This window comes from Laspinema sp. D2d, assembly GCF_025370755.1.
Lineage (GTDB): Bacteria > Cyanobacteriota > Cyanobacteriia > Cyanobacteriales > Laspinemataceae > Laspinema.
Window position 1 is genome coordinate 1 of the sequence record NZ_JAMXFC010000024.1, and the last position, 57,671, is coordinate 57,671.

A 57,671-nucleotide genomic window follows, 5' to 3' on the forward strand; every position below is an offset into this window, starting at 1 on the left:
TCTCATTTTTGTCCTACACTCTTTTAACAGTGGCTCCCCTCCTGGTGGGTCAAATTTCGCTTAGTCTAAACTCCAGTGGTTAAAAGTAAGGGGCGAAGGGACCCGCCAACCCCGCCAGGAAGTTAGAGATAGAACTGACTCTTGAGACGGATACTCCAAAGGGAGGAAATTAGCTTTTTTTCAGGATTTGTCAGGGGTTAATTTAAGGAGAGAAACCCCTCAAATGCTTGCCCGGTGCTGGGTGGGAAATTATTTTAACCAATCTATTGCGGAAACTCAATCTAGGGGTTATCATTTCCTATGAACTACCTCTCAGGGTAGAGACGGGTCGGACTCTTCCTCTAAACTTAGAAATTTTCTGACTCCCGGCGTTGGAATTCCCACGAAGCTAATCCTAAAAAGGTCGAGAATTAGGCGATTTGAGGGCAGTTGCCTTCCATTTTCAGCCTAAACACCTGTCAGGGAATTTAGATAAATGGACTGAGCCGGATTTGGTATTCGGTGCTACATTAGATTGAGTAGCAATTTTGTAGCCTTAGTTACTTTTACGAGCTTTCAATAGGAGCAAACCCTAGATGCATCCAGTATGTATAATTCCTCTCAGCATTTCAGTCTGTGCCTTTCTGATTAATCGCCGCACCTCTGAGGAAACCGTAGGCGTGATGACCCTCACCCTAGCTGGACTTTTAGCCGTTGTAGCTTTAATCTTGGCCCCCTGGCAGGTTCAGATGTTGGGTGCTTTGGTTTTACTCTTTGATCGCTGTTATGGGTTGAAGATTCGCGGGTAAGGAATTGGGAGATTGGGGAGATTGGGGAGATTGGGAAGGGTATAGGGTGTTTATTCACAGTGCGATCGCTACAAAGGCGCTGTCTATAGGTTGTTTCAATTTGCTAGAACAGCATTTCTGCTTCTCACCCACTTTAGGCTGATTCGCTTCAGGGGATGGGGAGAATGGGGGAGATGACGCTAAAATTACGGGGTTGACGTAATGAAAACCCGATTAAATTTTCCCATCCTAGGCAATCCGGGATGGGAAAATTTCTTTAATTGTAAATATTTGTAAAATTAAGCGGTCAAAAAGTAGAATCCGTTGGAAATCTGGCTCAAAATAGAAAGTTGAATTGGTCGTCAATGCCACAAATGCCAAAAAAACCCTGGACAATTTGGGAGTAAAGGCGATCGCTTCTGTCAATTCAACGGGCTTTCCCAGTCCTTGATAATCCCTATCCCTTCACGCTTTCCCCAACCCCTTGGGCGACTGCCCTGTTATGAGTAAGCTTTATTAATATGATTCCCTTAGAACTGAGTTTAAAAAACTTTTTGAGCTATCGCGAAGCTACCCTGGACTTTCATGGGTTGCATACCGCCTGTATTTGTGGACCAAATGGTGCCGGAAAATCCTCCCTTTTGGAAGCCCTCGCCTGGTCCCTTTGGGGAAATAGTCGCGCTGGCACTGAGGATGATATTATTCATACGGGAGAAATGGAAGCGCGGGTTGATTTTACCTTCCAAACCAATCAGCAAATCTATCGGGTTATTCGTTCTCGCCAACGGGGTCAATCTAGTTCTCTGGAATTTCAAGTGGCGACGACTGCTGAGGATTTGACTCCGAATCAACTAGAACATTTAGAGTTTCGCGCGCTGACGGAGAAGGGTTTACGAGCGACTCAGGATAAGATTATCCAACATATCAAACTCGACTACGAAACCTTTACCAATTCATCTTACCTGCGCCAAGGTCGAGCGGATGAGTTCATGTTAAAACGACCCTCGGAACGGAAGCAAGTTTTGGCAACTCTACTCAGGTTAGACCATTATGATGAGTTAGCAGAACAGGCAAAAGACCGATCGCGCGAAGCAAAGGGTCAAGTCCAGTTGCTGGAACAGAGTTTAGCTTCGTTGCAGCAACGATTACAGGAAACCATTGCGATCGCCCAAAATCTGGAACAGGTAGAGGCACAAATTCTCCAGGGTCAGGAGGGGGTGAACCATCAGCGATCGCAATTACAAGAGTTTCAGCAACTCCAACTCCAACGCCAAAACTGGCAACAGCAAATCGCTCATCATCAGGACCGCGATCGCCAATTAAAAGAAGACTGCGATCGCACTCAACAAGAACTCAATCTCAACCATCGACGCCGCCAAGAATTAGAGGCACTCCTCAACCAAGAGGGTGAGATTTTGGCGGGATATCATCAATATCAGCAATTACAAGCGCAAGAAGAAGTTCAAGCTTCCAAATTCCAATCCTATCAACAAGCGACTCAACAGCGGCAGCAATTACAGGACCAGGAACGCAAAACTCTCGCTTCCCTAGAATCCCAAATTTCATCGACACAAGGGGAATTGGAGTATATTCGCCGCCAGGAAGCGGAACTACTGGAGATTTTGAATAAAGCGCCGGAAGTTGAAGCAGCGATCGCCAAATTACAACAAGCGCGCGATCGCCTCACTTATCTGGATGAGTTACATACCCGAGTTAAACCCCTGATGACCCGACAACAAACCCTCCAGGGGGAACTCGATCGCATTCGCACTCGGTTATCCGCACGTTTAGAAGAAATTGCCGGTCAAATTCATCGCCTGGAAGTGGAACAAGATAACAGCTATGTTTTAGAGGAGAGTTTGGGAGAAGTGGCGATCGCCATTCATGCTTTAGAGAAAAAACGCGTCTATCAACAACGGGTGCGAGAAAAAGGTTTAGAACGCCGCAGCTTTATGGAACGGCTAATGGCACAAACCTCCGATTATGAAACGCAACTGGCAGCAGTGACGCAAAAAATCCAGATGTTGCAAGTCCCGGATGCACTCTGTCCCCTGTGTGACAGACCCTTGGATGAACATCATTGGGATTTAGTGATTGAAAAGCAAAAAGCCCAAGAACAAGGGCTAAACAATCAGTTGTGGGTGTTGAAAGAACAACTGGCAACGAGCGATCGGGAAATTCAAATTCTGCGCCAGGAGTATCGGGAACTGGAAGAGGAGTTAAAACACTACAATGCCTTACGAGAACGTCGGGGACAATTACAAGCTCAAATTGATGCAACTTTAGCCTCTCGCGATCGGTTACAACATCTCACTATAGAAAAACAACAGTTGGAACAAGCTTTACACACGGGAAGTTATGCCGGTGAATTATACCAGGAACTGCAACAGGTGGAGCAGTCGCTGGAACAGTTAAATTACAATGATCAAGACCGCAGTTTGGCCCTGAATGAGGAGAAACGCTGGCGTTGGGGGGAAATTAAGCAAGGGCAAATTCAGCAATCCCAACGGCAAATGGCGCAATTACAAGTACGCAAGCCGGAGTTAGAACAACGACTAGCACAATTACAAGGGGCGTTACAGGAACAACAAACAAACTCTGCGTTGCAACAACAGATCGCCTTACTCGATCGCCACTTACAAACCATTGGCTATGACCCCCAGGAACATAATCGCCTCCGAGGTGCGTTAAGAAACGGGCAACTCTGGTTAGGACGACTGGAGGAGTTAAAGCAAGCACAGCAACAATATCCCCAGGTGGAACAGCGAATTGGGGAATTAACTCGGCAATTCGAGGCGCGATCAGGCGATCGCACGGCTGTGCGCCAGCAGATTCAAGCCCTGCATCAGCAACTCCAGGATATCCCTGACCCCGGCGATCGCATCAAAGCCACCGAAAAACAAATTCAGCTTTTGCGGTCCTCTCTGGATAGTTTACTGGCAACCAAAGGACGCCTAGAACAACAACAACAGCATCTCGCAGCCGTTAAAAGTCAGTCGGAAGAACAACGCAAACAACTGGAAACTTCTCGTCGGCAAGAACGGGTGTATCGGGAATTAGCAACGGCATTTGGCAAAAATGGCATCCAAGCCTTGATGATTGAAAATGTCTTGCCGCAGTTAGAAGGAGAAACCAATCAGATTCTATCTCGCCTCAGTGGCAATCAACTTCATGTGCAATTTGTGACTCAGCGTGCGACTCGGGGACGCAGCAAAAAAAATACCAAATTAATTGATACGTTGGATATTTTAATTGCCGATGCCCGAGGGACAAGAGCTTATGAAACTTATTCCGGAGGGGAGGCGTTTAGGATTAATTTTGCGATTCGATTAGCATTAGCGCGATTACTGGCTCATCGGGCGGGAACGTCGTTACAAATGTTAATTGTGGATGAAGGATTTGGAACCCAGGACCGGGAAGGGTGCGATCGCCTGATTGCCGCAATTAATGCGATCGCTTCGGAATTTGCTTGCATTCTTACCGTAACCCATATGCCGCAATTTCGCGAAGCCTTTCAAGCCCGCATTGAAGTCAGCAAAAATCAAAATGGTTCTCAACTCAGTTTATCCGTTTAATCCGGATTTCCTGACTCTAGGGAAATATCACTCTCCCTGTCCTGTCTCTCCGGACTATTTACCGCTTTTAAGTCTTGACAGGATTGCCAGTTGCCCGTAAAATTTAAAACTTTTAAAATTTAATTCCAAAATTTTTATAAATTAAATCACCCGGCAGACAAAACTATGCAGAAGGTAAAACGGTAGTATAAGCTACAATTTTAGGTTAAAAACCCGCCTAAATTTAAACCCGTACCCCGTCCTAAAAATTGAGGAATTGATGAGGAATTGATGATAATTTTTACAAAAGTTAAAATATCAGGGGATAAAAATAAATAATAATAGAAACTGAGAAAGCCCCGAGGTCTGTGCGGGGTACAGTCCCTCGTCAATTTAAGAACTTACAATCTAAGCGGCCCACCCAGAGTATTGGTGAGGTGTTCTCCATGTTAAATAATTTTTTTTTGCTTCCCCGCGTTATCCCTACTGTCTCCCTGAGTAATCCGTTGGAACACACTAAGATAGAAGACCCCCAAAAGCGTAGCGCCTTGTTGCGAAAAGTCATCGACCAAATCTGGCAATCTCTGGAACTCAAAACCATCCTCCAGACAGCGGTCGATGAGATTACCACCATGCTCAACTTAGATGCTTGTAGCTTCTTGTGGTACTTTGAGCGTACAGAACGGGTGCAAGTAGTCTGCAAACGGACCCGGAATCACGATTTAGCTGCATTAGAGGGAGCAAAAACCCTCTCTGAGGTGGGATATCATCCCTTAGACATTTTTGGAACCGCTGCCAGCGCGATCGCCCAAGGACAAATGGTGATTAGTTGCGGACCCCTGAACGAGTCCCGGACCTTTGCTGCCATGACACGTCTGATCGCCAATTGTCCCGTAGCACGTCCCCCCCAAAACTTGATACAGGGTGACGAACATCAGCCTCTGGAAATGGGTCAGCCCAACCCAGCCACTGCACCGGGGACATTGGATGCCCTTGCCAATTTATTAGTTCCCGTCAAAGGACAAGAGGGATGGATCGGCTTTATCGCCTGTCTCTCACAAGAAGCCCGCACTTGGTCAACCGCCGAGGTAGAATTTGTCCAACTGATCGCCCAACAATTGGAAATAGCCATTCGGCAAGCGCAACTGTACGATCGCGTTCAAAAACAAGCACAAAGAGAGAGATTGGTCAATCAAATTGTTAACCAAACCCGTCAGAGTTTCGACCTAGAAACCATTCTAACCCAGGCGATCGCCCAACTGTTAGAAGCCTTAGAGGTTGATCGCTGCTTGATCCACCTCGTCGAAGAGCGAGAAGAGGGCGTCACCGGCGATCGGCATCGCGAAGCCAGTTTCTGGAATGCCGCTAACGATGTAGCCTTCCGCCGAGAACATCTATTTGAAGTTTGTCGCCCTCCCTTTCCCTCCTCCTTGGATGACTTTGATACCCACGGACCCATCACCCAATGGACGATCGCCCATCGAGAAGAAGTCATCATCTCCGATGTCAACGAAGACTCCCGCATCGGCAAACAAAACGAAGAATACGAGAAAGCCGAGATTAAATCCTCAATGGTGATGCCGGTTCAAGCCAATGGCCGACTCCATGCGATTCTGTATATTAATCAATGTTCCCGAGTCCGGCAATGGTCCAAACATGACCGAGAACTCGCCCGCGCCGTCGCCGATCAACTCGCCATCTCCATCCAACAAGCCTGCTTATACGCCCAAAAAAGTGCCACAATGGAGCGGGAATCACTTCTACGCTTAATTGGGGAACATATTCGTCGCACTTTAGATATTAACACTATCTTGCAAACCAGTGCGCGGGAAGTGCGACAATTATTGGGAGCCGATCGCGTTGCGATTTATCAGTTTAGCAAAGAAACCGCAGGCAAAATCGTTGTAGAAGAAAGTACCGAAAAAATCTGTCTGCGGGAAGCCGTCAAAGAACATGATTGCTTTTACCAGGAATGTGCTGAACAATTGCAGGCAACAAAACAGCCTGTAGTTCGAGCCGTAGAGGATGTGTATAAAACCCATAGTAATGACGAACATCTCGCCTGTTGGCAACATTTACAAGTGCGGGCGAGTCTGAGCGTTCCCATCTCTCGCGGCAGCAAAGTTTGGGGACTACTGATTGTCCATGAATGCCATAAACCCCGAGGATGGCGGACTTCAGAAATAGAACTGTTGCAGCAACTGGCGGATCAGTTAGCGATCGCTATTCATCAAGCGGAATTATACGATCGCGCCTGCGCCAATGCGATCGCCGCCGAAACCAAAGCAGCGGAATTAGAACAAGCCTTACGCCAACTCCAAGAAACCCAAGCACAACTGATTCAAAGCGAAAAAATGTCTAGCTTAGGTCAATTAGTCGCCGGAGTCGCCCACGAAATCAATAATCCCGTTAACTTTATCTATGGGAACTTATCTCATGTGGATGGGTATGCTCAAGATCTGATGCAATTGCTAGAAGCCTATCAGGAACATTATCCGGAACCTGTGCCAGAAATCGAAGAAATTGCTGAAGAAATTGACCTCAACTTTCTGCGAGAAGATATGCCGAAAGTCCTCAATTCTATGAAAATCGGCGCTGATCGCATCCGAGAAATTGTCTTGTCTTTGCGTAATTTCTCCCGCCTAGACCAAGCCGAAATGAAATTTGCTAACCTTCATGAAGGCATTGATAACACTTTGCTAATTCTCCAAAACCGCTTGCGAGCCAAAGCCGGTCATTTAGGGATAGAATTAGTCAAAAACTATGGCAAACTGCCCCGAGTTGAGTGCTATCCGGGACAACTTAATCAGGTATTGATGAATATCATCAGTAATGGAATTGATGCCTTAGAGAGTTATAACGAAAGCCGAGCTATCGAAGAAATTCGGCAAAATCCCAGCCGGATTACCATTCGCACCCAATGGGTGAAAAACCAGGGACATAATGACCGAATCATCATCGCGATCGGCGATAATGGCCCTGGAATTCCTGACCCCATCAAAGCGCGATTATTCGACCCATTTTTTACTACAAAAGCTGTCGGAAAAGGCACCGGGTTGGGACTCTCGATTAGTTATCAAATCGTCGTCGAAAAACATAAAGGCGCGATCGAGTGTATTTCCAAACCGGGACAGGGTGCAGAATTCGTCATTGAAATTCCCGTCCGTCAATCCGAGACTGCGATCGTTTCCCAACCCCAACTCATGGCAGTCGGTTCCTAATACCCAGAAACCGGGTTTCTGCCACAACTGTTGCAAATTGTCCTAAATTTAGGCAAGAAACCCGGTTTCTGAACCCCAGACTAATTGTTGATTTTGCTTGTTTTTATTGTATTCTGTGCCTGGGTTGCAGGGTGGATTAGGATTCAGAGGCGGCCCTCTCGTTAATCCAATTTTCTGGTTCTGCTGGGGTTGGATGTGAGGTGATGAGGAGGTCAGGAGATAATTGTACTGCATTATCATTCCCGGTCTCATGCAAAATTTGTTTAATTTTAACCAGGGGAGTATTGACAATTTTGATAGAAGCGGGAATCATTTGTTCAGAAATAGATTCACTCGGTTGGGTCTGAACTAAGATAGAAAGTTGAGAAGATTTGGTTTGAGCGGCTGCTGACAGGAGACGGACAGACTCTAGGAGAGATTCTCTGGGTCTTTGGACTCGGACTAAAATGGGTTTATTGTTGAATTGTTGTTTGAGTATGGCATCAATTCCCTTGTGGCGATGGACTGGAATAGCATCTAATCCTTGCAATAAGGCTAAGGCTTCTTTATCTGCTGTTAAATAGGAATTGCGGCCTTTTTTGAGCAGATTTGAATCAGTTTTGATGGGATTGATCAGCCGTTGTTGGGTCAAGTTGACCGCATCTGCAGAAATATCCATTCCGATTCCGTGGCGGCCCAAAAGTTGGGCGGCGACTAAGGTTGTGCCGCTGCCGCAAAAGGGGTCGAGGATTAAATCTCCGGGATTGGTGGCAATTTCGATGATACGTTCCAGGAGGAGAATGGGTTTTTGGGTGGGATAACCGACCCGTTCTTTTGCTTTAGGATTGAGGTAGGGAATATCCCAGACATCGGATAAGGGAACGCCTTTTTTGCTATCATTGAGAATGACTTCCCCCTGTTCATCCCGGGCGTAGACGGATTTACCCTGGGGATTGCGCGATCGCCTCTGCAAGATTTGGTCTACATTGGTAGATCCTGAATAATCGGTATAGCGAGTATTAAACGTAAATGAATCAGTTTTTGAATAAAAATAAATGGTTTGATGGGCGGGTAATAATCCTTTTTTGGAATTAGACCAGCGTTTGTAATACCAAATAATTTCCGACCGAAACTGATCCAGTCCAAATACTTCATTTAAGAGGGAACGAATCAGGTAATTCGCTGTAGCATCGCAATGGACAAATATACTGCCAGAAGACTTGAGAACCCGATGCAATTGCACAAGTCGCTCATATAAAAATGTGGCATATTTTTTATGGCAACCCCACAAATCATCAAAGGAAAATTCTTTGCTGCCATCTCGGGTTTTGAGTTTATGGGTTTTTTCCGTGAAAAAGGGTGGGTCCAGATAAATAGCATCAACGGATTCATCCTGAATCTGTTCTAAAAGGTTGAGGCAATCCCCTGTAAAGACTTTCATATTCATGCTTTTTCAGTATTTCTTTTGGCAATTTTTTGTAGTATTTCTAGCAGATCAATATTGGTGCGATTTTTTACATATTGCCATGCGTCATTACCATAATGATATTCACCGCCGATTCCTTGATAAAGTGTTTCCAGGGTTTGTTGGACTCTTTTAGCTTGAGTTCTATTAGGATAATAAAACATAATGCGAATAGGCTTGTATCCTGCTTCTGCTATAACGCTAATTCGGGTATGTTCTTTGGTGATATGGTCTCCATCGGTGGTGGCATCCCGCCATTTAATTTCAATGGCATTATTACCCTCTAAGCAGTCAATTTCAAACGTTTTCGGGCGAGTACCTTTTGTATTCGGAATTCTCATAGAACCCGATTGAGGAAAACTGTAAAGAAAAGAAAGTTTCGTGGCACTTTCTAAAAAAGAGCCTGCATATTTATACAAAAAACGACCTTTATTTTGATAAAGGTCAATCCGGCGACCTTCTATATCAGTTACTCCCAGAACCTGGTAAATTAAAAAATGGGATAAATCGTCCTGCTCCATTTCATAAATTCTTGCTTTAATTTGCTTGTCCAATGCAGCGGCATATTTAGCAGCTAAAATTTGAATTTCTTCTTCAATAGTCATAGTTTTATATGGTTCTCTTACGAATTATTGTTTAAACCTAAACTGTTTTAGAAATAGTTTTTTTAGAAAATTGTAAAAGAAATATATTTTCCTGGACACATGATACATCTCTAAAAATAGTCAAGTTTTTGAAAGAAGACAATAATTATATTTGGTTATTTTTGCCATTTCATCTTACCTCAAGCTTAAACAATGTTAATGAAATTTGCACTTCATGCTGAGGTAAGATGAAGTCTGACTACCCTTTTATCTAAAAGGGAATTTCATCCTCTGGATCATCAACGGGGGGCTCTTTATAATAAGTTTTTGCCGGGGGTGGAGAGACCCTGGATGCGGTGGTGGGCTCCGATGGGATGGGAGTATGTGCGGCAGCCGATCGCCCTTTGTCCGTTGCTGTAGGGGCAGTGGTTCTGCGCGATTCTAAGGCTACCACATTGGTGGCGGGAGTTGCCTTATTGGGTTCCGATGCACCTTCGATTTGTTCCCCTAAACTGTGGATGCGTTGTGCGACTAATTCAGCCCGTTTTTCTTTAAATCCTTCGGGACGTTCTACGGTATTCATGCTTAATCGCCCTTCAATCACCACGCGATCGCCCACGCGATAGCGACTGTGAAGTTCTTGCGCAAAATTTCCCCATCCAATTACTTTTAAATTAGACGGCGGATCATTCTCCCGATAACTGGGAAACTCCACCAACATTTCGGCGATCGCTAAATTGTCACTGGTATAGCGCAATTGCGGTTCTTGAATGATTTGTGCCATTAAAATGCAGTTATTCATAATCTCTCAGGGTTAACTAGAACTTACTCCGACGAAACCTCTAACAGCAAATTGAATCTCATTTTGACTGGATTCATCTCTCTTAATTTTGCTCCTGTTTTTCCCTCCCTTGATTCATTATATTATATCGGTCTGTGGAGTCCCCATCCTACCCACCCAAGGGATTCTCCCCAGGGCGCAGGTGAGGCGATCGCCAGAAAAAGACGCCCTCAAGGGCGTCTCTTAAAATACCATAAAACCAGTTGTCGTCTTAATTATCTGCGCTCATACTCATCTCGCCGCCCTCCTGTTCATGAACAAAATCATGAACATACTTCCGGTACTGCATCAACGAGGTATCCACCCACTCGCGATCGGTACTGTTGGCGAAAATATGGACCATCGGTTCACCGGCATCCGGCAGAATCAATACCCAACTATCATCATGAGGGCGATCGAAAATCTTCACCCCATCGATTAACTCCAAATTATCCGCCGGGTGCGTTTCCACCAAATGACGCATCAGCGCCCCCTTCACCGTCCAAGGACAGCGAACCGTCTGGGTTTTATGACAGACTCGGGGAACCTCAGAACGAACCTGTCCCAGGGATTGTTCCTGTACCGTCAGCATCTCAATTGCTTTGGCGATACAGAACATTGCATCAAATCCCGGATGTAGTTCAGGGAAAATAAAGCCCATATCTCCACTGCCGCCTAACACCACATTGGGATTCGTATGACAAGCTTCCATTAAGGCCGTAGGATTGGCCTTAGTGCGAATTACTTTGCCATCATGACGACGGGCAATATGCTCCACTGCCGAAGACGCATGAACCGGCACAACCACCGTACTGCGGGGGTTCGTGGTCAAAATCATATGTACCATCACCGCCGTTAACAACTCCCCTCGGATGGAACTGCCGCTTTCATCGACTAAAATCAACAATTCCCCGTTTGCCGAGACTTGTGCACCAAAGTTAGCGTGCAGGGCCTCCACCACCTGGCCGAGTTGTAGGAGTAAATTTTCCCGTTCTTCGTTAACAGGTGCCATCTGACTCAAGCTGGCATTCAGAACCACCGCATCGGAGCCAAATTTGGCTAAAAGCTGCGGTAAAACGGCCCCGGATACGGCGTAAGCGTAATCGATGACGACTTTGGAGTTACTATATCGAATCGCTTCTACATTCAGGTGTTTTTCAAACCCGGTACTGTACAAATCCAGCACTTGACTTGGATAGGCCATGTTACCAATTTCTTGAATCTGGGCACGGCGAAAATCTTCCTTAAAATACGCCCCCTCAATTTTCTTCTCCCGCGCCTTGGAGATATTGATACCTTTATTATCAAAGAACTCAATCAGCAATGAATCTGGGCGGTCCGGGTGCAAGCGGACATGAAGTCCGCCCTCGACGGAGAGGGTCGGGACGATATAGCGGGCGACGGGTATCGCCGTTGCTTCCAAGTTTTGGACATGGGTGCCGACAGACATCAATCCGGCAATTAAGGACCGGGAAACCATGCGGGAGATGCTGCGTTGGTCTCGGGAGACCGTAATGCTGGCACCGGGTTGGAGGGTGGACCCGTAAGCGGCCCCTAATTTCACGGCAAATTCCGGGGTGATATCGATGTTGGCGAGTCCGGAGACCCCGCGTTGGGCGAATAGATTCCGCTGGGCCGCTTGACCCCAAATTAAATTAATGTTGAGGGTCGCACCCGATTCGATTTTTTTGCTAGGCCAAACGCGCACTCCGGGACTGATTTGGGCTTCTTCTCCGACGGTGGAGAGGGACCCGACAACGGCCCCTTCGAGGACATGAGCACGACGGTCTACCCGGACGCCCCGACCGGCTACACAGGCGCGTAAATGGGCTTCATCGCCGATGATTGCGCCGTTCCATACGATGGGTCGTTTGAGGTCGGCATCGGCTCCTATGGTGACGTTATCGCCGAGGACGGTGCCGGATTCGAGTTTGGCCCTGGCTCCGATGCGGCAGTTATCACCGATGACGACGGGGGTTTCGATTTTGGCGGTGGGGTCGATAAAAGTGTTTTGACCGACCCATAACCCGGGCGATCGCAATTCGTAGGCAAAATCTAGTTTGACTTTTTGCAAGAGGCCATCATATTGCGATTCTCGATAGGCGTCTAAATGGCCGACATCACACCAGTACCCTTCGGCAACATAGCCATACATGGGGTCGCCTTTTTTCAGCAAGAGGGGAAATAAATCTTTAGAAAAATCGCTTTCTTGATTAGCGGGTAGATAATCTAGCACCTCCGGTTCGAGGATATAAATGCCGGTGTTGACCGTATCGGAAAAAATTTCACTGGTTGAGGGTTTTTCTAAAAATCGCTGAATTCGCAGTTGCTCATCCGTAATGACGACCCCAAATTCTACGGGGTTGGGAACTCGGGTCAATACTAAGGTGGCTTTTGATCCCTTTTCTTTATGGAATTTAATCGCTGCGGTGAGGTCAAAGTCAGTGATGCTGTCACCGCTAATGACTAAGAAAGTCTCATCCAGAAGTTCGGCAATATTTTTGACGCATCCAGCGGTTCCCAGGGGTTGGTCCTCTTCCACGGCATAAGTCATCTGAACCCCAAATTCGTTGCCGTCTTGGAAGTAATCTCTCATGACGTCCGGCAGGTAGTGCAGGGTGGCAATAATTTCGGTGATGTGATGCCGTCTGAGGAGATTGACGATGTGTTCGGCGATGGGTCGATTTAGAATGGGGACCATCGGTTTGGGTAAGTCGCAGGTTAGGGGTCTGAGCCGGGTTCCCGAACCGCCTGCCATGAGCACTGCTCGCATAATTCCTCCTTGATCGTTTTTATTTTATGGGGTAGTCGCAACATTACGGGTCGTAATGTGTAACCTTTTGTCGTACTCTAGTATGCTATGCCACTCGCGCAGCTTGAGCGCTTCATGAGCGATCGCCTTGACCTCTAAAGCCTCCAGAACCTGGGTGCTTGGGTAGAGGTTGCCCTCGGGTTTGCGCTCTTGATTGGGCTTTCCTGCTGGTTGGGGGCGGCTTTCTTTGGGTGGTACAGTTTTAATCGTTGGGCAAAGGGTACTACCCTGTCTCCATCCTCCAGATAGATGTTGGGATCCCATCCCATGAATCCGAGGCGATCGCGGTTTTTATCCCACACTGGAGAGTTCTCCCAATTCCCACCGATGGCGGATTATCCGATCGCTCTTTTTTTCTTCCTAATTCCTTCCGATGACTCCTGGGGAAGGGACTAATTTCAATACTTTTTTCCATGACTCGACAAGCGCTATGGTTAACGGCAAAGGGTGAGTTAAGGCAACCCGCAAAAATTGTCTTTATCTCCCTAAATTGCGATCGCTCCTCTTGATACTCTTTCTCACCGATACCACAAAACGCGCTCCAACTCTGCCACTGAGATAACAAACCGCCCGAAATTAATCCGATATTACCCCCGGCTATGGCGTAAATGCTTCTCTCATTCGGGTCAAACTCACCGGATGCGATCGCCAGGAGTAGCAGCAAATGAGTGCGATCGAGTAATCTTATAGATAGAAGAATATAGAGAGAAGCGGTTCATCATGACCGCTCTTGAAAATTGCTCTCTAGGTCGCCCAAAGGTCAAAAAACCCCTTAGCGACCTAAAATCCAACATTGATGCTTAGGGGACTCAAGACGATGATGCAGTTAGTAGGTTTAGCCTTGCTGGTTCTGTATGCTGCCGGAGGTTGGAAGTTTTGGAAGGGGTTTAGACGGACCAATTTTACTGAGGGTCGTCTGTACTTAACCCTCTTATGGCCCGTTTTGGTGGTTAATAAGTCTTATCGTAAGAATTTTACTAAGGCCCTCAAGGGTCGCTAATCTCGCACCCACTCCCCATCCAAATGGGTAAAATAATCAGGCCAATCCTAGGGATAATGGTTCATGTCTAAAGTTTCAAATAGTAGTCCACCAAATGCCGAGTTCTTAGGCCCTGACCCCTGGCAACCTCGGCTTTCTCCTGTAGCATCTCGCTTTAATCAGGAGTATCAGGGGGACCCGATTGAACTTCCCCCGGAAGTGGAGTCGATGCCAATTTTTCACGATCGCGTTTCCGGTGCGTTACAAGCGTCTCAAGTTTCTCCGTTCTGGGAGATTGCTAAACCTAAAAAAAATCAGCGCTGTCTGGATATTGGCTGTGGGGTCAGTTTCTTGGTCTATCCTTGGCGAGATTGGGAGGCTTATTTTTATGGTCAAGAAATCAGTACCGTGGCGCGAGATGCCCTCAATTCTCGGGGTCCGCAATTGAATTCTAAGTTGTTTAAAGGGGTCTGTTTAGGACCCGCCCATCGTCTGAATTATGGGGAAGATGCCTTTGATTTGGCGATCGCAACGGGGTTTAGTTGCTATTATCCTTTAGCGTATTGGACGGATGTCCTGGCCGAAGTCAAACGGGTTTTAAAACCCGAGGGTTCTTTTGTTTTTGATGTGGTCAACCCGGAAGCAACTCTCGCAGAAAATTGGGGAATTTTAGAAATGTATCTGGGCACTGAGGTGTTTTTAGAACCCATCACGGAATGGGAAAAACTAATTAAAGCATCGGGCTGCAAAATCGTAAAGCGATCGGAAGGCAAGCTCTTTTCTATGTATAAAGTGAAATTTGAATAGCCAAAACTAACACCCAATCCGGTGCATCTCCAAAGCCCGCCCCGTCGGGCTACCCTTCAAAATCAGATTATGATCTGCAATTTTTCCAGCCCCGATTTATGACGGTAACTCCCTCAATTTGGCTGATTGGCGGTACGAGTGAAAGCCGGGAATTAGCTCAAGTTCTAGCTGTTAATCACCTCCCCTGTACGATTTCGGTGACCACCGAATCCGCGCGATCGCTCTATCCCTGTACTCCCCTGTTGCAAGTCTGGGTCGGTCAGCTAGAGGGCGATCGTCTTCAAGATTTTATCTTCTCACATAAAATTATTGCCATCCTAGACGCCTCGCACCCATACGCAACCCATATCTCACAATTAGCGATAAAAGCTGGTGAAAAGTATAGGTTACCCTACTTACGCTATGAACGAAAGCCAATCACTCACTCACATTCCCCACCGGAGAAAGCGATTGAAAATGAGAAAATTTTGAGCTTACCCAGCTTTGAAACCTTAATCGAGGGAGAATATTTAGCGGGAGAGCGAGTCTTACTGACCACGGGATATCGCACATTACATTTGTTTCAACCCTGGCAGGAGCGATCGCTTATGTATGCGCGGGTACTTCCCGCAGTCACCTCCCTAGAAGCGGCCCTGGCTGCCGGATTCACCCCCGATCGCATCATCGGGATCCGCCCCCCAATCTCCCTCGAATTAGAACGCGCACTCTGGCAACATTGGCAAATTACCCTAGTCGTCAGCAAAGCATCAGGGACCCCAGGGGGAGAACCCATCAAACGCCAACTGGCAACAGAACTCGGGGTCAAACTCATCCTCATTGATCGACCCCTAGTCGCCTATCCCCAGCAAACCGATGACTTATCTACTGCTGTCGCCTTTTGTCGTACCCACTTCTGCGATCGTCTGGGTGATACCTCTCTCCCTGGGAACTAAAGTCATTCTCCCGTTCAACGTCATGACTTCAGGGTTCAAAAATCAGCGAATTTTGGATGAGGTCCTTCCCTAACCCTAGGAGAAATGGCATACCTGAGTTTGAGAAGAGCGACCCTTGATCCAAAACTGAGGATCTTGATGCCACAACCAGAGAGAAAGTAAGGGAGAATGAAAACAGACGCGATCGGCGTCGGGGTTAATAAAGATTTGAGCAGATTATGGCTAGAGTTCTTATTGAAAACGTTTACAAAAGTTATGGCGATCGCCGGGAAAAACCAACGCCACTCCCACCCGACGGGATATCGGGGACGGATGACACCTCTACCCCTGGGTTAAAACCGGCCCAGATTTTGCGGCGGATTAACCTCACCGTTGAAGATGGTGAGTTTATGGTCCTGGTGGGACCGTCAGGATGTGGCAAAAGTACCCTATTACGCTTGATTGCGGGATTAGAAGAATTAACGGCTGGGAATATTTGGGTAGGCGATCGCCTCCTCAATGACCTCCCCCCCAAGGACCGCGATATCGCAATGGTGTTTCAAAACTACGCCCTCTATCCCCATCTCAAGGTTTATGACAACATTGCCTTTGGGTTGCGGCGAACCCTGGTGATGAATGATGCCACATCCGAGGGAACGCCCGCCCGAGAGGATGCCGCCTCAGTCCCGAATTGGGCGGAAGATGCCCTAGTTTCCCTGACGCGGAATCTCCCCAAATATCTGCGCTATCTTTCCCCAAAAGAACGGGAAGTAGATCAACGGGTCCGAACCGTAGCGGGGTTACTGCAAATCGAAGCATTACTCGATCGCCTGCCCAAACAACTCTCCGGGGGTCAAAAACAACGGGTGGCCCTGGGACGCGCAATGGCGCGAAATCCCCAAGTGTTTTTAATGGATGAACCCCTGTCTAATTTAGATGCTAAATTGCGGGCGGAAACGCGCAGTCAAATCGTGAAATTGCAGCGACAGTTAGAGACGACGACAATTTATGTGACCCATGATCAAACCGAAGCGATGACGATGGGCGATCGCATTGCGGTGATGAATGCGGGACAAATTCAACAGATTGCTGCGCCACTGGAACTGTATCACCGACCGGCCAATCTGTTTGTCGCTGAATTTATTGGGTCCCCGCCCATGAACTTTATTCCGGTACAGTTTAAGGCCCCGTTATCCATCACCCATGACTCGTTTCGGTTTACCTTGCCGGAATATTGGGGGACTGCGTTACAAGGGTATGACGGGCGATCGCTAATTTTAGGAATTCGTCCCGAACATTTGAGTGTGAGTCCGGCAGCGACTAAAAATATGAAAGTGAAGGTGGATTTAGTTGAGGCGTTGGGTTCGGAGACCTATATTGTGGGTACATTGCCAAACCATGACCTGCCTAAACCGATTCAGGCACGAATTGAACCCGATTGGATGGTGCATCCGGGGGAGGAGATTTGGTTGGCGATCGCCCTAGAAAAAATTCACCTGTTTGATATGGAGACAGGACGGGCAATTTTTGCCAGTGACCGTTAAAGGGGGATCCTGGGGGGCAAACCCAAACCCGGTTGTCAACAGTTAGTTTTCTCTATCAGCCCGCGCAGGCGGGCTTTGTCCCTGTAGCCCCACCGTTGACGGGTGCGGGCTAGAGCAGATTTCAGGCGATCGGCCCCCTGCCCCTAGCAAGCTAATTCACAAAGTTGTCACTTTTGCAATAAATTGTTACAATTTTTAATGAAAGCAAACAAACCTTTATGAATTGGAGTTTAATGTGATGATAGAACCACAACCCCGCAATCGCTGGAATTGGGGATTTACCCCAAGTGCAGAAAACTGGAACGGTCGTTTTGCGATGATCGGCTTTATTTCAGCGGTGATCCTTGAACTCACCACAGGTCAAGGTGTTCTGCACTTTCTAGGCATCATGTAATCGGGTTTAGGACTAACTGAGTCTGACCAGAAATTAAAAACTACCAGGGAGTTCTCACGGGAACCCCCTATTTTTTTTGGGCCGATCACTTGCCCATTTTGAATATCTGATGTTACCCTGATCGCACTTAGCAATACCCGAACTAGAGACGCGATCAATTATCGCGTCTCCCGGATTCAGTCCTGTCCCTTAGCGGATGTACTCTTTCAGAATGCTGTTGCGATTGGGATGACGCAATTTCCGTAATGCTTTCGCCTCTATTTGGCGAATCCGTTCGCGGGTCACATTAAAAATTTGACCAATTTCTTCTAACGTTTTCATCCGGCCATCATCTAACCCATACCGGAGGCGCAAAACATCTCGCTCCCGAGGACTTAGAGTATCCAGAACGCTTTCGAGGTCTTCACGTAATAGATTTTTCGATACCTGGTCTTCTGGAGTTTCCCCATCAGACTCAATAAAATCACCCAATCTGGAATCTTCTTCCTTACCAATCGGGGTTTCTAAAGAAATCGGTAACTGAGCAGATTTAGCAATAAATCTCAACTTTTCGATGGTCATTTCCATGCGAGTTGCGATTTCTTCTTCTGTCGGTTTACGCCCCATTTCTTGGGACAGAAGTTTGGTGGTTTTTTTAATCCGGGAGATCGTTTCATACAGATGAACCGGAAGACGAATAGTCCGGGATTGATCCGCGATCGCCCGGGTAATCGCCTGCCGAATCCACCAAGTTGCATAGGTGGAGAATTTATAACCCTTTTCGTGATCAAACTTTTCAGCAGCCCGGATTAAACCCAGACTCCCTTCTTGAATTAAATCTTGGAACGAAAGTCCCCGATTCATGTATTTTTTAGCGATCGACACCACGAGACGGAGGTTCGATTGCACCATTTTATCTTTAGCCCGTCTGCCGCAATGAAGTCGATGGCGAAATTGACCCAAGGTCATCTTCACTGCATCTGCCCACTCTGCATCGTAGGGTTCGCGATGTAAATGATCACACAGGTGTTCGCGAATCCGCTCTAATTCCAGCAAGTCGGCAATTTTGCGGGCGAGTTCAATTTCTTCATCGGCACGCAACAGTCTAATGCGACCGATTTCTTGCAAATAAAGCCGAATAGAGTCTTCCGTATAATGCTTCTTCTTAGGTTGTGCCCGACGACGAGTTGCTCGACCTTTTGTCGCTTTTCCGTCATCGTCTTCTGAGACCGCCTCTAAAAATTCATCGTCATCGATGGAGATGAGCGGTTCGTCATCCGTCTCAATTAATAATTCTAAATCATGCTGAGATTGACCGATGGATTGGATATCGGTGTTCTCAATAGGTGCCAGTACGTTATTAGCCTGGGTCATGCCGCGTTCCTCATGCTCTATCACGAAACAATCAACTAACAAATTTGTGTGATTGGGGGATGTGCTAACACCCAAGCCCATCACTGAGTTTTACCAACCTTGGACCTGTCAAAAGCGGATCATGACGCAACTGCCTTGGACTCCAAATCAAGAGACGATTGCCTCCGGCGAGAGAGAGCCCGTCGGTGATGATGGTCACCACGCGCCCCATTTTTTCTCTTCAGGAGATGAACGGATCCGATGGCTAGTCACTTCATGCCTCACTCAACTGCTGCTGATCAGGAAAGGGGGTTCGATACATCACTTACTAAACACACCTTCAGGGCTATTTAGAAGCGGAAATCAATCAAGATTCTCTGCGGTCCCGATAAGACCTTCCCGATTGTAGCCTTTTTCACAAAAATTGCACCTTGGTTTTCATTGTCGTTTGTTTCTGGGGTTCTCATGCCCCGAAATCAGGGGTATCCCGATCTCGCTGCGGGTTGACATGATAACCTTGATTTAGGCACTTTAACAAGGTTCGTCTTGTTTTAGAAGGCATCATGACTGAATCCCTATTCTCTTTTCGGTAAACGATTGCCATCCACTCAGACGGTTGTACTCATCTTCATTTCCGGGATGTTGCCCCTCAAGACTTCCAAATAATCTAAAAACTGTCACTGCACCCATTTTTACTTGATTTCCTTAAATTTACTCACATCCAAAGACTTAGCCGTTACTCAATTAGGCGGTCATTCAGCATTGATGAGTGGTCAGATTCGGTCAGACCCTGTTTCTTCATCACCCCCTAGTTGCTTGAAATTGTAGCAAACTGTTCAGTCATTGACGACTATTTTGAATGAAACAAGTCACAAAATCCATCTCTCCATCCAATCTGGATGGAACCGATGATTCAGAGGTGATCTCCTCTCAAATTATCAGGACTGGGACCGAGTGTTTTGCTTAGGGTAGATTCCCTCCCTACCGCCCATTGATTGGGCATAGTTTTGGTTTTTTGCTTTGCCCTTGCCACTCATGATTATTGAGAAGAAGTTGGACCCCTGCTGTTGCAATGGGATTAAAATTCGTTTCGACAGGAAATGATACAGGCATTTGTGGGAGTAACCCCTAATAGAGCTGACACCAACCGAATCTGAGGACACTTCGTTTTTCCCCCTTTGGGGAGTTGTGTTTACAGTGCCTCATGAAATGAGTTTTTTGGTGCAACCCCTGCCTTGTCCCAGGGTTAGGACAATTATAATCGAGTTGCCTGATTTTTTCAGACGATCAACAGTGAACTTCCGGGAAGGACGGTTATGCTTCCCTATCTCAAGGGGGTTGAAATTGCTCTGATGGCATTTTCAACTCCAATTGTTCCAGTGTACTGACCCTCCGTAAGTGGTTGTTATGGGTTGTCGTTCCATAATGACCGGGTTCAATGACGGTAGTTTACTGAGTTATTCTAATCAATCAACCCGAAAGTTGACAGGTTCAGATGAATCTTAAATTAACATTCCCCCATTTGCGAACGGATCGACATCTGTGCTTTTTTTTGTCGCGATCGGGATTGTTGTTCTTTTCATTCTCATTCTGACACATCTGGCTCGGTTGGGTTTGATAGGGAAGGGGTTTCTTGAACTTCCACCCAATAGATTGATGACTCAATCCCTTTTTTTGTGGCACTGATTACGCTGACGATCGCGATCGTCTCTTGACTTCAGTGCTGATCCATGTATTCTCTAGGACATTGATCGAGGTGAAGGAACCGATTATTCCTAGGGCAACGCTGGTTGCTAACCCCTTTGTTAAATTTTGTGAAACTTGTCGATTCCGCTAAAATTTACCGGGGATAGAGTGGACTGCACGACTGCCAGAGGCGATTAATTGTAACGAAATGATAACCCGCTCGCAATAACTCGGGAATTAATTCCTCGGCGATCGCCGCGACGTCCTCGCCACCGTGCCATCCATCATGCAAGACGATATGAGACCCGTTCTGAACCTGCTTCAACACGCGGTCCACCACCACGGATACCCCGGGTCTCCACCAGTCCTCTACGACCACACTCCACATGACGGGACGATAATTCCACTGGTGCAAATGGCGCAAGATTCCGGGGGTAAAGAACCCGTTGGGGGGTCGCACGTCCCGGATCTGGGTTTTGACCTGTTCGATATCTAAGTCACAGGCGTGAGCGATCGCCGCTTGGTTTTTCTCTAAGCTCTCCCGCAGTTGAGTCGGACTCAGACGCGGAAAGGAGCGATGTTCATATCCATGCAACCCGATCCAATGTCCCCGTTCATACACGGCTTTGGCGACCCAAGGCGATCGCTCCACACAAACCCCCAGCCAAAAAAAGCTGGCGATAATCCCGTAGCGGTCCAACACCTTGAGTAATTGTGGGGTGTATTCGGCATGGGGTCCATCATCAAAGGTCAAGGCGATCGCTGGTTCCGTATTCTTTCCCGACCAAAGACACTTAGGAAAGCTCGGTTGGAGAATTCTATAAACCAGCGGATATAAGGGCGCAAATCTCATGAGCAAATCTTGATTATTCTGGATCAAATTTAACCTTTGAGGCAAGTTTTATCCTGTACGAGCCTAAAATTATTTCCGCTCACAAATAGCTGCCTCTCCGGCCCTGAAAACTATACTCTAAAAATTCACTCCTTTACCCTATAATGATAAAAAAAATTTAATGATTTTGTAAAGAAACCATCAAGATTGTTTAAAGATAATCGCTTACCCCTAACCCAATGCTTAAAAAAATTAGGGATTGAGTTGGGCAAAACTACCTAAACTCAACCCCTTACTGAGCTCTATCTCAAGCGCTCAACTCTGTTCACCCAATCTCTTGTAAACAATCCCCCGGATTGAACCCTAGGGAAAAGCCCCCGGGAAAACTGACTTCGGTCCGATCGCTGGATGGACGATCCACAGACATTGCCAATAATTGAACCGGAGTATCCATCGCCCCTTTTACCCCATTCACCGACGCCCGTTGACGCTGAGTCCGCTGCTTTTGGGTGTATTCCACCTGCTTGGTTTGGGCGATCGCATAAGCTGGCGTGTCCCGAGGAATCTGTTTAAGAATCTCGTTCGCGCCGACAAAATCTTGCTTTCGCGCTCGTTGATAGGCTTCTTGCAACAGTGAATTCCCCTTAATCCGCTGCTTTTGGCGATATTCTCTAATCTTTTCTTGGACCTTAGAATAAGTCTGCGTACCCGAGGGAATCTTTTCAAGCAACTGAATAGCTGCCGTAAAATCTTTGGCGATCGCCGCTTGGTAAGCTTCCGTTAATAACCGATGGGCTTCGGCTTCGAGGCGGATCCGATAATTTTCTTCATACTCGGGAATTTTAGAAACTGCTTCCTCATAAGCCGGAGTCCCCGGGGGAATCTTTTTGAGTAATTCTAAGGCCCCCTTAAAATCTTTTTCTCGCCCCTTGGCGTAGGCGGCTTCTAACCATTCCGGTGTTTGGGGTGCAACTTGAGCGGTGGCTTCTTCCACCCAAGGAGCAATTTTATCTTGCCAATAAGCAATATTAGGAATTGAGGCGGCGGCTTGGATTGCTTCAACCCACTGCTGTTCCTGATAGGCTTTTTCCACTAAGGGGAATTGACTCTGGGCTTTTTCCCAGTCTACCCGCCAACGGTCGAGGTTCGTGCGAGCCTCACTATAAGCCTGACTAAAGTTGGGAATCGATTCCGCCAGAGAGATGGCTTTGTCATACTCCCCGCCATGATATTCTATAGTCGCCTGGGCTAAAAGTTTCGGCCCATCATCGGCGGTGGAAAAAGAGAACAGGGAAGTGAGGCCACCTGTAATGACCAGGGAATTGACTGCAAACCCACTCCACATTCCCAGAAGCAGAATATTAGAAGCCTTAACGCCGCTACCCTTTTTGGAGGGGATCGGTTGGGGTGGCAGTGAGGATTGAGCAATGATGGGATCTGGCGTCACATTCATTTCTGTAGACGAGATAGATTCCATTTGTAAAGGTTGATTAGGAACCGTCATCGCTTCAGGCGATGGGTCCATAGGGGAGATGGGGGAGATAGGGGAGACTCTATCCATCGCATCACGCTGTTGAAGAAGATCAACTGTTACCGCAGAGGTTTGGGGTACGGGAATTTGAGCCGCGATCGCAGCTTCTGCCTCGGAGATTGCGGCAGTATCCTGAGTTTCTGCTAGAGTCTCAGGGGTAGGGATGGGTTGAATTTCTATGGGTTGGAGATTGATTGGGTTCGACTCAGGACACTGTAGAAGCTGCAATTCTTTCAGGGCTTCTGTGGCAGACTGGTAACGATGTTTGCAGTGATAGCGCACCATTTTGCTTAACAGCGCAACCAACGCCGAACCCACTGGCGCGATCGCATCTGAATGCCAATCAATCTCTCCCGTGTGGGAGTTAACTTCTAAGTCTGCCGGATGTAGTCCGGTTAACGCTTGAATTGCAAGTAAGCCTAGGGCATATATATCACTGTTGGGACGGGAGTTTCCTGTGAGTTGTTCCGGGGGTAAATAGCCAAAGGTGGCGATCGGCAAGGCGATCGAAGCTTGTCGATATCCGGGGATATTTTGATCCCGAATCGGTTGGACACTGGCAAAATCTACGAGGGCGAATTTCCCGTCATCAGCCCGTTTAATTAATTTATCCGGGGCGATATTGCCATAAATAAACCCTTTCTGGTGGATGAAATGAAGAAGGGATAAGCCTTCTTTGAGAAACTCCAAACAGGCACTTTCACTCCAGCGCTTGCTACAGCGTTGGCCGATGGGGAGTAAGTTCCGGAGTTTAACTCCTTCAATCCATTCTTGAACTAAATAGGAAGAATCTGCTTCGGTGAAGCAGTGCAACAATCGGGGAATGCGATCGTGATTGCCCAGTTTTTTCAGGGTTTGGGCTTCAATCCCAAATAAGTGTTGCGCTGATTTGAGACAATGGGGATTGGGTGTGGCTAGATTAAGTTGCTTGACGAAACATTTAGGATGATCTGGGTTTTTTGTATCTTTAGCAATGTAGGTGTTACCGACCCCATCAGCATTTAAAACTTTAACAATTTGATAGCGATCGGCTAATAATGTTTCTAATAGGGGCATTGACGCGACTCTCTGCATAGAAAGAATTTCCACCTTGACCTTGAGTTTCACAGAGGTTTAAAATCAACCTGATCGCTTGGTTAGAGACCTCAACAATCCCTCTAACTCCCTGACACCAAATCGTTGTAGCTATTCGCTGGACCCTTTGGGCCCGTTAAATCGAGCCCGGTTCGATCAGATGTTGTCGGTCCGTTAGGCGATCGCTCTATGCCTTCGATGGGCGATGCACTACTCATCAGCGGTGAAACTGTTCACTGCCGAGGGACTGGGGTTTCTAGCCAAACTAGGAGCTTATTCCGGTATCAGTGCAAACAATGTTCAGCTTCTAGGTTTCTCTATCAGGAATATTGCCCATTATTTTTGAATGTCTCGAATTTTCTTTCGTTAACCGGGTTTTCCTCATTCGGGTATCCGATATAACATTAATTTCACCCAAGTCTCCATCCAGGGACTGGAGAAAAGGTCAGACTACACCTCGGTTTAACCGGAAGCTATTTCCTCAGAATCGGGTAGATAATCGCCCTTTTTTTATAGCTAAGTTGGTTTTTTGTTGACTGCAAAATCAGGCAAAAATATCGATATTTTTATAGGTTTTAAACCTTGAATATCTATACAGAGAAATTCAAAAATAATAGATAAAAATCAATGAATTTTTATTAAAGTTTGCTCCTGACTTTACCGAAATTTCATCTAGGTCTCAAATTCGGCCCTAGTCATGAGGGTATCCCTATACACAAAAAATTTTCCCCTCCAAAACTGGGGACTGATCCCAAATTCTGCACGAATATGAGACGGGTAGCAGAATTTCCAAAAGCCACCCGTGAATTCAACATTGATTCTTCTGCTTTCCACCTTAAGAATGTTGGGGGGATCCGATCATCGAATCAAAGCAAGAGGTTGATGCATCGGTTCCGGGATGAACCCACCGATAGGGTAGAACTCTACAAACAACTAGCAGGTTGTCCGGATAACCCGTATTTAGTGTGAAAGATATTAAATACTCAGTCTCTGTTTAAAAAAGTGAGTATAAATGTAGCAATGGCCGATCGCTTATCTTTTTTTTGGGGGCCTGTACCCCTGTCAGGTCCTGCCTTAAATTACAGGTTCTGCAAGTGCGTCTAACTGGGCTATGGGTTCAATTCAAAACCCCTAGAAATTCTGGGGTTAGTCTAAAAAAGTAAGATTAGGCGCTGATTGAACAGGCAAAATTTTACTCAGAAGCCAACAAATCTCAAAAAAATTAGTTATCAATTAAGATTTTTTGAGGGTACTAAAGCTTTGATTCTGGAAATAAACTTATCTTTGAGGGTTCAACTATCATGGCTTATTTTGTTTTTAGTCTTTTATTTATTCTCTTTACAATTGAAGTTTTAAATCCTAAAAAATCTAAAAAATCTTCCCATTCAAATCAGTCTCAACCTGGCTCTAATCACAATATCCAAGACCGAAAACCTAACTCAGAAGGAAATCATCCTAAAAACACCCAAAAATCTTCACCGGGAACCCCTCCTCCTAAATCCCGTGGATAGAGGTTCCACCTACACTTTCTGGCCTAAATCAGGGTAACTACATCGTTCCGTGGTGAGGTTCTTTATAGTCAACCTAATAACCCAGTCGTTCCATAGTAAGCTATGGGATGATTTTTTATTTGAGAATTTAGGAAGAGGGTTCAACCCGATGATTAAACCGAGAGATTGGGTGAATCTTCCTCAGTGCGTTCCCCCAAAATTGAGTAGATAATTGTCTCTTGCTGTTTACCCCGCAGATGAAGTTCAGTTACTTGAATCCCTTGATAGCGATCGCAAACGTAGCGATAAGTTTCTTCCGTGACCAAAAGGTGATACAAATTATGAGCAACAATCTCTTTATTTAAGGGTTCTACTCGCGCTGCCACATTCACCGTATCCCCGATCGCCGAATAATTAGCCCGTTGTTTGCCGCCGACACTTCCTGCAATCAGCGGACCTGTATGAATTCCCATTCCGATTTGAATCAACGGTTTCCCTTCTGCTTTCATCCGTTGATTGAGTTGTTTCAGTCGCGCATCCATTGCTAAACAAGCGGCGATCGCATTCTTAGCATCTGCCTGAATCTCCTCGGGAGTTTGACGAGGAAAAGGGAGACCAAATACCGCCATAATCGCATCCCCAATATATTTATCAATGACTCCCCCATGCTCCATAATACATTCGGACATCGCATCCAAATAATCATTGAGCCAAGCGAGTAAATCCCGGGGAGGTAAGGTTTCCGAGATGGTGGTAAAACTCCGAATATCCATGAATAAAACCGTAGCAATTAATTCTTGAGGCGGTAAATCTCCCTGGTCAAAAATTTCATCCCGACGGTCCCAAACAACCCGAGCCATTTCGGGAGAAATTTGTTTGGCAAAAAGCTGCATAAGCTGTTGTTTTTCGTAACGATCACGCAGTTGTACAATGATGCCCGCTAACAGCATTGTACCAATTGGTGCAGCAACGGGAATCCACCAATTTCCCCAAGTAAACGCAGCTAAAGCGAGGGCAAACCAAGCCAAAGGAAACCCTAATACCGCTGCTATTTGAAGTTGCGCTAATCCGAAGCGCATCAAACCGCGATCGCTCCACACCCAACTCATGGATAAACTAATCCCAATTAAAATCAGCCCGGTTATAACTGGGGGAAGCTGTTTTAAAAACCGTCTTTCTAACCCATTATCCAAAATTGCCGCATGGACATAGACTCCAGTAATTGGCTGAATTGGCGAAATTTTGCGATCAATCCCTGTGGCGACAAATCCGACTAACACCAATTGATTATCAAAAGTCTCGGGAGGAACGCGACCCTCGACTACATCCACGAAAGAATAAGTCGGGACTTGTTGTATTTTTCCCGGCCAATTGATCCAGACATTTTGAAAGTCAAACTCTGGATAAGGCTGAACAATAGCTTGGGGGGGAATTTGATTTAATAACGTCTCAGGGGTTTGATTTTCCGACACTTGAAGCATGGCTAAACTCAAGGTCGGCATTTGATTAAACCAAACCGTTCCCTGACGGCTAATGCCATCACTATCCGGTTCGTGAAGAATATGCCCGATCGCCGCTGCTGCCTCCTTTAAAATGGGTAAGGGTTCTTCTTCAGGACCGGCGCTGGCGAGAATTGTTCTACCATTGGCTTGAATGGCTTGCCCGAAAGACTCATCTTGAGGACTCGGATCCAAAAACAAAATATCAAAACCAATGGCTGTCAGGGAAGAAGTGTTAAGAGCATTCAGAAGTTCGACATAGCGATCGCGAGACCAGGGGAACTGTCCGTAATCTTGTAAACTCTTGCCATCAATGGCAATCACCGTAATCCGGGGATTCCATCTGAGTTCAGGACGAAGATTAAACAGTACCCCATATCCCAACCGTTCTAAGGGTTGCCATGCACCCCCTAACCCCATTGTCACAGAGATGAGTGCCGCGATCGCCCCGGGGAACAAAGGATGATGAGTTTTAACATAACTTTGTAGCCAATGTCGAAATCCCACTTGTAGGACCTAACCACTCTATAGAAAGGAATCCAGATTTGAGGAATTCGGATGATTTATTGAATGGGGATCGAATACACTCGCTCTCGGACTGCCGGTCCACGCACGACAAACCGAAGTCGTCGGGAGGCGGGTCTGGGTATCAACAGAGAGAAACTGCCATCGGGATTGGTAAACACAGGTTCACCATTGAGCAACAAAATATCTGGACTGTCAATTTTACCGTTAATCAGAACTCGATTGGAACCCCGGGGTTGGGTCACAAGTAATTCAAATTTGGAGTCCTCCGGAATGGGTTGGGGTGCAGTGGGAGCCAAACCGGGGGCGATCACCGTAAATTGACCGTTACCTACGAGGACTTCTTGTCCCAGTGCGCTGGCGCTGACACTCCCATCAATGGTCCGGACTCCTGTTTGACCGTTGGGTCCGACATCGACGCCAAAGGAGGTCCCGCGCACTCCGGCAACTCCGGTGGGTGTCCGCACTCTGAACGGGGAATCTCCGGTGCGGTCCTGGGTTAAGAGGGGGTTTTCGAGGGAGAAGGGGAGAGTCTTCATGGCGATCGCCGTTCCGGAAAGTTCGCTTACTAAATCTGGGGTTAACCGTCCTAGGGAAAATCTGACCTGTCCTTGGCGGACAAATAGATCGACATTGCCATCAGCAAGGCTTTCTATCTCAAACTCGCTGACTTCATCCACTTCTAGGCTGCCCCGAAAGTTGTCAAATCGCAAACGCGCGCTGGAGTTCTCCTCGGTAACCCAGGTGCCGATCGCCGGTTGGAAACAGTCGCCGACTTGAATAGCACGACCTTCAAAGGTGACGTTGCCTCGAAGGGATTCTACTCTCATCCCCCCGGCACAACCACTGCTAGTCTGTGCCAATACGTCGGCGCTTAGAGGGTCCTGATTTTGTGACAAGAGGGGGTCCAGGCGACTTTCCCCAACATTGAAGTTGTTCTCAGGGGAAGTGAATGGCCCTTCTTCTACAAACGAGAGACCTCCCTGGGGAAGGTCTCTATGGGTCTGGGTTTCCAAATGAACGTCAGGGGAGGTGTTCGCCATCACTGGAGTGGGAGTTACCGTCGCGATCGCCCCCCAGGATAATAAGATGGCTCGGAGAATCTGAGGTAAACCTAAAGCAGGGGTGGAAATATTATTCATCAGCTTCGATAAGTTTAGGGAAGTATTTTTAGAGCATATAGGCGCGATCAGCACCACAACCAAGACGAATTCAGATTCTTCAGAAGTTTCCTTCTGGATAGATTCATATCCAGCGATCGCTCAAGGTTGATGCTTCGGCCTCTTGATTAGAATATAGAGGCACCCCATCCTGAATCTCTATCAGGTTTCCAAGTTTAGAGCTGCCCCTCCGGAGCGATTTTCCCGAGTCTACTCGGCTGAGGTTTGGTCTGGAAATGGCTTCAAGTGCTGGCAGAACCTCCACTTGTGGATTCATTTCTTCTCTATCCTCAAAGGGACAAAACAGATCCTATTGACCCATGCCACTGGACAATTCCCTGAGAATTGCGCGATCGGAATTAATAATTCACGAAAATACGCTAGGGCGAAATCCCCTAGAGCTTTTGCGTTTTGGGCTTAATCATCCCTGCATTTACAAGCGTTGGTCGCATTGGACGGGTTTTTTAGCGGTTGACATCAACGGGATGGGAAAGGGCCGGATTTGACGGGGAGAACGATGGGTTCGGGGATTTTTGGAATGATAGACCTAGGATTGCACCCACCAAAATCATGCCATAGGCGAGGTAAAGATGGATCGGACTGAGTGACAAGCTCAATACAAATTTTGAGGGCTTGGTCGAACCCACGACGGGTTCGACGGGATTCCGTTCCGGTAAAGAAGCGGCTAAGGCGGCCCCATCTAATTCCAAGGCATCCCCAAGGCGACGGATAAACCCCCGAACGTAGATATCCTGGGGTAATTTCTCGATCAATCCCGTTTCCAGGGCGCGGATCTGATATTCAGGGACATGGGTGAGGTTGTAGAGTTCTTCCCGAGAGAGTCTTTGCTCTAGTCTGCGTTGTTCCAGTTCTTGACCCAGTTGCCGCAGGGACTCTTCCCAGAGGCGATCGAGGTTGAGTTCGGGTTGATCGCTAATCTCTTTTATGAATGAGTCAGTTTCTGTGGATCTGATTGCTGCACCATTCTCTAAACTCGTTCGACTCAGCAGCTTCTCGTCGTCTGCTGATTGGGGTCTGGACACTCTAGTAAAATCAAAGGCTAAATTCGATCCAGTCATTACGATTTTCTCCGTGCTTTAGGGAAACAGATTCTCATGTAGAAGTGTAAAGCGTCAAGATGTGGGGTGACACCCCCCAGATGTATAACCCCTCAAGTGATAACAATTCCAAGTGGAATTTGTCTACTCTGTGATCGGGGCTAGGTCCCTAATTACTCGATTTTTGGGTAGAAACCCCGGTTAAAAAATCATCCACGATCGCATTGAAAGTCTCTGCTTGACTTAAAAACGGCCAGTGATTGCCACCAATCCGATGGATCGTCAGATTTTTTAGATAAGTTTTGTAAGGTTTCATTTGCCATTCGGCACGATTAACACCCTGTTCGGGTTGAAGGAATAGGGTAGGGGTGAATAGGGGTTCGGTTAATCCGTCCACGCGCATAACGTCCTCAAAAATGCCATCTCGGGCGGCGATCGTAAACTTACTCCCCCACTGTCCATCAGGTTTTTCCTCAATCCCTTCTTGAAAAACCTGTTGTTGCAGGGGACTCCACCCGCTGTACTGACCTAACTGCTGTGCCTGCACCTGTGCCGCTTCATAGCTGGGAAAGGGACCCATCATTTTCAGGCAAGCTAAGGTTCGGTAAAGGATGGGAAAACTTAGTTTCATGATGGATGGCATCTTGGTGATAAAGATGGGATCCACCAAAATCATGCTGTTAAACCGATCTGGATGCGATCGCGCCCAAATTGGAGCAATTTTCGCACTCCAAGAATGGGCCAAAACATGAGCCGATCGCCAGTTAAGATGCTCTAATAATCCTTCAAGATCCCCGAGGATATCTGAGGTGCTGTAACCGTTCAGGGGTTTACTGCTATAACCATGACCCCGCATATCCGGTGCAACAATATGATAGCGATCGCTCAGGTATTCCCCTAAACTCGACCAAACCAAGGCATGGTCTCCCAACCCATGCAACAACAATAATGGTTCTTTTCCTCGATTCCATTCCAGATAAGAAAGCTGGAGATCAGGGAAATTCAGGGTGTGACGGGTTGGCATCATCAGCGGTGTAGATTTTAGATTTTAGATTTTAGATTTTAGATTTTCGGTAAAAAATTAGCAATTGAGGATTCTACGGATGTCTGATGGGCGATCGCCGCACTCCCCCAAATCTTATGGCAAATCGGAAAAGTTATGAGATCGCGTCCCTTTTTCGCTTTGCACCTAAAATCTGCTACAATTCTATTTTACATTATCGTTTGACATCAGATTAAACCTTTGAATCAAAAGCCGATCGTATTAGGGGTATTTTGGAGCTTTGCCGGACTCACTCTCGTCCTCTGGATACTCAGAGGTCTCCGCATTTTGACGGGAGTTTCCAGTGGTGTCCTTTGGCTGTTAATTTTTCTGTCCATTACCTTCGGAGTCCTTTATCGCCTCCAAACCCCCAGGCGCTATTAACTCAAGGGGATTATTCATTCTCACCCGTCCCCTATCTCAAAACAATGAGCCGGGGTTTACACTCATCGCTGAAGTCGGTTTTAGCGGACTAAAACACCAAGTTTAGTCATTTTCTTAAGGTTCGGAGTCAGGACTGAAGTCGTTCTCTTAGTTTGAATTTTTAATCACCTTTTCGCTTGCGCTAACATACCAACAATTATTGCCGGAGATCAGACTTCTTCAACTGATAGTAAAGGGCGCGATCGCGACGCATAGCCGCCCCAACTGTGACATTCATTTGAGCGCCTAAAAGAGTCACCAAGGAACTTAAATAAAGCCATAACAGCAAAATAATAATAGTTCCCACTGCCCCATAAGTCCGGTTATAATTTCCAAAATGGGAGACATAAAGCCGAAACACACTAGAAATAATTGCCCATAAAATAGCTGCAATAAAAGCACCGGGAATTAGAGGCGTATCCCGACGACGGTGGGAGGGACCAAACCGATAGATAAACGCAAAGGCCACCGAAACAATCAGTAACGTTAGGGGACGACTCCAAAAATGCCACACTTCCAATAATCGTCCTTCCAGAGGACAACTCGGTAAAGGTTGCAACAGACAGAGAAACCCCGACTCAAATAAACAATTTGGACCGGAGTCAATTAAACAACTACGACGGGCGAGTAACTGAATCACCCAGTCACTAATAAAAATTAGAAATGAAGCGACAATAAACAGAACAATGCTGCCCATCGCCAGCCCGATCGCCACCAGTTTTGCCTTCCAAAAAGGCCGCCTTTGTTTGTGGGGAATTTGGTGAATTTGATCCAACGCTGCCATTGCCGCACCCATGACTCCAGAAAACACCCAAAGGGCAGCGACAAACCCCAGGGAAAACACTTCCTCATTACGACTTTGGAGAATTTCTCGAATCAACTCGCGAATGGTGTTCCAAACTTCAATGGGAATCACCTCAGCGAGTTGATTAGCCAGATTAAACAAGGTGGCTTGTAAGCCTTCAAATAAAGCAATGGAAGCAACGATTGCTATAATAGCGGGAAACAGAGATAACATGGCATGATAAGCCATTTCTGCGGATAAACCCGTTAAGCGCTGTTGGCTGGCGCGATCAACGACTTCGCGCAGGGTAGAAAAGTTGAGATAGGAAAAAAACCGCAAAAACTGAACCAGAGGTTGCAAGGCGGGACCTATCCTCGTCCCTATGCCTCTCAACCGGGCGAGGAAACTTTTGAGAGATAGTTTGGGCAACTTCACGACGCTTTGGCTCCCTCTATGTTAGATTAGCCGTTTAAAATGCCATTCCTGACCCTGGATCGGGCTGAGTTCGGCTGATTGCTATAGGTGGGCGATCGCAAATCCCAGGGGGTTGGAGTGGAAAAAATACTAAACCTAAACCCATCTTAATTTACACTCTATAAGCTTAACTAGAGTTTAATAGGACTGAGGCAGATAAACCGGGGTTCTGTGAAACTGGGTCGGTTTGTCACATTAGGGAGTGCAGCAGAAGCCTACAAACAGGGTTTTCCTGCGGTAGTTCTGTTTAAAATTGATTGGGAGTAGTTACCAATGTCGGAGAATGTCTCGCAGTGGTTGGAAGAAATTAGATCCCTGAAACAGGAAATCATCCGTGTGGAACAAGAACGGGATGCGGCGGAAGCGGGTGCCGATCGCTGGCGGGGACTTTACACGACGGAAGCGCAGCAACGGCGAACTCAGGTGGAACAGTTGACGGAGGCGATCGCCACTCTGAAGGCTGAACTGGAACGGTTGCAAGCGGGTCCCGCTTCTTTACCTCGGGCGATCGCCCCCTCGGAACTGTTACGAGAATTGGCAGGAATGGGACCGGATGAGTTGAAGGGAAAATTGATTGAAGCTTTAATGGAACGCGATCGCCTCGCCCAAGAACTGTCCCAAATGACGGAATCCTTGGAAGCGGAAAAAGCTAGTCATGAACAAACCCGCCAAAGTTTAACCAGCGCCCTCGGAGATACGGTGGCACTCCTGAAAAAAGCCCAACCGGGAACGAAATCTGGACTCAATCTCGACTTAGCCCGCCTTGTCAGTGGCACTTCATTAAACCCTAAGCCGGAAGACTAACGCATCAAGGGGGTACATCACACCGATGCACCCCCTTTCCCCAGGGTTTTAGAAAACCGTTAAAGGAGAGTTTTCCCCTGACTGCGGTGATAAGGACCTAAAATCCCATCACTTTTGCCACCGCTTCGATTTCTGGTTCAATTCCTTGTTTAAAGGTATTGTTGCTATGTTTAATAGCGGTATCGGGGTCTTTGAGGCCATTGCCGGTGAGGACGCAAACGACGGTGGCCCCAGTGGGTACTTGGTCTTTGACCTTGAGTAATCCAGCAACGGAGGCAGCGGAGGCGGGTTCGCAGAATACCCCTTCCCGGGAGGCGAGGAGACGATAGGCATCAAGAATTTCGTCATCGGTGACGGCGTTAAAACTGCCTCCAGAGGACTCTTGGGCGGCGATCGCCTTATCCCAACTGGCGGGATTTCCGATGCGGATGGCGGTGGCGAGGGTTTCCGGATTGGCGACAGGTTGACCGTTGACGAGGGGGGCTGCACCAGCGGCTTGAAAGCCCATCATTTGCGGCAGGCGATCGCATTTACCCGCTTGATGGTACTGACAAAATCCCATCCAATAGGCGGAAATATTGCCTGCATTGCCCACGGGAATACACAGCCAATCGGGAGCATTACCCAAGGCATCCACCACCTCAAATGCCCCGGTTTTCTGCCCTTCGAGGCGATAAGGATTGACCGAGTTGACCAAGGTAACGGGATAATGGTCGGCCATCTCTCGAACAATGTCTAGGGCTTTGTCGAAATTTCCTTTAATGGCTAAGACTTCTGCACCATAGACTAAGGCTTGAGCCAGTTTACCCAGGGCGACATACCCATCGGGAATGAGGACAAAGGCCCGCATTCCGGCGCGTCTGGCATAGGCCGCAGCGGAGGCGGAGGTGTTGCCGGTACTGGCACAGATGACAGCTTTGGCCCCTTCTTCTTTGGCTTTGGAAATTGCCATTGTCATCCCCCGGTCTTTAAAACTGCCGGTGGGGTTGAGACCGTCATATTTGACGTAAACTTGCACCTGTCTACCGATAATCTCGGCGATCGCTGGGGCGGGAATCAGGGGAGTGTTACCTTCTTGGAGGGTAATCACAGGAGTCTGGTCGCTGACGGGCAGATACTGCCGGTAAGCCTCGATGAGACCGGGCCAGTATGAGGACCGAAGGGGGGCATCTGCTGGAGTTGCACCGGGAGTTGGGGAGGGAACGGGAGAATAACTCAGGGTCACCGTGGTTAATTCTTTTGGACTTCAAATAGCCTTACAGTCTAATCTAAGTCTAGCCCACTCGTCAAAATTTCGCGGGTTGTTGGGCTGGGAAATCTCAGGCCGAAGCAGGCCCCTGGGTGGGGAATGGTCCGGGAAAAGTGGAAAGAATTTGAGATTTTGATAAATTCGATGCTTTTTTTTTCTGGTGTTGAGATAAAATAGCCAGGTGATTTGCCTAAGTAAAAATTACTAAACTTAAAACGACTGATGCCCACTGTTATTTCGAGCCGACCCACCTCCGAAAGCGTTCAGAGTGCCTCTAGCGTAGGGATCACTTCTCAAGCTTCCCAGAATAATGGCGATCGCCTGATTAAAATGCTCAAATCCCTCTACCAGGCCGATCAGCAGGTCAAGTTCTTGCACTTACACGCCGAAGCCGACTACCTGCTGCAACAGTTGCAAACCCTCAAACACCATCACTCCAACTCAAAAGGTTCTGTTCCTGCTTCTTCCTCAAAAAATTAAAGCAGTCCCATTGCAACCGGGGCAGTGGGACCTTTCCTATTTGTCATCCATCCTGTTCCCGGTGAGTCTACCCCTGACCATTTTTTGCAGCTATTTCCACCTTCAGCATAATAAAAGTCTTTTGTCAACCCCTGTGGGGAAAATGTGAGGGAAAAATTCTGACTCGAAAAATTCCTGCTGTGCGATCGCAAGATGTGCTATAAAAGGTAAAGTTTTATGACGTGCCAGGTTTCTAAACCCCAGGGATACGGAGTTTGTGGTCTGTATTTTGCCCTGAACAGGCATTCATTAATCATCAGATTGCACGCAAGACGGCCCTGCTACTCACCCTTTGAGTCAGCAGGAATTTATCCTGCGGCGATCGGGGGATTCATACGATTAGCAACCGAAAAAGTTAGATTTAATAGATGACAGCATCAACATTAAAGCCTCAAGTAACCCCTCAAACACTCGAATCAGATTCCTTCCCCTCTTCTCTACGTCTGAGAGATATTTTGAGGACCTTGCCGAAAGATGTATTTCTCAAAAATCGGCGCAAAGCATGGACTAGAGTCATTATCAATGTATTATTAGTCGCCGTCGGCTACTGGGCATTAGCCGTTTCTCCCGCATTTTTGTTGCCGATCCTGTGGATCTATACGGGAACAGCCCTAACAGGTTTTTTTGTAATTGCTCATGATTGTGGTCACCGATCTTTTGCCAATCGCAAATGGGTTAATGATCTAGTCGGCCATCTCATGATGCTGCCCTTAATTTACCCCTTTCATGGCTGGCGAATTGGTCATAATCACCATCACAAACACACAAATAAACTGCTGGAAGATAATGCCTGGGAACCTTGGTTGCCGGACGTTTATGAAAATCTCAGCACTTTTATGAAAACCTTTTATCGCTTCCTGCGCGGACGCTTCTGGTGGATGGGTTCCATCGTCCACTGGGCGGGATTGCACTTTGATTGGTGGCGTTATGAAGGCAAAAAACGGGAACAAGTGAAATTTTCCGCCTTAGTTGTCATCGCGTTTGCTGCGATCGCCTTCCCCACCCTGATTGCTACAACTGGAATTTGGGGTTTCATCAAATTTTGGCTGATGCCTTGGATGGTCTACCATTTCTGGATGAGCACCTTCACCATCGTTCACCATACCACCCCGAATATTTCCTTTGCGTTCCCCGAAGATTGGCATGAAGCAAAAGCCCAATTAAGCGGTACCGTTCATTGCGATTACCCCCGCTGGGTGGAATTCCTCTGTCATGATATTAATGTCCACATTCCCCATCACCTCTCCACTGCCATTCCGTCTTACAACTTACGGAAAGCGCATCAAAGTTTAGAACAAAATTGGGGCAACTACCTTCAAAAAACCAATTTTTCATGGTCCTTGATGAAGGAAATTACCGATAAATGTCACCTCTACGATGAGCAAAACGGTTACCAATCTTTCAAAGATTATCACGCCAGTCGGTAATCGAAAGACTGCTCTATTTTCTCGGTGAATTTTAGCTTAAAGACGCGCAATAGCCGCGTCTTTTTTGTTTTTGAAAACTATACCAGAGTAGGATGTTACTGCATCTCCGGTCCCCTCCCCTTGGCAAGGGGAGGGTTAGGGTGGGGTCCTCGGGAAGTGGCGATCGCCACTTCACGCACTCTTTGCGTTCAAAACCCTTACCCTCAAGGGTGGGGCTACAGGGACAAAGCCCGCCTGCGCGGGTTCCTCTCTAAAATATCCCTTTTCAATTTGTTTAAAATCAATAAAGTTAGCTTCACATAAACTGTTCAAAGGGATACCATGACCCAGCAAAATTTCGGAACCAACCCAGAGGATAGAATGGGGCGTAATGCACTCCCCGGACCGATTCCGTTAAGCTATTACGGCGTTTATCGCTGTCCGGTTTGTCGCTATGGCGAACTCTCTAACCTGGCGATGATGGATGCCTTTGGCTGTAACTTTTGTAGCCGTATTTTTACCGCTAACCTAGACCAAAATGCCCTCAGTTTAGCGGATACTATGCCACCGATTACCTGGCATTGGAATGGTCGCCAATGGCAAGGACTGCCTCGGGCTGGGGTAGAATTCGGATGGGAAATTGCCATCGCGGCGATCGCGATCATTACCCTTCCCACCCTCTTAGTCGGACTCGGGGCCTATATTTTTCCCCCAGTCCCCGGCAGTAGCTTAAGTTGGGTTCCTGCTTTTTGGACTGTCGCTACCTTTGTGGCTCACCTCACCATCGTCCTCTGGCTGATGGTTGAATATTATCAGTTTCCGGTATTGCTCTTTTTGAAAGCATGGCAACGCCGTCTATGGATGCGATAAAGAGTCGTTTGTCATTGGTCATTTGTCATTGGTCCTTCTTCGTTGAAAATCGGAAAATTTGGTCATTGGTCATTGGTCATTGGTCATGGGTCATTGGTCCTTCTTCGTTGAAAATCGGCAAATTTGGTCATTGGTCATGGGTCATTGGTCCTTCTTCGTTGAAAATCGGCAAATTTTGAATCCCTAATTGTTCTATCATTTGCCAATTTTCCCCTTCTACGGCTAACCGATATTGGAGTTGCGACCGTAAATTTTGCCATTGATGGGGGGTTAACGGGTCTTCTAAGAGGGAAATTTCTGGGATACCGCAGTCCGACGGAATATCGTCTCGATAAAATAAATTTAATCCAATGGTTGAGAGGACTAAATTAGGTTGAATATCGGAATTCTCAGGAATTTGGCTACTTTCGATTAATAGGGTAATATTTCCACGGTTGGGATGCTTCATAACTGAAGCAACCGCCGATTCTAAGGTCGCAAGTAAGTCTTCTTCTGGTTGATTCCAGTTAGGAACTAGAATTAAATTAATCTCCCGGAGATTTAATTCCTCGATAAACTGTAAGTCATTTTCGGGTTTAATAGCTTTTAAAATAGCCTGAACATGAAGGACTTGACCCGGGGATTCATGATGGTCGAGTTGAACGATGCTAAAAGCCCCCTGAAAACCGTAACTGCGGCACAGTTCCAAATAGGCAGGGAATTCTATAGCATAATACATGAAGGAGTTGATATTCCAATAACTGATGTGAGTGGGGTCTTGAAATGCACCCCGACCATCGGTGGAAGGAACGAAGAGATTAACCATGGCCCCGGGTTTACAAATGCGCCAGATTTCATTCATGGTTTTAATGCGATCGCTCAAATGTTCGATAAAATCATGGGCCCGAACTTCATCTACACTATTATCAGGAAAGGGAAAGCGATCGCGGAGGTCCGCAACAATATCTACCTCGGGCCAAGGATAGAAATCTACCCCTATATATCCCTCGGGTTTGCGAGGACCACATCCTAAATCCACCCGAATCAAATCCGAGGAATTTACGGGAATTTGCACGGTTGATATCGCCCCTTGATTTCGGGCGATCGCCCGTCCCCCTCCCATCAGCGAACAGAAATGTTTTTCCCCGGTAAAAGGCTGTTGCAACACCTCGGTTAAGTCATAAAAGTCTTCATAAGCTATTTCCCTGGGGATTTCCCATTTTTCCTTAAAAATCTCCCAATTTTTGACTAACAATTCTCGCCGATAACTAGCGCTTTTCTTTTTAAACGTTTGGCTGCCGAAATGATGAATAAAACATCCTCGGGCAATCGCTGACTTAAATCCAGCTAGGGCCGAACGAATACAAAAATCATCATCCTCAAAATTGCCAATTCCATAACGAGTATCTAAACCGCCAATGGTATCAATCACCCGGCGATTAATCAGCAGGCAAAACCCCACAATGCGCCAACTATATAACACCTCTCCCGCATTTTCCCGATTCCATCGAGTCGCAAATTCTTCTAAACCATTCCCCGAATCGGTCTCGTAATCCACTGAGTCAATATATTGTAAACCTGAAACATAATTACTCACCGGACCGATTAATCCTAACTTCGGGTCTTGTTGGGCTGCATTCACCAGACATTCTAACCAACCGGGAGTAACTATTGTATCATTATTTAATAAAACAATATATTCTCCTTCCGCTAATGCCATGCCCTGATTATTTCCTACGGCATAGCCTAAATTTTCACTATTTAAAATAACTTTAACGCTGCGACAGAAACTCTTGACATTTTCAGCATCTTGCCCTTGAGATTGCTGCCACTGTCGCCGGACTGAAACGAAATAGTCATCGGTTCCATCACTCGATCCATTATCAACGAGAACTATTTCATAAGGAGTTTTAGTGTAGCTTTGAATACTTTCTAGGCATTGTCTCGTATAATCAAGCTGATTGTAGGCCAGAATAACCAGTGAAACCAGAGGTAAATCAGTTGAAGGTTCAGGCTGTGGATTGATAGAGGGGACGAGATGAGTCACAGTTGGCTTTCTCCCGAATGGGTTTGCTAAGGTTCTAGTTTACCATTTTCGGGGGCAGTGGAACCGGAGAAAGGAGAAAAAGACTTTGATAGAGTAGCAGTTAGAAACCGGGTTTCTTGAGCAAATTTATGGCTTTTTTGCAGCCCATAGGGAATAGAAAGCCGGTTTCTTATCATCCTCATTTCATCCAGTTCTGATGCGATCGCGTTACTCTAGACTTCTTGCAAAATTCTAAAAAGCCCCCCAGGAACTAAACATTTATTCCGCGCCGCTCCCCCTTCTTAAGGGGGACGGGAGGGGGATCTAAGGGGGGTTGGGGGGATCAATCCGTTATTTTGCAAGAGGTCTTCTGAATCAGGGGAATATATGCAGGGGCCAAATTAGGATCGAGGCAAACCACCCGGTTCGCCTCTTTTCTGCCCCTAGAATGCTTACAAATAGTTTTGAATCATTTCTCGATACAGACTTTTTTGTTTCACACCCCGCACTTGATCCACTAATCCCTTATCCTTAAAGAACTGGACCGTAGGCGTTCCGGTTACTCCCGCATTGTCTGCAATTTCTGGGTCTGCTTCAATGTCGATTTCAACATAGTGAACTTTCCCATCAAACTCATCAATCACCTTACTCAGAATCGGTTTCAAAGTATGGCAAGGGCCACAGGTGGGGGCGGAATATTTAACCACAATTAGGCGATCGCTATCATGGTACAACTTCCGCAGAGCAAATCCTCCCACATGGCGCGTTGCAGTTGGGTCAAAATTCTCTTCCGTGTCGGATTTTTGTTCTTTTTCCGGTTCAGGCGCTTTTTCTGATGCCTCGGTTTGATGGAACTCTTGAACTAACCCATTCACCGATAACCATCGTTCTGCTAACATCGCCCCCATGCAACCTGTTCCCGCTGCGGTAATCGCTTGGCGAAACTCATGGTCTTGCACATCCCCGACAGCATAAACCCCATCTACGCTGGTTTCAACGCTTCCGTGTTTTGTGACAATATATCCGAGTTCATCCAGTTCCAATTGACCTTTAAACAGTTGGGTATTCGGAGTATGACCGATCGCATAAAACAATCCCCGAACCTGCAAATCTGTTTCTTCCCCAGTTTTGATGTTTCTAATCTTAATTCCCTCCATCCGGTCCTCATTTCCGAAGATATCTACCGTCTCCGTATTCCAATGAACCGTGATTTTGGGGTTCTTCAAAACTCGGTCTTGCATCGCTTTTGAGGCGCGCATTTCTTCCCGACGGACTAACAGGTGAACATGGGTCCCATATTTGGTCAAATATACCGCTTCTTCCGCCGCAGTATCTCCACCACCAACCACCGCTAATGAGACGCCTTTAAAAATGGGACTGGCCCCATCACAAATCGCACAGGCAGAGACCCCACGACTCCAAAACAGGTTCTCGCTGGAGAGTCCCAACCGCTTGGCCGTGGCCCCTGTGGCAATAATTACTGTATGGGCCTTCACTTCTCGTTCCTCTGAACGGATCACGAAGGGCCGCTGACTCAAATCGACTGACTGCACATCTTCCGTGTACAATTCGGCCCCCCAGCGTTGCGCCTGGAGTTTCATGCGTTCCATGAGTTTCGGTCCCGTAATCCCTTCGGGAAATCCGGGGAAGTTCTCTACTTCTGTCGTGGTCATTAATTGTCCGCCGGGAATGCCTCCCATCTGGAACCCTTCAAATACCACGGGTTTCAGATTCGCCCGTCCCGCATAGATGGCGGCAGTGAATCCGGCAGGGCCAGATCCGATAATCACAAGGTTTTCTACTGCTGGATTTGTCATGGGGTTATTCAAACTCATACCGACTTCGTTTTAAGTCTATTATAGTGACCTGTTGATCATTATCAGTGATCTAAGTCACTTTACGGCCCTTAATTCTTTCTCTCTTTTTTATGCCTGTTAACAATTAACAATTAGCAGTTAGCAGTTTAGTGAGTCAACGGATTATAAGAACCAATCCCCCCTAAAATAGGAAAATCAAATCTGAGTAGCAAGTGAGATCATGAAACGAGTGCTAGAACCGGAAGTGATGGATACCTGGGAGGATGCGACGGCGTATGACGCAATGGATTTTCTGGAGGTGAATACCGCTTTTGCAGAGAGTGCGATCGCAGTCGGTCCCGACTCGGCGTTGGTCCTGGATGCAGGAACCGGGACCGCCAGAATTCCTATTTTAATCGTCCAGCGTCGTCCTCAGTGGCACATCAAGGCGATCGACCTTTCGCACAATATGTTACAAGTCGGGAGAGAAAATGTCCAAGCTGCTGGATTACAAGAGCAAATTCACTTAGAGTATATCGATGCTAAACAGATGCCTTATGGCGACTCTACTTTTGATATGGTGATTTCCAATAGCATCATCCATCATCTCCCAGATCCCCTCCCATTTTTACAAGAATTGAAACGGGTTTTAAAACCCAATGGAGGGATATTTTTGCGCGACTTAATGCGACCCTCGGATATAGAAACTGTAGATAAAATCGTTGCTCGAATTGGACCAGAATATAATGACTATCAAACCCAGTTATTTCGGGATTCCTTGATAGCTGCATTTACCCTAGAAGAGGTACAAAACATGATAGGAATAGCGGGATTAGAAGGGGTAAAAATTTATGCGTCTTCGGACCGTCATTGGACGGCGGAAAGAGCTTACAGAGAATAGACATCATTCTAAAAAGCCCCCCTTAAGAAGGGAGGTTGGGGGGATCAATTCGTTATTTTGCAACAAGAGGTATATTATTTTTCCTGACTGGCGATCGCCGTTAAATGGCACTGATAGGATTCTTTGCTAAAGCAGACAAATCGAACTTGAGAAATGGCATTAGTTTTAGTCAAAAATTCCTGCACAGTATTGACCGCTATTCTAGCAGCCCGTTCTATTGGAAACCCATAAACTCCCGTACTAATGGCGGGAAACGCAATAGTTTTTAGCTGATGTTTTTCGGCTAATATTAAACTCTGATGATAACAGCTTGCCAGCAATTTATCTTCATCCTGGTTGCCCCCTTGCCATACAGGACCAACGGTATGAATCACATAGTTTGCGGGGAGATTGTAGCCCAGGGTGATCTTAGCTTCTCCCGTTTTACAGCCATTCAGGGTGCGACATTCCGCCAATAAACCCGAACCTGCTGCGCGGTGGATAGCACCATCAACCCCGCCACCTCCTAATAGACGAGTATTGGCAGCATTAACGATCGCATCTACCTGTTGTTTGGTAATATCGCCTTGAATCACTGTGATTTTATCGGTCATCGTAGTAAAGTTATTGTCAAATAGAGAAACTCCTTTTATTGTATGAAAGAATTGCAGAAATGGAAACAGTTGCGATCGCGCCTAGTCTTGGACAACCAATGGTGCAAAGTTCGCCAAGATGAAATCCAACTGCCAACCGGAGAAATTATCGATGATTTCTTTGTGAATGTCCGTCCAGATATTGCCTTAGTCGTTCCAGTCACCCCCCATCAAGAAATCGTCTTCGTGCGACAATATCGACATGGAGTCGGGGAAATCTTGTTAGAACTACCTGCCGGTGCATTCAATCCAGAAACCGAAAAAGCAGAAGCAGCAGCAGCGCGTGAAATGACCGAAGAGACAGGTTACCATTGCCCGAACTTGATTAAACTCGCTACCCTCTATGATAATCCCGTTAAAGACACCAATACAATTCATATTTTTTTAGGCAAAAATGCGGAAGAGTCCGGACAGCAAATTTTAGATATTACCGAACAGATAGAAGTGGTTTTAGTCCCCATTGATGCCATCCTGGAGAAAATTACACAGGGAGAAATCTGCGTATCTGGAAGCGTCGCTGCCCTCTTTTTAGCTTTAAATCACTTAAAATATCCCCCTACAAGTTAAAACCTAAACCTAAAACTTGTAGTTGGATTTATCTGATGTGGAGACGATTTAGGAATCGCCCCTACATTCAGTAACCTACCATCCCCAACTGCCAGGAATCCCTTTAAAAGGTCCAACAATATCCGAAGTAATCCAACCCCCATAAAACCCACCGGGTTGAGGTTGCACTTCTTCTCCATCCACATAGCAAACATCCATTAATTCTGGATAGAATGCCACATAATCTTTAATCCCCTCAAATTGGGGAGTAGGATTTGGATAAAACCAAGCACAATTAGGCGCTTGTTTTTCTTTAACCGTCACCGTGTAATATCCCGCTAACCCTTTCCACTCGCAAAAACTACTTTTAGGAGTTCGGCTCAGATATTCCATTTTGATATCTTCCGGCGGGATATAATAAACTGGCGGATGACTGGTTTCCAAGACTCGTTTTGCGTTGCGAGTATCAGCAATTTTTTCTCCATTAAAGATGATTTGGAGATGTTTGGAGACATCTTCCAACCGAGGAGGACGGGGATAATCCCAAACGGATTCTTGTCCAGGACCGGGTTCAATTCGTTGTGGGTGCATGAGGATTTGAGATACTAAGATGGTTTAATCATACGTTATCATATATCGGGTAAAACTAGAGCCGGATCATCTCCCTCTGGTCTCCTTGAGGGAGGCATTGCCGAATGTTCCAGCTTATGGCACAATGAAAGAAAAAGTCAAGGGAGGTTTGAACCATGACTTTAACGGTAGGCCAGAAGATCCAAGGGGGCAAATACAGCATTGAAAAGGTGCTGGGGAAAGGGAGGTTTGGGATTACTTATAAAGCGAAGGATGCCGCAGGGAAGGCAGTTGCGATCAAAACCCTTAATGACAATTTGCTATATCAACTGAGTCCCAGTGAAATTGATGAACTGGAGTCCAAGTTTTGGAATGAAGCCGTGAAATTGGCTAAGTGCAGTAATAATCGGCATATTGTCCAAGTCCAAGAAACCTTGAAAGAGGGGAAACTGTGCTGTATTGTCATGGAATATATTGATGGGGTTGATTTGGCAAGTCGTGCCCAGAAGCAGTTACCGGAAAAACTGGCATTGCGATATATTCAGCAAATTGGAGAGGCATTGATGGAGGTGCATTCTCATCAATTACAGCATCTGGATATTAAACCGGATAATATTGTATTGCGCGGAGGAACTTCCGAGGCGGTGTTAATTGATTTTGGGTTAGCAAGGACGTTTGACCATCCCTTGACCACAACTCGCTATAGTGCACAGGGATATTCCGCCCTAGAAATGTATTCTCAAAAGAGACCGCGCGGTGCTTATACTGATGTGTATGGATTAGCGGTGACTTTATATGAATTGCTGACGGGACAAGTGCCGGTGAGTGCGATTCAGCGAAAAGATGCTGATGTACTATTGATTCCGCCCAAAGAGATTAATCCGAACATCAGCGATCGCACGAATCAGGCTATTTTAAAAGGCATGGCGCTTGATTCTGTTGATCGGCCCCAAACTGTGCAGGAATGGTTAAAATTATTAGGTGTTAAAAAAAGGATTCCCCTGCCCAATTGGAATGCAATGGAATGGTTCAATGCCATCATTGCGGTGGGGGCAATTGGGACGTTAATAATTGGATTATTGACCTATTTAAACTCTAATTCTCCACCTCCACCTACTAACCCCGAACCTCCGACGTCCGAGACCATCCAACCGTAGGCAGTAAAGGGCTTTCTCCTCCCCTGCCCTTAATGTGGGATGGGATGCCTTGTTCATTGTCTCCTGCTCAACGCCCTATTAACCCCTAAATCGAGAAAACCATGAGATAATAGAACCTGTTGTCTATCCACAACGGGTATGGTCTGGCCGAACGGTTATCAATTGCAGAGTCGGGATTACCGCATTGAACGGGTTTTAGGACAAGGAGGATTTGGCATTACCTATCAAGCTCGTCACCTCAACCTCGCTCAAGATTTTGTCATCAAAACCCCCAATGAACATCTGCGATTTGACCCAGATTATCCTAAATTTGTGGACCGATTTATCAAAGAGGGAAAGCTGATTGCTAAACTCTCCACCAACAATCCCCATCCCCATATTGTCCGAGTTTTTGACTTATTTCAAGAAGGGGATACCCACTGCATGGTGATGGATTTTATACCCGGAGAGAGCCTGTGGCGACGGGTGCAAGCTCAGGGTGCGTTACCGGAAGCTGAAGCGGTCAAATATTTTGAACAGATTGGGGGGGCGTTGCAGCGGGTACATGAGGCGGGATTAGTCCATCGCGATGCTCATCCAGGAAATATTATGTTTCGGGGTGATCAGGCGGTTCTGATTGATTTTGGAATTGCCGGAGAAATGGTTCCGGTTACTGTCAGTTCTAAGCATGGCTGGAATCCAGCATTTGCTCCCTTAGAACAGATGAAAGGGTTTCGGGAACCGACGGTGGATATTTACACCCTCAGTGCCTCTTTATATTATGCCCTGACGGGGCAACGTCCAGCTACTTCTTTTGACCGAAAAATTGATGATGTAGAATTAGTGCCACCGAAACAATTCGTGCCGATCCTGAGCGATACGGTTAACCAAGCAGTGTTACAGGGAATGGAGTTAAAGCCTTCAAACCGACCGCAAACGATGGGTGAATGGTTGTATCTACTGCAAACTTGCATTCCGACAACGATAGTTTCCCCCCGCTATCAGAAACTACAGGAATTCCTGGCAGCAGGCAAGTGGTGGGAGGCCGATGAAGAAACGGCACGAGTGATGCTCCATGTGGCAGGGAGAGAAAAACAGGGATACTTGGATAAGGAGTCTATCAACCAATTCCCTTGTGAAGATTTGCGCCAAATTGACCGCCTTTGGGTAGAATATAGCAATGGACGCTTTGGGTTTTCGGTTCAGAAGCGCATCTGGCAAGAATGCGGCGGCAAAGTAGACTATAGAACCGAGGAACGCCTGGGCGATCAGGTGGGGTGGAGAAAAAGAGGGGAATGGTTAAGTTATGAGAAACACGCTTTCAGTTCAAAGGCCCCCCTCGGACACTTTCCAATGTTAGTAATAACGTGGGATATCTCCTCTCTCACGTACAGACTCGTAAATTGTAAACTGTAAGCGTTTTCCAAAGTTATTACAAATTATTTCCGGACATTCTTCTAGTCCTCACTGAGCAATTAATTGGCGTGGTTGGCGTGGGATGAAAAGGAGTTAATGATGCAGGTAGAACGTTTAATTTTAGAACCCGATGGGTTAGGAAATCTTAAACAAATTCCGAAATTACCGCCCAACAAGCAAGTTGAGGTGACTTTTCGGGTTCTTGATGATGCAAAAGACTCTGCTATCAAACGGAGAATCCCTCACCCGGATTTGGCGGGACAAATTAAAATCTTGTCCCCTAACTTGATGGATAGTGTTCCCGAGAGTGACTGGGAATTGCTGCAATGATTGTCCTTAGATCGCCTGTTTCTTGTAGGGCGCAAGCATTGCGCCCCAAGGGCGTATGCAATACGCCCCTACATAGGATTTAGAACTCACCTGCTAAGGCGGCGACACACCGATCGCAAATGGTTGGATCTTCCTCGGATTCACCGACGTGAGTCGAGTAGTTCCAACAGCGATCGCATTTCTGTCCTTCTGCATCCACGACACCGATTTTCCATCCGTTGACTTGTGCGGTATATTTCAACGCTTCTAGTCGTTGGGGGTTGTCTAGCACTTCCACTTGGGAGGTGATGAACAGATACCGCAGTTCGTCTACGCCGTTGCCAATGGTTTGGGGGACGGGGACGACTGGGGTGGGAGAGGTTACTGTTGCTGGGTGGTGGGCGATCGCCTCTTCGATTGCTTCTTCAAATGCCTCTATTGCCTCGATCGCTGCATCGGTTTGGGTTTTGCCGAGGACATAGTTACTCACCGAGGCAACGGTATCCGTGAGTTCTTTGCGGTTATTGGCGCGTAAGACATAGCGATTGACAAACCATCCACTGTATCCGATACCAATTAGTTCCAGGAAACCGGGAAGTAAGGGGAAATCAGCGATCGCCTCTACAATTGCGCCTAAGACAATCAGGGAGACGGTCCCACTCACAATTAATCCCAAACTGACCAGGGGTCGGCGATAGTCGGAGAAAAATAGTCCCAGATAGCGGGGTAATTCTGCCATGACTGCTAAGGCAGCATTGAGCAATTGTTGCCATTGGGGGATATCTTCCCGTGAGGGAGGGGTTGCTGTTGTTTGTGGGAGGGTGATTGTCGCTGCGGGTGTTTCTTCCGGGGGATTGGCGACAGTGGTGGTGGTGGGGATGGTTCCCACCGATCGCGCGGGGTTCAGGTTCCCTAATGTTTGTCGCAGTGAGATATCCTCAACGTATAACAAGACTTTCGCCTCTAAGGAAGACCCGACGGCTTTATCTTGACGCGCCTTTTCTAGCACTTGGTTTACTTCCCCGCGCAGTTGGCGGAGGGTTTGCCAGGTTTTGGCGAGTTCCGGTTGTTTCCAATGGTCTTCTACCTGTACCCAACCTGCTTCAAATACAGAGTTATAGGGGGTAGGATAGGGGAGATTTTGCCAGATATCTTCGGCGATATGGCACAAAACCGGGGCGACTGCTTTGGCGAGGTTTTCCAGGGCGATCGCTAGGACGGTTTGACAGCTTCTGCGCCGTTTGGCATCCACTGCACTGATATACAAGCGGTCTTTGGCAATATCTAGGTAGAAGTTGGACAAATCGACCACGCAGAAATTCTGCACGGTTTGGAAGAATCGAAAAAATTGATAACTCTCAAAGGCATCGGTAACCTCAGAAAAAATCTCGGTCATTCGATGCAGCATATATCGGTCTAATTCGGGCAGTTCTTCATAAGGAACTGCATCTTTAGCCGGGTCAAAATCCTCTAAATTCCCCAACAAGAATCGGGCCGTGTTGCGGATTTTTCGATAGACATCCGATAGCTGCTTCAGGATATTTTTTCCGATAGGAACATCGGAGGAATAGTCCACCGAAGAGACCCATAATCGGAGAACATCCGCCCCATAAGGAGGTTCTTCTTTTTGGTTTTTGCCGCCGTCGATGATGATCGCTGGATCGACGACATTTCCCAGGGATTTGCTCATTTTGCGGTTGTTCTCATCAAGGACAAATCCATGAGTCAAAACGCTTTTATAAGGGGCGATACTATTGTTAGCAACGCTAGTGAGTAAACTGGATTGGAACCAGCCGCGATGTTGGTCAGACCCTTCTAAATAGAGGTCTGCGGGATAGCGCAATTCTTCGCGACCCCCGACGACTGCGGCCCAGGAGGAACCGGAATCGAACCAGACATCCATTGTATCGGTGCCTTTGCGGTAGGTTTTACCGTTGCTGCGGTAGGGTTCCGGTAAGAGGTCTTCGATGGGCAATTCCCACCAAGCATCAGACCCTTTTTCGGCGACGATCGCCTGCACATGAGCGATGGTTTCTTCGGTCATTAAGGGCTCGCCGGTTTCTTCTTCATAAAACACCGGAATGGGAACGCCCCAACTGCGTTGGCGAGAGATACACCAATCGGACCGTTCTGACACCATTGCCGCAATCCGATTTTCTCCTTGTGCGGGAACCCATTTGACTTCGGAAATGGCTTTCATCGCTTCGTCCCGGAATCCATCGACGGAAGCAAACCATTGTTCTGTTGCCCGAAAGATGGTGGGTTTTTTGGTGCGCCAATCGTAGGGATATTTATGAACGTAAGGTTCTTCTTTGAGGAGGGATTTGGCTTTTTTTAAGGCTTCAATGACGGCGGTATTGCCTTCATCCAAGACGTTTAATCCAGCAAATTCTCCCGCTTCTTCGGTAAAGTTGCCGTTACCATCGACCGGGGCTAAAATGGGTAAACCATAACGTTGACCGACTTGGTAATCTTCTAAACCATGTCCGGGGGCGGTGTGTACAAGTCCGGTTCCAGATTCGGTGGTGACGTAATCGCCGCCGATGACTACAGGACTGGTGCGATCGCACAGGGGATGCTTATACTCACATCCTTCTAAGTCTTTGCCTTTGATTTTACCTTGGACTGTGAGAGGTGTTCCTAGGGTTTCAGAAAGGCGAGCGACTAATTCAGCCGCAACGATGAGGAATTTGCCCGATGCCGGTTCATAGTCCGGTCCGGTTTCCACGATCGCATAGTCGAGTTGGGGATTCACACTCACCGCTAAGTTCCCGGGAATTGTCCAAGGAGTCGTCGTCCAGATTCCCACCCACAGTTGTTTCATGTAGGGTTTAAGTGAGGCAGCGGTATCCGCTAACTTCGTGATGTGGAATGCCGCATAGATACTCCGCGAGGTGTGACCTTCGGGATATTCTAATTCCGCTTCAGCGAGGGCAGTTTGAGAACTCGGACTCCAATGCACGGGTTTTCGTCCTCGGTAGATATAGCCTTTCAGGACCATCTTACCAAAGACGCCAATTTGGGCGGCTTCGTATTCGGGTTTTAACGTGAGATAGGGATTTTCCCAATCTCCCCACACCCCATACCGTTTGAAGCTTTCTTTTTGTTCCTCAACGGTTTTCAGAGCAAATTCTTGGGCTTTTTGGCGCAATTTTAAGGGCGTCAGGTTTTGACGTTCCTTGGATTTCATCGCCTGTAGCACTTTCAGTTCGATGGGCAATCCATGACAATCCCAACCGGGGACATAGCGGACTTGATGTCCCCGCAGTAACTTATACTTGTTGATGATGTCTTTGAGGACTTTGTTCAGGGCGTGTCCCATGTGCAGGGACCCATTGGCGTAGGGCGGCCCATCATGGAGGATGAATAACTCACCGGGATTGTTCTGTGACAGGCGTTCATAGATTTGATGGTCGGCCCAAAATTTCTGGAGTTCGGGTTCCCGCTTGACGGCGTTGGCCCTCATGTCAAAGCCAGTTTTAGGCAGGTTGACGGTATCTTTATAACTTTTTGCTTCGGTCACAGCCAAATCCTAATTATTATAGAACAGTTTTCAGTTTATTATAAACAGGAGTTTGGTAAGTTTTGAGATGTAATTCCCGTCGCAAGAACTGGCAGAGGATAAACCCGCTGCTGATAGAGGCAATTCAGCCTCACGCCTCTACAAGGGGTTAAAACCCAACTCAAAACCCTACTGTATCAGACGTTCAGTTATAAACCATCCCGATGGCAAGGGTTTAGATGGGATAGCTACCTGCGGTAACGACCCGATCGCGTCCCAGGGCTTTGGCGCGGTAGAGGGCGGTATCTGCGGCCCGAATCAGGTCATCTCCGGTGAGTCCTGCGGTGGGAAAGCACGCAATTCCCAGGGAGGCGGTAATGATTCCCAATAATTCCCCGCGATGTTCTAAAACTAGGTTTTTAATGGCTTCTCGGATTTGTTCAGCGCGACGATAGGTTTCTGATAAGGTGGCCTCGGGTAAAATGAGGGTTAATTCTTCCCCTCCGTAGCGGCAGGCAATATCTGAACCCCGAATATTTTTCCGTAATAATTCTCCCACTTGTCGCAACACCGCATCCCCGGCATCATGGCCGAACGTATCGTTAAAATGCTTGAAATGGTCAATATCAATCATGACGATACCCACAGATTGATCCTGACGGTGAGCCCGTTGAAGTTCTCTCTCTAGGGTTTCTTCTAAGTACCGGCGATTAAACAGTCCCGTGAGGGAATCGCGAATACTTTGGGCATGGAGTGTTTCCCTCAGCTTAATATTGGCTAATGCTAAAGCAATTTGTTCGGAAACCGTGCGGGCTAACTGTTGTTTTCCGTCACTTAATCGCCCTTTATGGCTGGAAATTAAATACAGCAATCCCGAGATGCTTCCCTGGGCCATCATCGGGAGACAGAGGGATTCTACGGGGGTAAGATGGGGGTGGAAGTGGTCGCAAAATAAACTAAAAGGACTATTATCGACCCGATGCGATCGCCCTCGTCGTAAAGCCCAGCATTCATGAGGAGCAAACCACTGTTTACTCCCGGGAAGTTTTCCCCAGGTAGCAACCGTTTCTACGCGATTTTTGAAGACATCGATCGCCGCTAGTCCCCCGGAACAGGATGGAAATAATAAAGGCAGTTTGAGTCCGATCGCTTTGTAGGCTTCCTCTAAAGTTTCGCAAGCTTGCAACAACTCATTCATTTCCCCCAATAAAGCCATTTCTCGATTGCGTTGTTTAAGTTCTTCCACCCACCGAATCAGCTTATCATTGGCTTGTTGCAAAGTCGCTTCAGATTGCTTATCTTCGGTAATATTGCGAAAGGTTACAGTAAACCCGTCCTCTAGTTTAACGGCCATCATTTTAAACCAAGCCTGGAGTCCTTCATGGTCGTAATAAAATTCTAATTCTAAGGGTTGATGAGTATTCACCACCTCCACATACCGTTCAAATAATCCAGCGTCAAGATTTCCGGGCATTTCTTGAAGGAGATATTTTCCCAGGACCTCTTCCCGTCGGCGTCCGACAATTTTCTCAGCGGTAGGATTGATCGTTAACCATTGAAAATCAATGATAGTTTTTTCAGAATTTCGGATAGCTTTGAACGCCATGATGCCATCCAAAGAACTATTTAAAACCCCCGCCAGTAAGGATTCTGAATAGTGCAAAGCTTGAACCATCTGGTGGCGATCGGTTATATCCCGTGCTATCCAGATGACCGAGTGGGGGGAAAGGGGAGAAATACTGGCGGTAAATCGCTTTTGTTCTTTTTCAAGGTTTAAACTGTAATCCAATTGAATCGAACTCTCGGTTTCGAGAGACTGGCGAATTACCCCTAAAAAGGTTTCTGATTGGGCTCCATTTAAAAAAAATTCCAGGGTTTGGCTGATTAATTGAGAATTCTCGTCGGAACGGACTAAGGTGGGATGGGTAGGCGCAACTTTGATTTGATTTTCAGTTTCATCAATAACCAGAATAATATCAGTCAGGGATGCAAATGCCGCCCGTAAAACCTTTTCCTCCTCGGTTAAAATTCGCTTAGGTTCTAGTAAATCAACCAATATAAATAGATCTGGCCCATTCTGATTTGAGGCCGTTGGTACCGAGGGATTCCCCAAACAGCTTGATGGGGTGGGAACCGTGACTGTTTTCAAGTCGGTTTTAATATAAGGCATAATTTTAATCCGATTTCCAATCCGACTTTTTGAACGCTTTTTGTAACCAACAGCCCCAGATCTTGAGAAAGCTTTAAATCGGGAAACTAATGATTTTTTAGGATGAACGGGAGAGCTAAATTCTGCTAATTCATGATGCTTAGTTTGGATTGAATGCTCCAAAACCTGGCCCGAGGGAGATACATAAAATTTCTGCATCAGTCGGGAGGGGGTAAGGCAACCGACGATTTGATTATTGGAATCGCTAAGAATAGGAAGGTAATGAATTCCTTGCTGAAACCAATGAAGAATCCGGCAAATATCGCGACAATCGGATTCTTTAATAGAGATAGAACACTTTTGCATTACTGAGGCAACGGTTGTTTTTTTTAAAGAGGTTTTGCTCTCTAAAAATTCCACAATATGGCGGGGAGTTAATAACCCGATCGCCTGAGTCTCATCAATTACAAAAAGGCAGGGTTCTGCACCCTCTTCCCCAGAGGATGATGAAGCAGGGGAGTGCAAGGAGGCAACGGGACCGTTAGCCGATCGCCCCTGACTCCTCATTAATGCGATCGCCTCAACCAAGGGGGTATTTGCGGCAACAATCTGGACATTTCGGTCAATTGCAGATTCTATATCGAACGAACATAACAAACGATTTGCTTCCAGCATCGACTTTCCCTTAGTCTCATCAGAATCATCCTTTCGACCAGCCCCCTATTTTTTTCTCGCTCTGCACTTAAAGGCGAGTGAAGCTTCTGCACCCTCCGCCTTCTGAATCAGTGGCGATCGCGCCACTCTATTCCGTTGCTCTCTCCCTTTTTCCTGAAGTGACCCTCTCGAATCAACTCCCCCCTTTGGCTGGTACTAATTGCTAGTTTAGCTTATTTTAGATTCAAATTAGAAAGCAAATAAAAATATCTCGTGTTATTTTTAAACGGGACTGGAAGCCCTATTTCAATAGAGTTGTGCCCTCATTCTATACCTCCCTTGCCCCGAGGGGGGATAGGACTGTCTCTTGCTAATTATCCAAGGGATTTCATCCTAAAGCCAACTGCTACCGGGGATAGCTTTAAACAAACTTTATTTTTGCTGCTATAATTAAAACCTAAAATAAGGAATAAAATCTAATTTTTGTTAGAGGCGAAGGAACCGCGAAAGGATGACCAACGACCAACCCAGTATGACCAGACTAGAACGCCAAACCCCCCACAGTGGATACCATTGGAATAGTAGTCCACGCCGGTTTTTTGAAGGGTGGTATTATCGAGTCACCTTACCCACGGACCGCCAAACTTTTGCCTTTATGTATTCTATCGAAGACCCCGCAGGCGGTTCCCCCTATAGTGGGGGCGGTGCTCAAATTTTAGGGCCGGATGATGGCTATTTATGCCGCACCTTTCCCGATGTTAAAGGATTTTGGGCCTGGTCTAGCAGTTTAGCCTTGGGTCATTGGGGAAAAACCGAGTTACCTTACCCGCCGGACTATTTATCCCCCCAGGAGTTCGATCGCTACATTGAACAAGGCTATCAAGGGACCGCCACTTGGCATCAGGGTAAATTGTGCGACCCTGGAACCGGACAGCATTGCGAATGGCAATATGCCATCTCCCCGATCTACGGATGGGGCGATCGCCAACGGGGTCAGTTAGCAACCGCCGGGTTACTCTCATTTTTACCGATGTTTGAACCCGGTTGGCAAATTTTGATGGCCCACGGTTTGGCAACAGGTTGGATAGACTGGAACGGCAAGCGCTATGAATTTGCCAATGCCCCTGCCTACGCCGAAAAAAACTGGGGGGGTGCTTTTCCCGAAAAATGGTTTTGGGTTAATTGTAACTGCTTTGACGACGAACCAGACCTCGCCTTAACCGCCGGAGGGGGACGCCGGGGGGTCCTGTGGTGGATGGAGTCCGTGGCCCTGATTTGTATCCATTATCGCGGGGAGTTTTATGAATTTGTCCCCTGGAATTCTCAAGTGAGTTGGGAGATTGATCCGTGGGGTCGGTGGCAAATGCAGGCGAGTAACGATCGCTTTACCGTCGAACTCACTGCCACCACAGATCAACCCGGAACGCGCCTGCGTGCACCCACCCAAGAGGGATTAACCTTTGTTTGCCGAGATACTATGCAGGGTCACCTCACTCTCACCCTGCGATCGCACCTGGGGGCCCAATCTTCGGTAATTTTCCAAGCGACCAGTTCCCTTTGTGGGGTCGAAACCGGCGGCGGTCCTTGGACGGAAACCTGGCGATCGGGCTGATTAACCCGAGAATCCTGAAACTTTTGACCGATTCACAACCCGATCTTGAAGTAAGCACATCACAAAGTTATCCACATAGTGGCAACATCCATTATATCGAAAGTATAGCCAGAACGCGAACTGCCGGAGATATTAGCCTCTGTGCCGACGGAGAGATTAACACCGGGAATGTTACCTCAACAGTAGCCTTGGGTAGTGGAAATATCAATCTCAACCGTAAGATTGCAGAGGTGAATATCGGAAGTCGGTGGACTCAGGAACAAACACTTTACCCCAGAGAATTTACTCCAGGAACCCTAAAACTATCCCTATCCCATCATTCACCTTGCCACTCACGGCGAATTTAAGTTTGGGAGTCCTAATACTCAGCTATGGATTCCGGAAATGGGTTGGAACAATCCCCTCATCGAGTTATTAGTCTTTTCTGCCTAGGATACCGCATTAGGGGACAAACGAGCCGAATTTTAGCCGCCCTGTGGTACATCAGTGATCAAGGCACTCTAACAGCGAGGACCGAGTTTTATAGCCACCTCAGCGATGCCAAAATTAAAGCTGAAGCCTTACGGGAGGCAAAAATTGCTAGGATTCTTAGGAAAGTCCGCTGGAGGCGATCGCACCAATCCGCAAACAGACGCTTAAGCCCCTCATCGTGCCTATCATAGCGGACGCCATAGACACAAAAGCAACAACTTCACTCGTTACAACAACCCTCAACCCCATCTCCCCAATCCTCCCCCATCCTCCCCATCTCCCCCATCCTCCCCATCTCCCCCAATCCCCCCATCCCCCATCCCAAGACCAACCACAAATGACCAAGGACAAATCCTGTACTATTAGGGTGAAGTGCGTTCAGAGAGACTAGCAAACATGAGTGCAGCAGGCACCTCAGAGGAAATCGTATTTGGTACCGATGGATGGCGGGGGATTATCGCCCGGGATTTTACCTTTGCCAACGTGCGGAAGGTGACGAGGGCGATCGCCGCTTATCTGGAAACCGCCTACAGTAAAGATAAACCCGTTTTAATTGCTTATGACCCCCGCTTTTTAGCAGACCAATTTTCTCAAACAGCGGCGGAAGTCTTAGCAGATTTGGGTTGGACTGTCAAGATGACGGACCGGGATTGTCCGACTCCGGTGATTGCTTATAATGCCCGCCATCTGAATACTGCCGGTGCGTTGATGTTCACCGCATCCCACAACCCGGCCCCTTATTGTGGCATTAAATATATCCCCGATTATGCGGGTCCTGCTACCCCAGAAATCACCGATACCATTGTGGCAAATATTGCCAAGGCATCGGATGCACCGCCCTCGGGTAAGAATACCGATAAAATTTCCATTTTTGACCCTAAACCTGCTTATTTGGAATTCATCTACACCTTGCTGGATGTGGATACCATTCGTAAGGCGAAACTCAAGGTCAAATATGATGCATTGTATTCCACGTCCCGGGGTTATTTAGACCTAGTTTTAGAGCATTGCGGTTGCGAAACTGAAAGCTTCCACACTTGGCGGGATGTCCTGTTTGGGGGAGGAATGCCTGAACCCAAAGGGGAAATGCTGGTGGAGTTGGTGGATGCCGTCAAAAAAGATAATGCCGATTTGGGTTTGGCAACGGATGGGGATGCCGATCGCTTCGGGATTGTGGATGAAAAAGGAAATGTTCTTACCCCCAATACCATCCTGCTATTATTAGCAAAGCATTTGCTCCAAAATAAAGGCAAAAAAGGTGCGATCGTCCGCACAGTTGCCACGACTCACCTGTTAGATAACCTGGCGGAAAAATACGGTTTAACCCTCTATGAAACCGCTGTTGGGTTTAAATATGTCGGGGAAAAAATGCGGGAAACGGATGTGCTCATCGGCGGAGAAGAATCCGGCGGTTTGAGCATTTTGGGTCACATTCCCGAAAAAGATGGCATTCTGGCTGATATGTTGGTGGCTGAAGCAGTCGCTTTCGCCGGTAAACCCCTGAGTCAATTGGTGGAAGAGGTGATCGCCGAAGCGGGCGGTCCTCTCTATAACAACCGTCTGGATTTACACTTAACAGAAGCCCACAAAGCGGCAGTTCTGGACGCTTACCTGAAAAATCCCCCGACAGAAGTTGCGGGAATTCACGTCAAAGAAGTGGGTCGCAAAGATGGGATTAAACTCTATCTTGAAGATGGCGGATGGGTGTTGTTACGTCCCTCGGGAACGGAACCTTTGATTCGGGTTTATATGGAAACAAATTCTCCCGAAAAACTCCAAAAAGTCGGCCAAGAAATGCAGGCTAAAATCGATAAACTGGCTCCGGTTGCTGCCTAGTAACTCCCCAGGAAACGGCAGGGGTTTAAATCCCTGCCGTTTGTTGTTGTAAATGAGGATAAAACAGTATGCCCATTACCAAACTGATTCCAATCTTAGTCAGTGCGATCGCCGCCATTTGGGTCGTCGCGATCGCCCTCCTATCGGTCCAAAATGCTACCCCAGTTTCTTTACAATTTTTAGGATTTAGTTCGATTCAGCTTCCAGTAGGTCTGGTCTTAGCCGCTAGTACCGGATTAGGGATGATTGGAGGGGCACTGGTCCTCTCTGTGTTGAGTAAGGGGCGAAATTTTTCCTGAGTCTTAATACTCCGGTTCCATTGCACTACAATTTACTGAATTTAACGGCTTGACAAACGGGCAAAAATCGGATAAGAGTTTAACTCAATTCCCTAACCCCGATCGCCGGGTTCTATCCCCTAAACTTTTATATTTAACTCCTCTCTCACCGCATTTAAAGTCTCGACCTAGCCCCCTAAAAATCCCTTTAACCTATTTTTAACAAGCCATGCACCAAGCCAAATTAGCGCGGCGGTTTTCCT

General features: G+C 47.0%; 45 protein-coding genes (1 of these 45 running past the window's edge). 24 read left to right on the plus strand and 21 right to left on the minus strand.

Features of this window, described 5'->3' with window-relative positions:
- Nucleotides 1-575: 575 nt before the first annotated feature.
- The 3 genes from NG796_RS16355 (at nt 576) to NG796_RS16365 (ending at nt 7,542) form a co-directional block, all read left to right on the plus strand.
- Nucleotides 576-788, plus strand: coding sequence for a hypothetical protein (locus NG796_RS16355; protein WP_261207907.1), 213 nt, complete (start codon nt 576-578; stop codon nt 786-788).
- A 500-nt stretch (nt 789-1,288) separates the two neighbouring features.
- On the plus strand, nt 1,289-4,342 hold the full coding sequence (gene sbcC, locus NG796_RS16360; RefSeq protein WP_261207908.1) for an AAA family ATPase: 3,054 nt from the start codon (nt 1,289-1,291) through the stop codon (nt 4,340-4,342).
- 425 nt (nt 4,343-4,767) lie between these two features.
- Entirely contained in the window at nt 4,768-7,542 is a 2,775-nt protein-coding gene (locus NG796_RS16365; protein ID WP_261207909.1) for a GAF domain-containing protein, read from the plus strand.
- A 136-nt stretch (nt 7,543-7,678) separates the two neighbouring features.
- Here NG796_RS16365 and NG796_RS16370 read toward each other — a convergent pair whose 3' ends face one another.
- The 6 genes from NG796_RS16370 to NG796_RS16395 all read right to left on the minus strand — a co-directional run bounded on the left by NG796_RS16370 (nt 7,679) and on the right by NG796_RS16395 (nt 13,866).
- Complete coding sequence (locus NG796_RS16370; RefSeq protein WP_261207910.1) at nt 7,679-8,962, minus strand: DNA-methyltransferase; 1,284 nt, start codon at nt 8,960-8,962, stop codon at nt 7,679-7,681.
- A 2-nt stretch (nt 8,963-8,964) separates the two neighbouring features.
- Complete coding sequence (locus tag NG796_RS16375) at nt 8,965-9,591, minus strand: ApaLI family restriction endonuclease (protein ID WP_261207911.1); 627 nt, start codon at nt 9,589-9,591, stop codon at nt 8,965-8,967.
- A 250-nt stretch (nt 9,592-9,841) separates the two neighbouring features.
- Complete coding sequence (locus tag NG796_RS16380) at nt 9,842-10,372, minus strand: single-stranded DNA-binding protein (RefSeq protein ID WP_261207912.1); 531 nt, start codon at nt 10,370-10,372, stop codon at nt 9,842-9,844.
- Nucleotides 10,373-10,622: 250 nt separating this feature from the next.
- Nucleotides 10,623-13,163: a mannose-1-phosphate guanyltransferase gene (locus NG796_RS16385; protein ID WP_261207913.1), complete on the minus strand. Its 2,541-nt coding sequence runs from the start codon at nt 13,161-13,163 to the stop codon at nt 10,623-10,625.
- A 24-nt stretch (nt 13,164-13,187) separates the two neighbouring features.
- The gene (locus NG796_RS16390; protein WP_261207914.1) at nt 13,188-13,466 is read right to left on the minus strand and encodes a hypothetical protein; all 279 of its coding nucleotides are present in this window, start codon (nt 13,464-13,466) and stop codon (nt 13,188-13,190) included.
- Nucleotides 13,426-13,866 carry a hypothetical protein gene (locus NG796_RS16395; protein WP_261207915.1) on the minus strand — a complete coding sequence of 147 codons (441 nt, stop codon included), beginning with the start codon at nt 13,864-13,866 and terminating at the stop codon, nt 13,426-13,428. Before NG796_RS16395 ends, NG796_RS16390 begins: the two co-directional genes overlap by 41 nt.
- A gap of 153 nt (nt 13,867-14,019) precedes the next feature.
- Between NG796_RS16395 and NG796_RS16400 the strand changes: the two genes are divergently transcribed.
- The 5 genes from NG796_RS16400 (at nt 14,020) to NG796_RS16420 (ending at nt 17,837) form a co-directional block, all read left to right on the plus strand.
- Complete coding sequence (locus NG796_RS16400) at nt 14,020-14,202, plus strand: hypothetical protein (protein ID WP_261200096.1); 183 nt, start codon at nt 14,020-14,022, stop codon at nt 14,200-14,202.
- Between the two features lie 63 nt (nt 14,203-14,265).
- The gene (locus NG796_RS16405) at nt 14,266-14,988 is read left to right on the plus strand and encodes a class I SAM-dependent methyltransferase (protein ID WP_261207916.1); all 723 of its coding nucleotides are present in this window, start codon (nt 14,266-14,268) and stop codon (nt 14,986-14,988) included.
- Between the two features lie 98 nt (nt 14,989-15,086).
- On the plus strand, nt 15,087-15,920 hold the full coding sequence (locus NG796_RS16410) for a cobalt-precorrin-6A reductase (RefSeq protein ID WP_261207917.1): 834 nt from the start codon (nt 15,087-15,089) through the stop codon (nt 15,918-15,920).
- Nucleotides 15,921-16,138: 218 nt separating this feature from the next.
- On the plus strand, nt 16,139-17,443 hold the full coding sequence (locus NG796_RS16415) for an ABC transporter ATP-binding protein (RefSeq protein WP_261207918.1): 1,305 nt from the start codon (nt 16,139-16,141) through the stop codon (nt 17,441-17,443).
- A gap of 238 nt (nt 17,444-17,681) precedes the next feature.
- The gene (locus NG796_RS16420) at nt 17,682-17,837 is read left to right on the plus strand and encodes a chlorophyll A-B binding protein (RefSeq protein ID WP_263012230.1); all 156 of its coding nucleotides are present in this window, start codon (nt 17,682-17,684) and stop codon (nt 17,835-17,837) included.
- A gap of 189 nt (nt 17,838-18,026) precedes the next feature.
- Here NG796_RS16420 and rpoD read toward each other — a convergent pair whose 3' ends face one another.
- The 3 genes from rpoD to NG796_RS16435 all read right to left on the minus strand — a co-directional run bounded on the left by rpoD (nt 18,027) and on the right by NG796_RS16435 (nt 24,274).
- Nucleotides 18,027-19,190 (minus strand): RNA polymerase sigma factor RpoD, encoded by a 1,164-nt coding sequence (gene rpoD / locus NG796_RS16425; RefSeq protein ID WP_261207919.1) that lies wholly within the window; start codon nt 19,188-19,190, stop codon nt 18,027-18,029.
- Between the two features lie 1,819 nt (nt 19,191-21,009).
- Nucleotides 21,010-21,708, minus strand: a complete 699-nt coding sequence (locus NG796_RS16430; protein WP_261207921.1) for a polysaccharide deacetylase family protein — start codon at nt 21,706-21,708, stop codon at nt 21,010-21,012.
- A 304-nt stretch (nt 21,709-22,012) separates the two neighbouring features.
- Entirely contained in the window at nt 22,013-24,274 is a 2,262-nt protein-coding gene (locus tag NG796_RS16435) for a serine/threonine protein kinase (RefSeq protein ID WP_261207922.1), read from the minus strand.
- Nucleotides 24,275-25,593: 1,319 nt separating this feature from the next.
- On the opposite strand from NG796_RS16435, the gene NG796_RS16440 reads away from it, so the two are divergent.
- On the plus strand, nt 25,594-25,803 hold the full coding sequence (locus NG796_RS16440) for a hypothetical protein (RefSeq protein WP_261207924.1): 210 nt from the start codon (nt 25,594-25,596) through the stop codon (nt 25,801-25,803).
- A gap of 152 nt (nt 25,804-25,955) precedes the next feature.
- On the opposite strand, the gene NG796_RS16445 is transcribed toward NG796_RS16440, so the two are convergent.
- The 5 genes from NG796_RS16445 to NG796_RS16465 form a co-directional block, all read right to left on the minus strand.
- Nucleotides 25,956-27,788: a CHASE2 domain-containing protein gene (locus tag NG796_RS16445; RefSeq protein WP_261207925.1), complete on the minus strand. Its 1,833-nt coding sequence runs from the start codon at nt 27,786-27,788 to the stop codon at nt 25,956-25,958.
- A gap of 56 nt (nt 27,789-27,844) precedes the next feature.
- Nucleotides 27,845-28,948: a FecR family protein gene (locus NG796_RS16450; RefSeq protein WP_261207926.1), complete on the minus strand. Its 1,104-nt coding sequence runs from the start codon at nt 28,946-28,948 to the stop codon at nt 27,845-27,847.
- A 482-nt stretch (nt 28,949-29,430) separates the two neighbouring features.
- Nucleotides 29,431-30,045, minus strand: coding sequence for a helix-turn-helix domain-containing protein (locus NG796_RS16455; protein WP_261207927.1), 615 nt, complete (start codon nt 30,043-30,045; stop codon nt 29,431-29,433).
- A gap of 148 nt (nt 30,046-30,193) precedes the next feature.
- Nucleotides 30,194-31,051 carry an alpha/beta fold hydrolase gene (locus NG796_RS16460; protein WP_261207928.1) on the minus strand — a complete coding sequence of 286 codons (858 nt, stop codon included), beginning with the start codon at nt 31,049-31,051 and terminating at the stop codon, nt 30,194-30,196.
- Nucleotides 31,052-31,646: 595 nt separating this feature from the next.
- Complete coding sequence (locus tag NG796_RS16465) at nt 31,647-32,708, minus strand: YihY/virulence factor BrkB family protein (RefSeq protein ID WP_261207929.1); 1,062 nt, start codon at nt 32,706-32,708, stop codon at nt 31,647-31,649.
- Nucleotides 32,709-33,020: 312 nt separating this feature from the next.
- Here NG796_RS16465 and NG796_RS16470 point away from each other — a divergent pair, with 312 nt between their 5' ends.
- A complete protein-coding gene (locus NG796_RS16470; RefSeq protein WP_261207930.1) occupies nt 33,021-33,551 on the plus strand; it encodes a hypothetical protein in 531 nt (176 codons plus the stop codon).
- 97 nt (nt 33,552-33,648) lie between these two features.
- Here NG796_RS16470 and thrC read toward each other — a convergent pair whose 3' ends face one another.
- A complete protein-coding gene (gene thrC / locus NG796_RS16475) occupies nt 33,649-34,776 on the minus strand; it encodes a threonine synthase (protein ID WP_411268816.1) in 1,128 nt (375 codons plus the stop codon).
- Nucleotides 34,777-35,022: 246 nt separating this feature from the next.
- Between thrC and NG796_RS16480 the strand changes: the two genes are divergently transcribed.
- The 3 genes from NG796_RS16480 to NG796_RS16490 all read left to right on the plus strand — a co-directional run bounded on the left by NG796_RS16480 (nt 35,023) and on the right by NG796_RS16490 (nt 37,595).
- Nucleotides 35,023-35,280 (plus strand): hypothetical protein, encoded by a 258-nt coding sequence (locus tag NG796_RS16480; RefSeq protein ID WP_261207931.1) that lies wholly within the window; start codon nt 35,023-35,025, stop codon nt 35,278-35,280.
- Nucleotides 35,281-35,687: 407 nt separating this feature from the next.
- The gene (locus NG796_RS16485; protein ID WP_261207932.1) at nt 35,688-36,746 is read left to right on the plus strand and encodes a fatty acid desaturase; all 1,059 of its coding nucleotides are present in this window, start codon (nt 35,688-35,690) and stop codon (nt 36,744-36,746) included.
- 321 nt (nt 36,747-37,067) lie between these two features.
- Nucleotides 37,068-37,595: a hypothetical protein gene (locus NG796_RS16490; protein WP_261207933.1), complete on the plus strand. Its 528-nt coding sequence runs from the start codon at nt 37,068-37,070 to the stop codon at nt 37,593-37,595.
- Between the two features lie 127 nt (nt 37,596-37,722).
- On the opposite strand, the gene NG796_RS16495 is transcribed toward NG796_RS16490, so the two are convergent.
- Together NG796_RS16495 and trxB are read right to left on the minus strand one after the other, a co-directional pair.
- Nucleotides 37,723-39,621 (minus strand): glycosyltransferase, encoded by a 1,899-nt coding sequence (locus tag NG796_RS16495; RefSeq protein WP_261207934.1) that lies wholly within the window; start codon nt 39,619-39,621, stop codon nt 37,723-37,725.
- Nucleotides 39,622-40,052: 431 nt separating this feature from the next.
- Nucleotides 40,053-41,417: a thioredoxin-disulfide reductase gene (gene trxB, locus NG796_RS16500; protein ID WP_261207935.1), complete on the minus strand. Its 1,365-nt coding sequence runs from the start codon at nt 41,415-41,417 to the stop codon at nt 40,053-40,055.
- Between the two features lie 220 nt (nt 41,418-41,637).
- Here trxB and NG796_RS16505 point away from each other — a divergent pair, with 220 nt between their 5' ends.
- Nucleotides 41,638-42,297: a class I SAM-dependent methyltransferase gene (locus NG796_RS16505; protein ID WP_261207936.1), complete on the plus strand. Its 660-nt coding sequence runs from the start codon at nt 41,638-41,640 to the stop codon at nt 42,295-42,297.
- A 74-nt stretch (nt 42,298-42,371) separates the two neighbouring features.
- On the opposite strand, the gene NG796_RS16510 is transcribed toward NG796_RS16505, so the two are convergent.
- Entirely contained in the window at nt 42,372-42,890 is a 519-nt protein-coding gene (locus tag NG796_RS16510) for an O-acetyl-ADP-ribose deacetylase (protein WP_261207937.1), read from the minus strand.
- Between the two features lie 42 nt (nt 42,891-42,932).
- Between NG796_RS16510 and NG796_RS16515 the strand changes: the two genes are divergently transcribed.
- Nucleotides 42,933-43,496, plus strand: a complete 564-nt coding sequence (locus tag NG796_RS16515) for an NUDIX hydrolase (protein ID WP_261207938.1) — start codon at nt 42,933-42,935, stop codon at nt 43,494-43,496.
- 75 nt (nt 43,497-43,571) lie between these two features.
- Here the strand turns inward: NG796_RS16515 and NG796_RS16520 are convergent, their stop codons facing one another.
- Nucleotides 43,572-44,066, minus strand: coding sequence for a DUF427 domain-containing protein (locus NG796_RS16520; protein WP_261207939.1), 495 nt, complete (start codon nt 44,064-44,066; stop codon nt 43,572-43,574).
- Between the two features lie 155 nt (nt 44,067-44,221).
- Here NG796_RS16520 and NG796_RS16525 point away from each other — a divergent pair, with 155 nt between their 5' ends.
- From NG796_RS16525 to NG796_RS16535, 3 genes are all read left to right on the plus strand, one after another.
- On the plus strand, nt 44,222-45,202 hold the full coding sequence (locus NG796_RS16525) for a serine/threonine protein kinase (RefSeq protein WP_261207940.1): 981 nt from the start codon (nt 44,222-44,224) through the stop codon (nt 45,200-45,202).
- A gap of 138 nt (nt 45,203-45,340) precedes the next feature.
- On the plus strand, nt 45,341-46,597 hold the full coding sequence (locus tag NG796_RS16530) for a serine/threonine-protein kinase (RefSeq protein WP_261207941.1): 1,257 nt from the start codon (nt 45,341-45,343) through the stop codon (nt 46,595-46,597).
- A 96-nt stretch (nt 46,598-46,693) separates the two neighbouring features.
- On the plus strand, nt 46,694-46,927 hold the full coding sequence (locus tag NG796_RS16535; protein WP_261207942.1) for a hypothetical protein: 234 nt from the start codon (nt 46,694-46,696) through the stop codon (nt 46,925-46,927).
- A gap of 79 nt (nt 46,928-47,006) precedes the next feature.
- Here the strand turns inward: NG796_RS16535 and ileS are convergent, their stop codons facing one another.
- Nucleotides 47,007-50,429 carry an isoleucine--tRNA ligase gene (ileS, locus tag NG796_RS16540; protein WP_261207943.1) on the minus strand — a complete coding sequence of 1,141 codons (3,423 nt, stop codon included), beginning with the start codon at nt 50,427-50,429 and terminating at the stop codon, nt 47,007-47,009.
- Nucleotides 50,430-50,643: 214 nt separating this feature from the next.
- Nucleotides 50,644-53,232: a diguanylate cyclase gene (locus NG796_RS16545; RefSeq protein ID WP_261207944.1), complete on the minus strand. Its 2,589-nt coding sequence runs from the start codon at nt 53,230-53,232 to the stop codon at nt 50,644-50,646.
- Between the two features lie 490 nt (nt 53,233-53,722).
- On the opposite strand from NG796_RS16545, the gene NG796_RS16550 reads away from it, so the two are divergent.
- The 6 genes from NG796_RS16550 to NG796_RS16575 form a co-directional block, all read left to right on the plus strand.
- A complete protein-coding gene (locus tag NG796_RS16550) occupies nt 53,723-54,823 on the plus strand; it encodes a tocopherol cyclase family protein (RefSeq protein ID WP_261207945.1) in 1,101 nt (366 codons plus the stop codon).
- A gap of 23 nt (nt 54,824-54,846) precedes the next feature.
- Entirely contained in the window at nt 54,847-55,170 is a 324-nt protein-coding gene (locus NG796_RS16555) for a hypothetical protein (protein WP_261207946.1), read from the plus strand.
- 24 nt (nt 55,171-55,194) lie between these two features.
- On the plus strand, nt 55,195-55,485 hold the full coding sequence (locus NG796_RS16560) for a CHAT domain-containing protein (protein WP_261207947.1): 291 nt from the start codon (nt 55,195-55,197) through the stop codon (nt 55,483-55,485).
- 205 nt (nt 55,486-55,690) lie between these two features.
- Nucleotides 55,691-57,130 carry a phosphoglucomutase/phosphomannomutase family protein gene (locus NG796_RS16565; RefSeq protein WP_261207948.1) on the plus strand — a complete coding sequence of 480 codons (1,440 nt, stop codon included), beginning with the start codon at nt 55,691-55,693 and terminating at the stop codon, nt 57,128-57,130.
- 68 nt (nt 57,131-57,198) lie between these two features.
- Nucleotides 57,199-57,429, plus strand: a complete 231-nt coding sequence (locus NG796_RS16570; RefSeq protein WP_261207949.1) for a LapA family protein — start codon at nt 57,199-57,201, stop codon at nt 57,427-57,429.
- A 208-nt stretch (nt 57,430-57,637) separates the two neighbouring features.
- Nucleotides 57,638-57,671, plus strand: the 5' portion of a protein-coding gene (locus NG796_RS16575; RefSeq protein WP_261207950.1) for an AMIN domain-containing protein. Its footprint extends 1,478 nt past the window's final position; the window shows 34 of its 1,512 coding nt (coding positions 1-34); it begins with the start codon at nt 57,638-57,640; its stop codon lies off the right edge, out of view.

Excerpts from the sequence above, each read along its gene's own strand:
- NG796_RS16460 (WP_261207928.1), bottom strand. The coding sequence starts at position 31,051 with ATGATGCCAACCCGTCACACCCTGAATTTCCCTGATCTCCAGCTTTCT.
- NG796_RS16420 (WP_263012230.1), top strand. The coding sequence starts at position 17,682 with ATGATAGAACCACAACCCCGCAATCGCTGGAATTGGGGATTTACCCCA.
- NG796_RS16535 (WP_261207942.1), top strand. The coding sequence starts at position 46,694 with ATGATGCAGGTAGAACGTTTAATTTTAGAACCCGATGGGTTAGGAAAT.
- NG796_RS16375 (WP_261207911.1), bottom strand. The coding sequence starts at position 9,591 with ATGACTATTGAAGAAGAAATTCAAATTTTAGCTGCTAAATATGCCGCT.
- NG796_RS16480 (WP_261207931.1), top strand. The coding sequence starts at position 35,023 with ATGCCCACTGTTATTTCGAGCCGACCCACCTCCGAAAGCGTTCAGAGT.
- NG796_RS16485 (WP_261207932.1), top strand. The coding sequence starts at position 35,688 with ATGACAGCATCAACATTAAAGCCTCAAGTAACCCCTCAAACACTCGAA.
- trxB (WP_261207935.1), bottom strand. The coding sequence starts at position 41,417 with ATGACAAATCCAGCAGTAGAAAACCTTGTGATTATCGGATCTGGCCCT.
- NG796_RS16415 (WP_261207918.1), top strand. The coding sequence starts at position 16,139 with ATGGCTAGAGTTCTTATTGAAAACGTTTACAAAAGTTATGGCGATCGC.
- NG796_RS16490 (WP_261207933.1), top strand. The coding sequence starts at position 37,068 with ATGACCCAGCAAAATTTCGGAACCAACCCAGAGGATAGAATGGGGCGT.
- NG796_RS16505 (WP_261207936.1), top strand. The coding sequence starts at position 41,638 with ATGAAACGAGTGCTAGAACCGGAAGTGATGGATACCTGGGAGGATGCG.
- NG796_RS16515 (WP_261207938.1), top strand. The coding sequence starts at position 42,933 with ATGAAAGAATTGCAGAAATGGAAACAGTTGCGATCGCGCCTAGTCTTG.
- NG796_RS16450 (WP_261207926.1), bottom strand. The coding sequence starts at position 28,948 with ATGAATAATATTTCCACCCCTGCTTTAGGTTTACCTCAGATTCTCCGA.
- NG796_RS16470 (WP_261207930.1), top strand. The coding sequence starts at position 33,021 with ATGTCGGAGAATGTCTCGCAGTGGTTGGAAGAAATTAGATCCCTGAAA.
- NG796_RS16405 (WP_261207916.1), top strand. The coding sequence starts at position 14,266 with ATGTCTAAAGTTTCAAATAGTAGTCCACCAAATGCCGAGTTCTTAGGC.
- NG796_RS16400 (WP_261200096.1), top strand. The coding sequence starts at position 14,020 with ATGATGCAGTTAGTAGGTTTAGCCTTGCTGGTTCTGTATGCTGCCGGA.
- NG796_RS16370 (WP_261207910.1), bottom strand. The coding sequence starts at position 8,962 with ATGAAAGTCTTTACAGGGGATTGCCTCAACCTTTTAGAACAGATTCAG.
- NG796_RS16430 (WP_261207921.1), bottom strand. The coding sequence starts at position 21,708 with ATGAGATTTGCGCCCTTATATCCGCTGGTTTATAGAATTCTCCAACCG.
- NG796_RS16570 (WP_261207949.1), top strand. The coding sequence starts at position 57,199 with ATGCCCATTACCAAACTGATTCCAATCTTAGTCAGTGCGATCGCCGCC.
- NG796_RS16560 (WP_261207947.1), top strand. The coding sequence starts at position 55,195 with ATGGATTCCGGAAATGGGTTGGAACAATCCCCTCATCGAGTTATTAGT.
- NG796_RS16410 (WP_261207917.1), top strand. The coding sequence starts at position 15,087 with ATGACGGTAACTCCCTCAATTTGGCTGATTGGCGGTACGAGTGAAAGC.
- NG796_RS16550 (WP_261207945.1), top strand. The coding sequence starts at position 53,723 with ATGACCAACGACCAACCCAGTATGACCAGACTAGAACGCCAAACCCCC.
- sbcC (WP_261207908.1), top strand. The coding sequence starts at position 1,289 with ATGATTCCCTTAGAACTGAGTTTAAAAAACTTTTTGAGCTATCGCGAA.
- NG796_RS16380 (WP_261207912.1), bottom strand. The coding sequence starts at position 10,372 with ATGAATAACTGCATTTTAATGGCACAAATCATTCAAGAACCGCAATTG.
- NG796_RS16530 (WP_261207941.1), top strand. The coding sequence starts at position 45,341 with ATGGTCTGGCCGAACGGTTATCAATTGCAGAGTCGGGATTACCGCATT.
- NG796_RS16520 (WP_261207939.1), bottom strand. The coding sequence starts at position 44,066 with ATGCACCCACAACGAATTGAACCCGGTCCTGGACAAGAATCCGTTTGG.
- NG796_RS16390 (WP_261207914.1), bottom strand. The coding sequence starts at position 13,466 with ATGGGATCCCAACATCTATCTGGAGGATGGAGACAGGGTAGTACCCTT.
- NG796_RS16565 (WP_261207948.1), top strand. The coding sequence starts at position 55,691 with ATGAGTGCAGCAGGCACCTCAGAGGAAATCGTATTTGGTACCGATGGA.
- NG796_RS16545 (WP_261207944.1), bottom strand. The coding sequence starts at position 53,232 with ATGCTGGAAGCAAATCGTTTGTTATGTTCGTTCGATATAGAATCTGCA.
- NG796_RS16435 (WP_261207922.1), bottom strand. The coding sequence starts at position 24,274 with ATGCCCCTATTAGAAACATTATTAGCCGATCGCTATCAAATTGTTAAA.
- NG796_RS16355 (WP_261207907.1), top strand. The coding sequence starts at position 576 with ATGCATCCAGTATGTATAATTCCTCTCAGCATTTCAGTCTGTGCCTTT.
- NG796_RS16525 (WP_261207940.1), top strand. The coding sequence starts at position 44,222 with ATGACTTTAACGGTAGGCCAGAAGATCCAAGGGGGCAAATACAGCATT.
- NG796_RS16365 (WP_261207909.1), top strand. The coding sequence starts at position 4,768 with ATGTTAAATAATTTTTTTTTGCTTCCCCGCGTTATCCCTACTGTCTCC.
- NG796_RS16455 (WP_261207927.1), bottom strand. The coding sequence starts at position 30,045 with ATGACTGGATCGAATTTAGCCTTTGATTTTACTAGAGTGTCCAGACCC.
- NG796_RS16440 (WP_261207924.1), top strand. The coding sequence starts at position 25,594 with ATGGCTTATTTTGTTTTTAGTCTTTTATTTATTCTCTTTACAATTGAA.
- NG796_RS16385 (WP_261207913.1), bottom strand. The coding sequence starts at position 13,163 with ATGCGAGCAGTGCTCATGGCAGGCGGTTCGGGAACCCGGCTCAGACCC.
- rpoD (WP_261207919.1), bottom strand. The coding sequence starts at position 19,190 with ATGACCCAGGCTAATAACGTACTGGCACCTATTGAGAACACCGATATC.
- NG796_RS16510 (WP_261207937.1), bottom strand. The coding sequence starts at position 42,890 with ATGACCGATAAAATCACAGTGATTCAAGGCGATATTACCAAACAACAG.